This is a genomic window from Campylobacter sp. IFREMER_LSEM_CL1097 (assembly GCF_025772225.1).
Lineage (GTDB): Bacteria > Campylobacterota > Campylobacteria > Campylobacterales > Campylobacteraceae > Campylobacter_D > Campylobacter_D lari_D.
In genome coordinates this window covers 1-57671 of sequence record NZ_JAKMRT010000010.1, presented here as the reverse complement: position 1 = coordinate 57671, position 57671 = coordinate 1, and the positions used below count along the sequence as shown (strand labels likewise).

Annotated in this window: 55 protein-coding genes (1 of these 55 running past the window's edge); 32 read left to right on the top strand and 23 right to left on the bottom strand. The window is 29.6% G+C overall.

The window, feature by feature from the left end:
- Positions 1–152 carry the end of a hypothetical protein gene (locus L8W64_RS05695; protein ID WP_263666174.1) on the top strand. Its footprint begins 478 nt before the window's first position, so the window shows 152 of its 630 coding nt (coding positions 479–630); its start codon lies off the left edge, out of view; its stop codon occupies positions 150–152.
- Here the strand turns inward: L8W64_RS05695 and L8W64_RS05690 are convergent.
- Positions 141–272, bottom strand: a complete 132-nt coding sequence (locus tag L8W64_RS05690) for a hypothetical protein (RefSeq protein WP_256374638.1) — start codon at positions 270–272, stop codon at positions 141–143. The two genes, L8W64_RS05695 and L8W64_RS05690, sit on opposite strands and share 12 nt — an antisense overlap.
- Before the next feature lie 240 nt (positions 273–512).
- Here L8W64_RS05690 and L8W64_RS05685 point away from each other — a divergent pair, with 240 nt between their 5' ends.
- From L8W64_RS05685 to dnaK, 3 genes are read left to right on the top strand one after another with little or no spacing between them, the layout of a single operon-like run.
- Positions 513–1295, top strand: coding sequence for an HrcA family transcriptional regulator (locus L8W64_RS05685; protein WP_263673130.1), 783 nt, complete (start codon positions 513–515; stop codon positions 1293–1295).
- A complete protein-coding gene (grpE, locus tag L8W64_RS05680; protein ID WP_114640401.1) occupies positions 1292–1801 on the top strand; it encodes a nucleotide exchange factor GrpE in 510 nt (169 codons plus the stop codon). Before L8W64_RS05685 ends, grpE begins: the two co-directional genes overlap by 4 nt.
- A 22-nt stretch (positions 1802–1823) precedes the next feature.
- On the top strand, positions 1824–3686 hold the full coding sequence (dnaK, locus tag L8W64_RS05675; protein ID WP_263673128.1) for a molecular chaperone DnaK: 1863 nt from the start codon (positions 1824–1826) through the stop codon (positions 3684–3686).
- Between the two features lie 31 nt (positions 3687–3717).
- Here the strand turns inward: dnaK and L8W64_RS05670 are convergent, their stop codons facing one another.
- From L8W64_RS05670 to L8W64_RS05660, 3 genes are read right to left on the bottom strand one after another with little or no spacing between them, the layout of a single operon-like run.
- Entirely contained in the window at positions 3718–4371 is a 654-nt protein-coding gene (locus tag L8W64_RS05670) for a DNA/RNA non-specific endonuclease (protein WP_263673126.1), read from the bottom strand.
- The gene (locus tag L8W64_RS05665) at positions 4368–4811 is read right to left on the bottom strand and encodes a GatB/YqeY domain-containing protein (RefSeq protein WP_263673124.1); all 444 of its coding nucleotides are present in this window, start codon (positions 4809–4811) and stop codon (positions 4368–4370) included. Before L8W64_RS05665 ends, L8W64_RS05670 begins: the two co-directional genes overlap by 4 nt.
- 10 nt (positions 4812–4821) lie before the next feature.
- Positions 4822–5781: a Ppx/GppA family phosphatase gene (locus L8W64_RS05660; RefSeq protein ID WP_263673122.1), complete on the bottom strand. Its 960-nt coding sequence runs from the start codon at positions 5779–5781 to the stop codon at positions 4822–4824.
- A gap of 55 nt (positions 5782–5836) precedes the next feature.
- Between L8W64_RS05660 and L8W64_RS05655 the strand changes: the two genes are divergently transcribed.
- The 3 genes from L8W64_RS05655 to L8W64_RS05645 are packed head-to-tail and all read left to right on the top strand — an operon-like array spanning position 5837 to position 9265.
- Positions 5837–6604, top strand: a complete 768-nt coding sequence (locus L8W64_RS05655) for a pyridoxine 5'-phosphate synthase (protein ID WP_263673120.1) — start codon at positions 5837–5839, stop codon at positions 6602–6604.
- Positions 6601–7701, top strand: a complete 1101-nt coding sequence (gene pdxA / locus L8W64_RS05650; RefSeq protein ID WP_133318805.1) for a 4-hydroxythreonine-4-phosphate dehydrogenase — start codon at positions 6601–6603, stop codon at positions 7699–7701. The genes L8W64_RS05655 and pdxA overlap by 4 nt, the downstream gene beginning before the upstream one ends.
- Positions 7702–7744: 43 nt before the next feature.
- Positions 7745–9265, top strand: coding sequence for an inorganic phosphate transporter (locus tag L8W64_RS05645; protein ID WP_133318806.1), 1521 nt, complete (start codon positions 7745–7747; stop codon positions 9263–9265).
- Here L8W64_RS05645 and mnmH read toward each other — a convergent pair.
- The 7 genes from mnmH to L8W64_RS05610 are packed head-to-tail and all read right to left on the bottom strand — an operon-like array spanning position 9260 to position 14513.
- Entirely contained in the window at positions 9260–10243 is a 984-nt protein-coding gene (gene mnmH / locus L8W64_RS05640) for a tRNA 2-selenouridine(34) synthase MnmH (RefSeq protein WP_220567121.1), read from the bottom strand. The genes L8W64_RS05645 and mnmH overlap by 6 nt on opposite strands.
- Positions 10236–10724, bottom strand: coding sequence for an HIT family protein (locus L8W64_RS05635; RefSeq protein WP_263673115.1), 489 nt, complete (start codon positions 10722–10724; stop codon positions 10236–10238). The genes mnmH and L8W64_RS05635 overlap by 8 nt, the downstream gene beginning before the upstream one ends.
- Positions 10724–11326 carry an indole-3-glycerol-phosphate synthase TrpC gene (locus tag L8W64_RS05630; RefSeq protein WP_258107523.1) on the bottom strand — a complete coding sequence of 201 codons (603 nt, stop codon included), beginning with the start codon at positions 11324–11326 and terminating at the stop codon, positions 10724–10726. The genes L8W64_RS05635 and L8W64_RS05630 overlap by 1 nt, the downstream gene beginning before the upstream one ends.
- On the bottom strand, positions 11311–12546 hold the full coding sequence (locus tag L8W64_RS05625) for a tetratricopeptide repeat protein (protein ID WP_220567118.1): 1236 nt from the start codon (positions 12544–12546) through the stop codon (positions 11311–11313). The genes L8W64_RS05630 and L8W64_RS05625 overlap by 16 nt, the downstream gene beginning before the upstream one ends.
- On the bottom strand, positions 12522–12893 hold the full coding sequence (locus L8W64_RS05620) for a YkgJ family cysteine cluster protein (RefSeq protein WP_263665189.1): 372 nt from the start codon (positions 12891–12893) through the stop codon (positions 12522–12524). The genes L8W64_RS05625 and L8W64_RS05620 overlap by 25 nt, the downstream gene beginning before the upstream one ends.
- Positions 12883–13575, bottom strand: a complete 693-nt coding sequence (locus L8W64_RS05615; RefSeq protein WP_263660941.1) for a tRNA1(Val) (adenine(37)-N6)-methyltransferase — start codon at positions 13573–13575, stop codon at positions 12883–12885. The genes L8W64_RS05620 and L8W64_RS05615 overlap by 11 nt, the downstream gene beginning before the upstream one ends.
- The gene (locus L8W64_RS05610) at positions 13569–14513 is read right to left on the bottom strand and encodes an NAD(P)-binding domain-containing protein (RefSeq protein WP_263673113.1); all 945 of its coding nucleotides are present in this window, start codon (positions 14511–14513) and stop codon (positions 13569–13571) included. The genes L8W64_RS05615 and L8W64_RS05610 overlap by 7 nt, the downstream gene beginning before the upstream one ends.
- A gap of 251 nt (positions 14514–14764) precedes the next feature.
- Between L8W64_RS05610 and L8W64_RS05605 the strand changes: the two genes are divergently transcribed.
- Together L8W64_RS05605 and L8W64_RS05600 are read left to right on the top strand one after the other, a co-directional pair.
- Entirely contained in the window at positions 14765–16015 is a 1251-nt protein-coding gene (locus L8W64_RS05605; protein WP_220567114.1) for an MFS transporter, read from the top strand.
- Positions 16012–18021, top strand: a complete 2010-nt coding sequence (locus L8W64_RS05600; protein ID WP_263673111.1) for a CocE/NonD family hydrolase — start codon at positions 16012–16014, stop codon at positions 18019–18021. Before L8W64_RS05605 ends, L8W64_RS05600 begins: the two co-directional genes overlap by 4 nt.
- A gap of 30 nt (positions 18022–18051) precedes the next feature.
- Here L8W64_RS05600 and L8W64_RS05595 read toward each other — a convergent pair whose 3' ends face one another.
- Both L8W64_RS05595 and L8W64_RS05590 read right to left on the bottom strand, forming a co-directional pair.
- Entirely contained in the window at positions 18052–21564 is a 3513-nt protein-coding gene (locus L8W64_RS05595) for an acyl-[ACP]--phospholipid O-acyltransferase (protein WP_263673109.1), read from the bottom strand.
- A 69-nt stretch (positions 21565–21633) separates the two neighbouring features.
- Positions 21634–22242 carry an NAD(P)H-dependent oxidoreductase gene (locus L8W64_RS05590; protein ID WP_263659110.1) on the bottom strand — a complete coding sequence of 203 codons (609 nt, stop codon included), beginning with the start codon at positions 22240–22242 and terminating at the stop codon, positions 21634–21636.
- Positions 22243–22375: 133 nt separating this feature from the next.
- Between L8W64_RS05590 and L8W64_RS05585 the strand changes: the two genes are divergently transcribed.
- From L8W64_RS05585 to gltS, 4 genes are all read left to right on the top strand, one after another.
- The gene (locus tag L8W64_RS05585) at positions 22376–23509 is read left to right on the top strand and encodes an efflux RND transporter periplasmic adaptor subunit (RefSeq protein ID WP_263673107.1); all 1134 of its coding nucleotides are present in this window, start codon (positions 22376–22378) and stop codon (positions 23507–23509) included.
- Positions 23506–25437 (top strand): ABC transporter permease, encoded by a 1932-nt coding sequence (locus L8W64_RS05580; RefSeq protein WP_263673105.1) that lies wholly within the window; start codon positions 23506–23508, stop codon positions 25435–25437. The genes L8W64_RS05585 and L8W64_RS05580 overlap by 4 nt, the downstream gene beginning before the upstream one ends.
- Before the next feature lies 1 nt (position 25438).
- A complete protein-coding gene (locus tag L8W64_RS05575) occupies positions 25439–26779 on the top strand; it encodes a TolC family protein (protein WP_263673103.1) in 1341 nt (446 codons plus the stop codon).
- 114 nt (positions 26780–26893) lie between these two features.
- The gene (gene gltS / locus L8W64_RS05570) at positions 26894–28102 is read left to right on the top strand and encodes a sodium/glutamate symporter (RefSeq protein ID WP_133318821.1); all 1209 of its coding nucleotides are present in this window, start codon (positions 26894–26896) and stop codon (positions 28100–28102) included.
- A 28-nt stretch (positions 28103–28130) separates the two neighbouring features.
- Here gltS and nth read toward each other — a convergent pair whose 3' ends face one another.
- Positions 28131–28754: an endonuclease III gene (gene nth, locus L8W64_RS05565; protein WP_133318822.1), complete on the bottom strand. Its 624-nt coding sequence runs from the start codon at positions 28752–28754 to the stop codon at positions 28131–28133.
- A 78-nt stretch (positions 28755–28832) separates the two neighbouring features.
- Between nth and L8W64_RS05560 the strand changes: the two genes are divergently transcribed.
- The 5 genes from L8W64_RS05560 to L8W64_RS05540 all read left to right on the top strand — a co-directional run bounded on the left by L8W64_RS05560 (position 28833) and on the right by L8W64_RS05540 (position 33927).
- Complete coding sequence (locus L8W64_RS05560; protein ID WP_133318823.1) at positions 28833–29648, top strand: peptidylprolyl isomerase; 816 nt, start codon at positions 28833–28835, stop codon at positions 29646–29648.
- Positions 29648–30712: a class II fructose-bisphosphate aldolase gene (fbaA, locus tag L8W64_RS05555; RefSeq protein WP_220567107.1), complete on the top strand. Its 1065-nt coding sequence runs from the start codon at positions 29648–29650 to the stop codon at positions 30710–30712. The genes L8W64_RS05560 and fbaA overlap by 1 nt, the downstream gene beginning before the upstream one ends.
- Before the next feature lie 75 nt (positions 30713–30787).
- Positions 30788–32119, top strand: coding sequence for a MotA/TolQ/ExbB proton channel family protein (locus L8W64_RS05550; protein WP_039626332.1), 1332 nt, complete (start codon positions 30788–30790; stop codon positions 32117–32119).
- Entirely contained in the window at positions 32106–33056 is a 951-nt protein-coding gene (locus L8W64_RS05545; protein WP_133318825.1) for an OmpA family protein, read from the top strand. The genes L8W64_RS05550 and L8W64_RS05545 overlap by 14 nt, the downstream gene beginning before the upstream one ends.
- A complete protein-coding gene (locus L8W64_RS05540; protein WP_263673101.1) occupies positions 33043–33927 on the top strand; it encodes a 1-aminocyclopropane-1-carboxylate deaminase/D-cysteine desulfhydrase in 885 nt (294 codons plus the stop codon). Before L8W64_RS05545 ends, L8W64_RS05540 begins: the two co-directional genes overlap by 14 nt.
- Here L8W64_RS05540 and L8W64_RS05535 read toward each other — a convergent pair.
- Entirely contained in the window at positions 33898–35262 is a 1365-nt protein-coding gene (locus L8W64_RS05535) for a sodium-dependent transporter (RefSeq protein WP_214126899.1), read from the bottom strand. The two genes, L8W64_RS05540 and L8W64_RS05535, sit on opposite strands and share 30 nt — an antisense overlap.
- Before the next feature lie 102 nt (positions 35263–35364).
- Between L8W64_RS05535 and L8W64_RS05530 the strand changes: the two genes are divergently transcribed.
- A complete protein-coding gene (locus tag L8W64_RS05530; RefSeq protein ID WP_263673099.1) occupies positions 35365–36540 on the top strand; it encodes an NAD(P)/FAD-dependent oxidoreductase in 1176 nt (391 codons plus the stop codon).
- A gap of 22 nt (positions 36541–36562) precedes the next feature.
- Here L8W64_RS05530 and dsbD read toward each other — a convergent pair whose 3' ends face one another.
- On the bottom strand, positions 36563–38254 hold the full coding sequence (gene dsbD, locus L8W64_RS05525) for a protein-disulfide reductase DsbD (protein ID WP_263673097.1): 1692 nt from the start codon (positions 38252–38254) through the stop codon (positions 36563–36565).
- A 77-nt stretch (positions 38255–38331) separates the two neighbouring features.
- Between dsbD and ppk2 the strand changes: the two genes are divergently transcribed.
- Both ppk2 and L8W64_RS05515 read left to right on the top strand, forming a co-directional pair.
- Positions 38332–39174 carry a polyphosphate kinase 2 gene (gene ppk2, locus L8W64_RS05520; RefSeq protein ID WP_220567128.1) on the top strand — a complete coding sequence of 281 codons (843 nt, stop codon included), beginning with the start codon at positions 38332–38334 and terminating at the stop codon, positions 39172–39174.
- A gap of 9 nt (positions 39175–39183) precedes the next feature.
- A complete protein-coding gene (locus L8W64_RS05515) occupies positions 39184–39966 on the top strand; it encodes an amino acid ABC transporter permease (protein WP_263673095.1) in 783 nt (260 codons plus the stop codon).
- On the opposite strand, the gene L8W64_RS05510 is transcribed toward L8W64_RS05515, so the two are convergent.
- The 5 genes from L8W64_RS05510 to L8W64_RS05490 are packed head-to-tail and all read right to left on the bottom strand — an operon-like array spanning position 39963 to position 44495.
- Complete coding sequence (locus tag L8W64_RS05510) at positions 39963–40727, bottom strand: transporter substrate-binding domain-containing protein (protein WP_133318832.1); 765 nt, start codon at positions 40725–40727, stop codon at positions 39963–39965. The two genes, L8W64_RS05515 and L8W64_RS05510, sit on opposite strands and share 4 nt — an antisense overlap.
- A complete protein-coding gene (gene kdsB / locus L8W64_RS05505; RefSeq protein ID WP_133318833.1) occupies positions 40724–41449 on the bottom strand; it encodes a 3-deoxy-manno-octulosonate cytidylyltransferase in 726 nt (241 codons plus the stop codon). Before kdsB ends, L8W64_RS05510 begins: the two co-directional genes overlap by 4 nt.
- Positions 41446–42855 (bottom strand): threonine synthase, encoded by a 1410-nt coding sequence (thrC, locus tag L8W64_RS05500; protein ID WP_263673091.1) that lies wholly within the window; start codon positions 42853–42855, stop codon positions 41446–41448. Before thrC ends, kdsB begins: the two co-directional genes overlap by 4 nt.
- Positions 42830–43768, bottom strand: a complete 939-nt coding sequence (locus tag L8W64_RS05495; protein WP_263673089.1) for a tetraacyldisaccharide 4'-kinase — start codon at positions 43766–43768, stop codon at positions 42830–42832. The genes thrC and L8W64_RS05495 overlap by 26 nt, the downstream gene beginning before the upstream one ends.
- Positions 43755–44495, bottom strand: a complete 741-nt coding sequence (locus L8W64_RS05490; RefSeq protein ID WP_263673088.1) for an NAD+ synthase — start codon at positions 44493–44495, stop codon at positions 43755–43757. Before L8W64_RS05490 ends, L8W64_RS05495 begins: the two co-directional genes overlap by 14 nt.
- A 61-nt stretch (positions 44496–44556) precedes the next feature.
- On the opposite strand from L8W64_RS05490, the gene L8W64_RS05485 reads away from it, so the two are divergent.
- Together L8W64_RS05485 and L8W64_RS05480 are read left to right on the top strand one after the other, a co-directional pair.
- Entirely contained in the window at positions 44557–45156 is a 600-nt protein-coding gene (locus L8W64_RS05485; RefSeq protein WP_263673086.1) for an MBL fold metallo-hydrolase, read from the top strand.
- A complete protein-coding gene (locus L8W64_RS05480) occupies positions 45156–45437 on the top strand; it encodes a hypothetical protein (protein WP_263664443.1) in 282 nt (93 codons plus the stop codon). The genes L8W64_RS05485 and L8W64_RS05480 overlap by 1 nt, the downstream gene beginning before the upstream one ends.
- A gap of 23 nt (positions 45438–45460) precedes the next feature.
- Here the strand turns inward: L8W64_RS05480 and L8W64_RS05475 are convergent, their stop codons facing one another.
- Complete coding sequence (locus L8W64_RS05475) at positions 45461–46456, bottom strand: c-type cytochrome (RefSeq protein WP_263673084.1); 996 nt, start codon at positions 46454–46456, stop codon at positions 45461–45463.
- A 190-nt stretch (positions 46457–46646) separates the two neighbouring features.
- Between L8W64_RS05475 and L8W64_RS05470 the strand changes: the two genes are divergently transcribed.
- From L8W64_RS05470 to L8W64_RS05455, 4 genes are read left to right on the top strand one after another with little or no spacing between them, the layout of a single operon-like run.
- Positions 46647–47624 (top strand): agmatine deiminase family protein, encoded by a 978-nt coding sequence (locus L8W64_RS05470; RefSeq protein ID WP_263669776.1) that lies wholly within the window; start codon positions 46647–46649, stop codon positions 47622–47624.
- Positions 47621–48535 carry a cation diffusion facilitator family transporter gene (locus L8W64_RS05465; RefSeq protein WP_012661604.1) on the top strand — a complete coding sequence of 305 codons (915 nt, stop codon included), beginning with the start codon at positions 47621–47623 and terminating at the stop codon, positions 48533–48535. Before L8W64_RS05470 ends, L8W64_RS05465 begins: the two co-directional genes overlap by 4 nt.
- Positions 48504–49376, top strand: a complete 873-nt coding sequence (locus tag L8W64_RS05460) for an N-carbamoylputrescine amidohydrolase (protein WP_263673083.1) — start codon at positions 48504–48506, stop codon at positions 49374–49376. Before L8W64_RS05465 ends, L8W64_RS05460 begins: the two co-directional genes overlap by 32 nt.
- Positions 49377–49388: 12 nt before the next feature.
- Positions 49389–49955: a DJ-1 family glyoxalase III gene (locus L8W64_RS05455; RefSeq protein WP_263673081.1), complete on the top strand. Its 567-nt coding sequence runs from the start codon at positions 49389–49391 to the stop codon at positions 49953–49955.
- Positions 49956–49978: 23 nt separating this feature from the next.
- Here L8W64_RS05455 and L8W64_RS05450 read toward each other — a convergent pair whose 3' ends face one another.
- Positions 49979–50218, bottom strand: a complete 240-nt coding sequence (locus tag L8W64_RS05450) for a SelT/SelW/SelH family (seleno)protein (RefSeq protein ID WP_257396702.1) — start codon at positions 50216–50218, stop codon at positions 49979–49981.
- Positions 50219–50323: 105 nt separating this feature from the next.
- On the opposite strand from L8W64_RS05450, the gene dnaE reads away from it, so the two are divergent.
- From dnaE to L8W64_RS05425, 5 genes are all read left to right on the top strand, one after another.
- Positions 50324–53917 (top strand): DNA polymerase III subunit alpha, encoded by a 3594-nt coding sequence (gene dnaE, locus L8W64_RS05445; RefSeq protein ID WP_263673080.1) that lies wholly within the window; start codon positions 50324–50326, stop codon positions 53915–53917.
- A gap of 67 nt (positions 53918–53984) precedes the next feature.
- Positions 53985–54413 (top strand): hypothetical protein, encoded by a 429-nt coding sequence (locus L8W64_RS05440; RefSeq protein ID WP_263673078.1) that lies wholly within the window; start codon positions 53985–53987, stop codon positions 54411–54413.
- A 9-nt stretch (positions 54414–54422) separates the two neighbouring features.
- Positions 54423–55250: an SIR2 family NAD-dependent protein deacylase gene (locus L8W64_RS05435; RefSeq protein WP_263673076.1), complete on the top strand. Its 828-nt coding sequence runs from the start codon at positions 54423–54425 to the stop codon at positions 55248–55250.
- Between the two features lie 27 nt (positions 55251–55277).
- On the top strand, positions 55278–56636 hold the full coding sequence (locus L8W64_RS05430) for a DUF262 domain-containing protein (protein WP_263673074.1): 1359 nt from the start codon (positions 55278–55280) through the stop codon (positions 56634–56636).
- Positions 56637–56647: 11 nt separating this feature from the next.
- A partial coding sequence (locus L8W64_RS05425) for a DUF262 domain-containing protein (RefSeq protein ID WP_263673072.1) occupies positions 56648–57671 on the top strand: 1024 nt, incomplete at its 3' end.

Below are 57671 nucleotides of genomic sequence, written 5' to 3'. Positions count from 1 at the left end.
ATTTATATTTAGATGAAAATTTGCAAGCTAGTATGCAAGTAAGTGGAATGGAAAATTTGGATAAAACTTGTATGGAGTTAATCTCATCCCCTGATTTTAAAGACTTATCTTTTACAAAAGAGGGTATGAGAAAATATAAATTAAAAAACTAATCTAAAAAATCTTAAATAATATAACTTTAAAATTCTACTTAAAGCCATTTTTTTTCTTTCTATATTGGAAAACACATAAGCTTCAAGATCTTGCTTTTCTCTTAAAGTAAGATTTTTCATTATTATAAACCTTTTAAAAAATATTGCTAGACGCAATTATATTATCTTTTCTTTTAAAAAAACTGAAAAATAAGTTTTTATATATTATATATAAATGGCTAAATAAACTTTAGTTATATAGACTAAATAATTTTAAATATTTTTATTTAAAAATAACTTGACATTATTATACTAAAGTTGTATAATTATTTTGTCACTTAAAAACATTGAGTGCTAAAATAAAAAATTTAAGGTTTTATAGTGAAGTCTTATAGTAAAAAAGATTTAATTTTAAAAACTATCATTGAAACCTATCTAGAGGGTAATAACCCTGTGGGTTCTAACGAGTTAAATCATAAAGTTAGCATACCTGCTTCTACTATAAGAGTTTATTTTAAAAAATTAAGTGATGAAGGTGTATTAACGCAACTTCATATTAGCAGTGGTCGCATACCAACTTTTAGTGCTATGAAGGCTTATTGGTATGAGCAACTTTGCGAAGATGAGATTGTGATTAACGATCTTGCATTATTAGAGTTTTTGCTTGATAAGTTTGAAATTTATACCTTAGTTTATGGTGGCGATGAGCTTATTTTGCAAGATATTACCAAGATTAATGATAAATTTATCATACTTGATTTTGGACAAAATGAGTTGGTTTTAAGATTTAGTCAGGATAGTCTGGTTTTCTTACAAAGACTTATAGGACTTGATCTAAAAAGTATTGAAAATTTAGCTTTTAGAGTTGAGTTTAAAGAGTTATTGGAAAAAATAACTATGCTAAAAGAAGCTATGGTTTATTATAGATATAATGAGAGTAAAGCTTATCAAATTTATCAAAATGATGAATTTGCTAAGCTTTTATCTCCTCAAATTGGATTTTATTTTAACGATAAATTGCAATTTGATCCTTTATTTGAAGAGGGCTTTATGGGATTAAAGCTTAAGAGTACATTTTTAGGCAAAGAATCTAATGTGGTTTTTGCCGGTAGTGTGTATTCTGATTTTAAAACAATGTTAAATATTATAAAGGAGGCTGCGTGAGCGAAGAAAAGCAAAATGAGCAAATGCAAGAAGAAGCAGTGGAAAATTCAGAAAATCAAAACAATGAATTAGAAAAACTTCAAGCAGAGTATAATGAGTTAAAAGATACTTATTTAAGAGCAAATGCTGAATTTGAAAATATCAAAAAAAGAATGGAAAAAGAAAAAATTTCAGCAACAATTTATGCAAATGAAAGTTTTGCTAAAGATTTGCTTGATGTAGTTGATGCATTAGAGGCGGCTATTAATGTAGAAGCTAATGATGAATTAAGTTTGAAAATAAAAGAAGGGGTTCAAAACACTTTAGACTTGCTTTTGAAAAAACTTGAAAAACATATGGTTAAAGCAATAGAAGCAAATGGTGAGTTTGATCCAAATTTACATGAAGCGATGTTTCATGTTGAAAGCGCTGATCATGAAAGCAATCATATTGTCCAACTTTTACAAAAAGGTTATATGATGAATGATAGAGTAATTAGATCAGCAAAAGTTAGTGTTGCAAAATAAAATTTAATAAAAAGGATAAAAAATGGCAAAAGTTATAGGTATAGATTTAGGTACAACAAATTCTTGTGTGAGTGTATATGAAAGAGGCGAGAGTAAAGTTATCCCAAATAAAGAAGGTAAAAACACTACTCCTTCAGTAGTTGCTTTTACAGATAAGGGAGAAGTTTTAGTTGGAGATAGCGCTAAGCGTCAAGCTGTGACTAATCCTGAAAAAACTATTTATTCTATAAAAAGAATTATGGGTTTGATGATCAATGAAGAAGCAGCAAAAGAAGCTAAAAATCGCTTACCTTATCATATCACAGAGAGAAATGGGGCTTGTGCGATTGAAATAGCAGGTAAAATTTATACTCCACAAGAAATTTCAGCAAAAGTTTTAATGAAATTAAAAGAAGATGCAGAAGCTTTCTTGGGCGAGAAAGTAGAAGATGCGGTTATTACTGTTCCAGCGTATTTTAATGATGCACAAAGAAAAGCTACAAAAGAAGCAGGACAAATTGCAGGATTGAATGTATTAAGAATTATTAACGAACCAACTGCAGCAGCTTTGGCTTACGGACTTGATAAAAAAGAAAGTGAAAAAATTGTAGTTTATGATTTAGGCGGTGGTACATTTGATGTTACTGTGCTTGAAACAGGTGATAATGTTGTAGAAGTTTTAGCAACAGGTGGTAATGCATTTTTAGGCGGTGATGATTTTGATAATAAATTAATCGATTTTTTAGCAAATGAGTTTAAAGATGAAACAGGTATTGATCTTAAAAACGATGTAATGGCTTTGCAAAGATTAAAAGAAGCAGCTGAAAATGCTAAAAAAGAATTAAGTTCAGCTAATGAAACTAATATTAATTTACCATTTATCACAGCTGATGCAAGTGGCCCAAAACACTTAACTAAAACTCTAACAAGAGCTAAATTTGAAAGTATGATTGATGGTTTAGTTGCTGAAACTATTAGCAAAATTAATGAAGTAGTAAAAGATGCAGGGCTTGATAAAAGTGAAGTAAAAGAAATTGTTATGGTGGGTGGTTCTACTCGTGTTCCACTAGTACAAGAAGAAGTTAAAAAAGCCTTTGGAAAAGAGCTTAATAAATCAGTAAATCCTGATGAAGTTGTTGCAATAGGTGCGGCAATTCAAGGTGCGGTTATTAAAGGTGATGTTAAAGATGTATTATTGCTTGATGTTACTCCGCTTTCTTTAGGTATTGAAACTTTAGGTGGTGTGATGACTAAAATCATCGAAAAAGGTACAACTATACCAACTAAAAAAGAGCAAGTTTTCTCAACTGCTGAAGATAATCAAAGCGCAGTTACTATCAATGTTTTACAAGGTGAGAGAGAATTTAGCCGTGATAATAAATCTTTAGGAAATTTCAATCTTGAAGGAATTCCACCAGCACCTCGTGGTATGCCACAAATTGAAGTAACTTTTGATATTGATGCAAATGGTATTTTAACAGTTAGTGCAAAAGATAAAGCTACAGGTAAGGCTCAAGAGATTAAAATCACAGGTTCAAGTGGGTTAAGTGAAGAAGAAATCAATAATATGGTAAAAGATGCAGAGCTTCACAAAGAAGAAGATAGAAAACGCAAAGAAGCAGTAGAAGCTAGAAATGCTGCTGATAGTTTGGTACATCAAGTAGAAAAATCTTTAAGTGAGCTTGGAGATAAAGTAGGCGATGATGATAAAGCAAATATTCAAAAAGCTTTAGATGAGTTAAAAGAGACATTGAAAAATGCTAATGCTTCTAAAGAAGAAATCGAGGGCAAAATGAAAGCTTTAAGTGAAGTTTCTCATAAATTAGCAGAAAATATGTATAAAAAAGAAGAACCAAATACTCAAAAGAAAAAAGACGATGATGTAATCGATGCTGAAGTTGAATAAAAACTAAACTAGAAGCCTTGTTGCTTCTAGTTTAATCAATATATTTTTTACAATCTTCCTTAAAATAATTTCTATCAAATCTTGCAAAATTATCATTATTTGGCACTTTATAACATTCGCTGAAATTTTTAGCCTTAAGAATTTTGATATAAAAACTAGGAATGGCTATGTTGTTTTTAATGCGTTTTGGCTTATCATCATAAAGTACTAAATTTAAGACTTCCAATTCTTTATTTTTCTTTGCTAAATATCTTTCTCTTTGTTCGATTTCATTCCAAATTTCTGCATTAATATCTTTTTTTTGCGGAGTGATATTGCTCATTAAAAAAGTGCTAAGTTGGGCTTGTGGGGTTGCATTCATGGATTGATTTGGTACAACATGCCCTCTTGTATAACCACTTCTTATATAATCCTCCCAATAAGTTCTATACTTTTTAGGAATATTGGTATCATCTTTAAATTTTGGGCGTTTTTTGATGTGCCCTTGATTTAAAATTTTAGCCTCTAGTTTATAAGCAATTGCCTTAGTGCCTTTATAATTATAATCATAACAATTAATATAATAATATTTATCCATTAATAAAGAGCAGTCTTTAAAATAAGCTTTAAAGCTAGGATGTAATTCATATTGAGTATAAGCAAAAGAGCTTAAAGCTAAGGCGCAAAGTGTTAAAACTTTTTTCATGCTAAAAGCTTTCTTACCATTTTATTAAGTCTTTTACCATCAACGCTCGCGCCAAAAGCTGCTTTAGCTTCTTTCATCAAAATACCTTGTTCTTTTAAAGAGCTAATTTGTAGTTTTTCTATAAGTTTTTTTAGCTCACTTTCTAATTCCTTATCGCTAAGTTGTTTTGGTAAATAAGCACTTAAAATAGCTACTTCTTGGAGTTCCTTTTGTGCTAAATCTTCTCTAGAACCTTTGCTAAAAGCAAGTGCGGCTTCATTTCGTTTTTTAATCTCACTCGCAATGATTTTATATATTCTTTCATTATTAAGTGTGATTCTCTCATCAACTTCTATTTGTTTAAAGCTAGCATTAAGCGTTCTTAAAGTGTTTCTTTTAAAATCATCTTTATTACGCATAGCTTCTTTGATATCTTCTAAAATTTGATCTTTTAAACTCATTTTTTCTCCTTTAAAATTTGATATTTTTAAAATGTGCTATACACACACCTTCTCTAACACCATCATCAATCACAATAAGCTTTTGCTTATTAAATAAAGCAAAAAGTATCATTGAGCCTGCTATGAGGTATTTTTTTCTATTTTCTCCAAGATAAATTTTAGCTTTTTCTTGTTCTAAATTCCAAATTTTTAATGCAAAATCAAAAAAATCTTTGCGTTTGAGTATTTTGCCATTTACACTTTCTTCTAGATAATCTTTGTATTTTATGTTTTGTTTATAAGCACAAAGTGTGGTGGGTACTCCTGAATTTAGTATGAAAAAATTTCCTTTTAATTTTATATCTTTACTAAGATTAAAAGCTTTTAAGGCAAGTTGCTTTAAATGCGCAGGGTAGGGGCTTAGATGAATTTTTAATTTTTCATCTTTAATACGCACAAGATTTTGTGGATATTTTTTAAAAAATCTTACATAAGCACTTGGTTTTATGGCTTTAAAATGCATTCTTTCATAAAAACTAATGATTCCAAAATCATAACTTTTGCTAAACTTATCATTTGAAATTTCACAAGAAGCACCGCCCAAATCACAATAACTTAAGTCTTTTCTAAAAAGTTTAAGAGCTTTAAGACGCTCTTGTATACCTAAAACGCTTAGTTTTGCTTCGGTTTTTGCGTCGATTAATTTTATATCAAGTTTAAATTCTTTTTGAATTTTTTCAAAAATAAGCTTAGTATTTTTTGCTTTTCTAAAAGCAGCTGTGGCGACTGCTTTAGCTTGACTTAAGTTATAATTTTTTTCTTTTAAGATTTTCAAAGCGCTAAAAATTCTTTCTATAGCTTCATCACTAATGGTGTCATTTTGCATATTTTTAGCTGCTCCTATGATAAATTCTTCGCTTTTTAATTTATTAAAATTCTCATCCATCAAAACAGCTCTCAATGTATTTGAACCCATATCAATACCTAGCACTAGCTCTCCTTAAAAAATTTAAAGTATAATAGCAAAAAACTTATAAGGAAAACTTATGCTTTTAGGGGTTAATATCGATCATATAGCAGTTTTAAGAGAAGCTAGAAAAGTAAATGATCCTGATTTACTTGAAGCTGCTATTTTGAGTGCAAATTTAGCTGATCAAATCACTATCCATGTAAGAGAAGATCGTCGTCATGCTAATGAGTTTGATTTAGAAAATATCTTAAAATATTGCAAGTGTGTAGTGAATTTAGAATGCTCTATTGATATGATAGAATATGCTTTAAAATACAAACCCTCGCGCGTTACTTTAGTACCTGAAAAAAGACAAGAGCTTACAACAGAAGGTGGTTTAAATTTAGACAATGAAAAACTACAAGAAGCCATTAATGCTTTAAAACAAGAGCAAATTGAAGTTTCTTTATTTATTGATCCAAATTTAGAAGATATTAATAAATCATCTTCTTTAAATGCTGATTTTATAGAGCTTCATACAGGCTTGTATGCTAATATTTATAATGCACTATATACTAATATCAATCAAACTTCTTATGCATTGCCTGAATTAATTTTAAGTAAAAATGAACTCAAAAAGCTTTTAGAAAATGAACTCCAAAGATTAAGACAAAGTGCAAGTTTGGCTAAGAGTTTAAATTTAAGAGTAGCAGCTGGTCATGGGCTTAATTATAAAAATGTAAAAAATATTGTAGATATTTTAGAAATAGAAGAGTTAAATATAGGCCAAAGTATAGTAGCAAGATCGGTTTTTGTGGGCTTAGAAAAAGCTATATTGCAAATGAAAGCTTTGATTAAAAGATGAAAAAAATTGCTATTAGCATAGGGGATTTAAATGGCATAGGTATGCAAATTTTATTATCTTGTCATGATGAGCTAGTAAAAATTTGTGATCCTTATTATTTTGTGCATTATGAATTATTTCAAAAAGCAAATAAACTTTTGAAAATAAATCCTAAATCTAAAATCAATTTAGTTGAAATTTCTAATGCTTTAAAACCACAGTTTACCTTTAAAGAAGAAAAAGAAAATTTTTTAATTTATGAGTTTTCATATCAAGCTAATAAAATTATTGATTTTGATTTTGAGTTAAATCCTGCAAATTTAGACGCTAAAAGTGGAGTTTATTCTTTTTTAAGTTTTGAAGGAGCTAGTTATTGCACGCATTTATTTTTAGATGCTTTAGTAACTTTACCGATTAATAAAAAAACATGGCAAATGGGGGGAGTGAGCTATAAAGGTCATACTGAAGCACTAAGAGATTTTTTCAAACAAGATGCTATTATGATGTTAGGGTGTGATGAGCTTTTTGTGGCTTTATATACTGAACATATGCCTTTAAGAGATGTTTATAAAGAGATTAAGGCTTTTAAGCTTGCGAAATTTTTAATTAATTTTTATCAATGCACTTTATTTGAAAAAATTGGAGTTTTGGGTTTTAATCCTCATGCAAGCGATAATGGCGTAATAGGTGGAGAGGAAGAGCAAGAAATAAAAAAGGCCATAAGAATGGCAAATGTATTTTTAAAAGATCATGCATTAAATTTACAAAATTTAGAAAATGAATATTTTTTAAGTCAAAAAGAAAAAGAGTTTTCTTATAAGGAAAATATTTTTTTAAGTGAGCCTTTAGTGGCCGATAGTGCTTTTACTCCTTTTGCATTAAGTAAATGCAAGTATTTAGTCAGTATGTATCATGATTTAGCTTTAGCACCTTTAAAAGCTTTATATTTTGATAAAAGTATTAATGCGAGTTTAAATTTACCCATAATTCGAACTAGTGTTGATCATGGAACAGCTTATGATAGGGCTTATAAAAATGAAAAAATAAACTTACAAAGTTATATGCAAGCAGTAAAATCTGCTTTACAATTTTTACAAATCAAAGAAAAAAATAAGTAAAAGTTACTAAAATATTCTTAAAATAATTTCTTAAGGAGAATGCTTGAGTAAAGACAATACCATTGCATTTTTTATTTTTATTGTAAGCGTTTTGTGTTTTTTTGTTTGGGGTTATAATTATATTCCTAATAATTCCATGATATTATTTATTCTTGCTAGTGTATTTGGAATTTTTATGGCCTTTAATGTTGGCGGTAATGATGTTGCAAATTCATTTGGTACTAGCGTGGGAGCTAAGACAGTTACTATCAAGCAAGCTTTAATTATTGCAGCAGTATTTGAATTAAGTGGAGCTGTGTTTGCAGGTGGGGAAGTAACTAATACTATAAGAAGTGGTATAGTAGTTTTACCAGATAGTGTTGATCCTATGGTGTTTGTATGTGTTATGCTTTCTGCTTTGCTAAGTTCAGGTATTTGGTTATTTATAGCAACAAAAAAAGGACTTCCAGTTTCTACTACTCATAGCATTATAGGTGGTATTGTAGGTTCAAGTATAGCTATGGGGTTTGTATTTTTTGATCAAGACCAAGCTTTTTCTATGGTAAATTGGAATGGTATTTATAAAATAGCTATGAGTTGGGTTATTTCTCCTTTACTTGGTGGACTTGTGGCGTATTTAATTTATGCTTATATTTATAAAAAAATACTTCAACCTTCGGCTTTGATTAATATGCAAATAAAAGAAATTAAAAAAGAAAAAAAGGAGTTTAAAGAAAATTTTTTTATCAATTTAAAAAACAAAAGTCAAGAAGAGCAAATTAAAGAATTAAGTGCCATTGTTTTAGATGATGATGAAAAAAGAAGTGAATATAAGTTAAAAATTAAAGAATTAAAAGAAAAAGAAAAAAATATAGATGTTTTTTCTAAAATGAAATTTCATGTTCCTTTGGTTGCAGGGATAGCTGCTTTAATAATAGCGTCAATGTTTTTATTTAAAGGTTTAAATAAAGTTTCTACTTTAGATATGGTGCAGAATTTATGGATAGTTTCTATTATTTCTATTTTTGCTTATATAGTTACTTTGGCTGTTGTAAGATTGATGAAAAAAACTGAAGTAAATAAAACTATAGAAAAGATTTTTTCGTGGTTTCAAATTTTTACTGCTTCTAGTTTTGCTTTTTCGCATGGAGCTAATGATATAGCTAATGCTCTTGGACCATTTGCTGCGATTTTAGATGTGCTTAAAAATAATACCATTAATCCAAGTTCGCCAGTGCCATTTGCTGTAATGCTTATGTTTGGTATAGCTTTGGTTATTGGACTTTGGTTTTTAGGTAAAGAAGTTATTCAAACTGTTGGTTCAAAACTAGCAGAAATTAAGCCAACAACAGGCTTTAGTGCTGAACTTGGTGCAAGTATTGTTATACTTTTAGCAACTCAACTTGGAATTCCAGTTAGCTCAACCCATATTTTAATCGGCGCTATTTTGGGTATAGGGGTGTTTAATAAAGATGCTAAATGGGGTATGATGAAACCTATTGGTTTAGCTTGGGTTATTACTTTACCAGTTGCTGGAATTCTTTCAAGTATTATTTTTGTAATTTTTGTAAATATAATCTTATGAGTTTAAACTCATAAGATATTTTTTAGCTTCATTTAAATTAGAGCTATTTATAAAATAATCAATTTTTGCAGGTTTTTTATATACTTTATCATAATATTCAAAAAGCATTTTTACACAAAGTTCTAAATTATTTTCTTCATAATTTTTACAAAGTCTTAATTTAAAATCCTTGCTGATATAAGGTGATATTTTTTCAACGCATTGATAAAATACTTTTTTATCCATTGGAGTATAGTTTTTTAAAACTCTTTGAATGCGTAAATTTATATCACACTCGCACCAAATTTTCTTAGCTTTTTGCATACTATTATATAAATTTAGCGGGATAGTTAAATTTCCAATTTGTCTGCTTTCAGCTTCTATAAAACAAGTTTTGTGAGTATAATCTTTTAAAAAATAAAACAACTTATCTTCAAAGGCTTTTTGGCTTGGTTGTTCTCCATAAATTTTACCAAAACTTGATCCTTGGTGATTAGCTAGTTTTTCTAAATTTAAAGCATTATTTAAAGTTTGGATTAAATCACTTTTACCACTTGCTGTATTACCACAAAGACATAAAAACTCAATATTTAAATCTTTCCTAAAAAACTCGCTCACATAACTTCTATAGGCCTTGTATCCACCTTCTAATCTTACAACTCTATAACCAAGTTCAGCCAAGATTAAAGCAATAGCTTTTGATCTTTTACCGCCTCTTGCGCAATAAATTCCCACCAAAGAACCTATTTTATAATTTTGATAAAGTTTATTAATATGTTCACTCATATTTTTACAAATATAACTTGCGCCTTTTGCTTTAGCTAAGCCTTTATTTTTCTTATAAAGTGTGCCTATTTCTTCAAATTCATTATCATTTAGTGCGTAGTAATTTTGCGCAGATTTTATATGAGCAAGTTTGTATTCTTTGGGACTTCTTACATCAATTAAAAGATCAAAATTAAATTTTAAAAAATTTTCAAAATCAACTTCTTTATACATAATCTTTAAAAGCTTTGCATAAGGTGGTATAAACTTTTCCCAAATCACTCCCACAAACTCTAGTTTGTCCTATGGTAGTGATAAAATTTGTATCCCCTTGCCATCTTGGGATTAAATGATAATGACAATGCGGCGCTATGCCAGCTCCTGCTGCACTGCCTAAATTCATACCTATATTAACACCCTTAGCATGAAAGTTTTCTTTTAAAATTTTAACTCCAATACGCACAAAATGGCTAATTTCTAGCCATGTATCATTATTTAAATCTTCTATATTTTCTAAATGATCATAAGGGATAATCATGAAATGACCCGGACTATAAGGGTATTTATTTATAATGCCAAAACATTCTTTAGCTCTAAAAATTACCCTAAGTTTTTCATCTTCATTGAGTTCATACTTACAATGACAGAAAGGGCAAAAATTTTTATCTTTATTATTAAAATAAACATCCCTCCAAGGTGCGTATAAATACTCCATCAACTCTCCTTTATGCAAGCATGCAGATTTTTGATATTTTTACTTATAAGAGCTTTATTTTTTGGTATCAAAGGTAATAGCTTTTCATCTTCTAATAAAAAAATTCTAGCTCCTGCTAAAATAGCATTATTAAGATCGCTTTTGCTTTCAATATAAAAAATGGCCTCTAAGCCAAGATGTATTGCAAAATTATAAAGTTTTTTTAGTTGCATAGTTTTTAGCATTTTAGGAAATACAATAAACGCATCAGCTCCATATACCAAGCTTTCTAAAATTTGATATTCATCAAAAATAAAGTCAAATTGCACAATGGGTTTTTCATGATAGCGTCTAAAAAGACTTAAATTTTGTATGTCTTGATTAAGCAAAGGACTTGTTGGTAAAACGATAGCATCAAAATTTTCATGATTAAAATTTAAATCTTTGGAGTATAAAAAATGCGAAAGTTTTCTTTCAAGCAAAAGTGTGTAAATATCTTTAGGATAAAAAGCATTAGAAGCTAGGCTTCTGCCTAGCATATCATAAGGAAAAATTTCTTTTTTATTTTCTAGAATTTTTTGTGTTTTTGAAAAATGATTTTTTAAATCTATTGTTTTAAACATTTTTCAATGGCCTTTAAGTGATCTTTGCTTTCTTGGGAATTTGCAAATTCTTTATCGTGGAATGTTTTTTGTAAAATTTCATAAGCTTTTTTGCAATTTTTAAGTTTATAATAGCCCCAAGCTAAAGAGTCTAGGTAGTAAAGATTTTGTGGTTCTTGTTCAAGTGCCCAGCCTACTAATTCTATGCCTTTTGCAATATCAATATCATATTCGATTAAGGCATAGCCATAGTAGTTTTGATATAAAGCATCGCTACGCACATCTACACTTTGTTCAAATTTTTTCATAATAGAAGCTAGAATTTTTGGATCCGTGATTTTTTTACTTTTAGAATCCATATAAATTTCAAATTCTAAAACCCCTGCCATAGAAAGGTATTTTTTATCTTTGCTAAGTTCATAATGTTTTAAAGCTATTTCGTAAGCTTTTTTATAATTTTTTGTTTGTGTATATAAGAAAATTTTAGTATCAGGATCTATGTTGTATTGTTGGACTAAATTTAGAGCTTGTTTATAATTTTTTTCTTGCACTAGTAATTCTATCATAGCATATATATATTTAATATCATTGTTGAGTTTATATAGTTTTTCAAGGGTTTGAATGCTTGCCTTATTGTTTTTTTGCTCTTGATAAATTTTTAAAAGTAGGGTGCATGTTTTAAGAGTGCATTGTGAATTTTTTACAAATTCTTCTAAAGCTTTTTTAGCTTGATCGATATTTTTATTTTTAATATTAATTTCAACTATTTTAAGTAATAAATTTTCATGTTCAAAAAGCTTATAAGCAAGATTGTATTGCTCTAAAGCTTTGGTGTATAAAGCTTTTTTAGCAAAAATATCACCTAGTATTTCATAGTTTCTATAATCTTGCTCTTCTTTAATGAGTTTATAAAGTATAGTTTCAGCTTGTTTATAATCTCCTATTTCAAAAAAATGCAAAGCATTTAATCTTGCAATAGCTGTATGATTTAAAAATTCTTTAGAGGCTTTTAAAAGTTCATCTTTTTGTTTTAAGTTAGCACCCAAAGCTAAAAGCAATGCTTTTTGCAAATAGATACTTTCATTATTTTCATGAAATAAATTTGTATAAATATCACATGCTTTTTGAAACTGTCCATGTTCTTCATAAATGAGTGCTTGTAAGATTTTATCTTCGCTTTTAGCCAAAGCAAGGTTTGTTAGGATAAAAACGATAATTAGTGAAAGCAAACCCCTATACATTCTTCTTTCAACTCCTCTTTGTGTGTTTTAAAATACTCCCAAAATGGAAAAGTTTTGCATTGTTTTGGTCTATGCTTGTAAATTAAACATTTTTTATACATTGTATCAAAAAAAATACAACGATAGCCATTTTCATGCTTTACTTCTTTAAAACTATATTTAAATCCAACTTTGATAAGGTATTGTTCTTTAAAGGCTTCAAAGCTTAAATTTAAAAAAGCAGCAATAGCTTCTAGCTCTTCTTTGCTAGCATAGATATATCCACTTTCTCCAGTGCAGCATTTTCCACCGCATATTTTACAAGCATTTTCATCAAAAGAATAATCAAAGTCTTTTTCACATATCATAGCTTATAGTTCCTGTATTTTCATAAATTTCACTAATTTTTGGATTTAAAACATTATTTTCATACATAAAAAGCGTAGGCATTATCACACAAGGGCTTTTACTATTTTTTTTAATATGCATTAAAACAAGCCTTGCATTAGTTTGTGTATTGGTGTGAATGCATTGAAGAGAAACTAGCTTTAATTTAAATTGCTTTAAAGAAGCACAAATTTCATCTAAAAAACTTGCCTCATAGCACATAAAAAAACTACCATTTGGCTTGATTAAAGTATTTATTTTGGCAAACATCTTCTCAAGCGGCATAAATTCTTGATATCTTGATATACATAAATGCAAATCTTGGCTTTTTTGTGTATTTTTTTTATAAAATGGAGGATTAGAGATTAAAAAATCAAATTTTATATCACTTTTATAGTTTAAAAAGTCTTCGCAAATGCTTTGAATTTCAAGTTTATTTTCTTTGGCATTTTTATAACTTAGTTTGATATTTTGCTCTTGAATATCTAGTAGATAAACTTTTGAATTTGGAAATTTTTGCTTTACTAAAAGTCCTAAAATTCCACATCCACATCCTATATCAAGGATATTTCCTTTTAAGTTATTTTTAGATAAAAAGTCAAAAAGTAAAAGGCTATCATTATTATAACGATAGCCTTTTGAATATTGAAAGAGTTTTAGCATTTATAAAGATGATCGCAGATTTTAAATGAATCATTTAAACCCACTACAATAGAAGCTCCGTTTTTACTCGCTATATCGCCTGCTACAAATAATCCTTTTACATTACTTTCTTTGTTTTCATCAAAGCTTGGCACACCTTTTTCATCAACTTCTATAGAGCATTTTTGTAAGAAATCAAGTGGAGTTGAACCACCAATAGCATAAATAATGCGATCATAAATTTCACTTGTATTGTTAGTGAAATTTACTTTAGCTTTGCCATTTTCATCTTCAATACCAGTTATATCTATGCCGAGTTTTGCTTTTACACTGCCTTGCTCAAAAGCTTTTTGAATATCTTCAAGATTAATATCGTTTAATCTTGAGAAAGTTTCTCTTCTATAGCAAAGTGTAACATCGTTATTTTTAGCTAAATCTATAGCGTATTCTGCTGCTGAATTTCCACCGCCTACAACTAAGATTTTTTCACCTTGGCTTGCTGAATTTGCATTAAAATTGATGATTTTTGTTAAAGTTATAGGTAAAGTATAGCTTGGTTTATTTGGCTTACCCATTCTACCTATAGCAATAACTGCATTTTTACAAATATAATTTTCATTTGCAGTGCTAACTATGAAATTTTCTCCATCTTTTTTAACACTTTCAACTTCACTAGAAAGCTTTACTTCAAGATTATGCTCTTTAATGGCATTTTGGAAAGTTTCTATTGTGCTTTCTCTGGTTCCATCTTCAAAATTTATATGCCCGTGATTTGTGCTATCACAACCTTTATAAGCTTTGTCTACTCTTTTACCTTCTTTGTAAAATTTTACTAAGGTTTGACAAATCGCATCAGCTTTTTCTAAAACAATAACTTCTTTATTTTTTATTTTAGCTTCTACTCCCGCTGCAATACCTGCAGGGCCAGCACCAATAACTACCATATCAAAAATTTTCATTATTTCCCTTTTTTAATTTTTAGTTTATGTAAATGTATCAAAAAAACAATAATAAAAAATAAAAAACAGAAATTATTTTTATTTTGTAAATAAATTTTTTATGCTTATAAATTATTAAATTAATAAAATTTTATAATAAAGTAGATTAAAATGTGTAAAAAATATATTATTATAATATTTTTTGCATAAAATCACTTATATAAAAGCAAAAAAACATAAAAATTATATATAGTATGCAAAAGGAGTTTTTGATGGGACAAAATACAGGACAAAGTTTAAAAAATAATTTTTTAACATTATTGTTATTATCCTTTTGCGGATCTATTATTTATGGTTTGCCTTATTTTAGAAAGTATTATTATGATGATTATATGAGTCTTTATCATTTAAATAATTTTGAAATGGGGCTTTTAGGTAGTGCTTATGGATTGCTTGGTTTGTTTTCTTATGCTTTAGGAGGTTATTTAGCAGATCGTTTTGCACCAAAAAAGTTATTGATTTTTTCTTTAATTGCTACAGGACTTGGTGGTTTATTGCATTTATATTTTACTTCTTTAAATGCACTTTTGATTATTTATGGAATTTGGGGGATTACCTCATTATTAACTTTTTGGCCTTCTTTGATGAAAATAGTAAGGAGCTTAGCAAATTCTAAAGAACAAGCAAGGGCTTATGGAATTTTTGAAGGCGGTAGAGGAGTTGTTGGTGCTGCACATTTGGCTATAGCTACGAGTATTTTTGGATATTTTCAAACAAAAGCCTTAGCCGCACAAGGTATAGAAATGGTTATTGTGTTTTATTCTATAGCTCCTATTGCAAGTGCTATTTTATTGTTTTTTCTTTTAAAAGATGATATTAATGAGCAAAGTGAGAAGATTAAAATCAAAGACTTGGTTTTTCTTTTGAAAAATTCTGCTCTTTGGCTTGTGGTTGCTATTACTTTTTGTACATATTTTTTTAACATGAGTTTTTATTATTTTACTCCTTATGCAAGCAATGTTATAGGAACTTCTGCTGTTTTTGCAGCTATTTTAACGGTATTGGCTCAATATATTCGTCCGGTTTCTTCTGTAGTGGGTGGATTTATAGCAGATGGATATGGAAAAGCTAAAATAATGATGATAGGCTTTATTTTAATGGGAATTGGTGTTATTTTTTTAATGCTTAGTTCAAAATTAAATGGATTTTTACAAATGAGTGTTTTAACTTCTGCTTGTGTCATAATTTATATAGCTATGTATTCTAATTTTGGAATTTATTATTCTTTACTTAGTGAGGGAAAAATTCCTATACATTTAGCGGGTATGGCTATAGGTATTGTATCTACTTTTGGGTATTTGCCTGAAGTTTTTGCACCATTACTTGCTGGAGATTTATTAGATAGATACCCAGGTGTAAAAGGTTTTCATATATATTTTACCATCATGATAGTTATGGCTATTTTGGGCGTGATGTTTTGTTTGATTTGGATTAAAAAATACAATAAAAAGGAGATGAAATGAAGGAAATTGTTTTTAACTTTAAAAACAAGGTTAGAGTAATAGAAAATGAATGGATAGTTTTAAAAGATGGCAGTAAGCTTTCATCACGAATTTGGCTTCCTCAAGTAAAAGAAAAAGTTCCTGCTATATTAGAATACATTCCTTATAGAAAAAATGATGGAACAAGGGGCAGAGATGAGCCTATGCACGGATATTTTAGTGGTAATGGCTATGCGGTTGTTAGGGTTGATATTAGAGGAAGTGGGGAATCTGATGGTTTATTAGAAGATGAATATTTAAAACAAGAACAAGATGATGCCTTAGAAGTCATTGAGTGGATTGCAAAGCAAGAATGGTGTGATGGGAATATTGGTATGATGGGTAAATCTTGGGGTGGCTTTAATTCTTTACAAGTTGCAGCAAGAAGACCTAAAAATTTAAAAGCAATTATAGTAGTAGGTTTTACTGATGATAGGTTTAATGAGGATATTCATTATAAAGGCGGATGTTTGCTTAATGATAATTTTTGGTGGGGTAATATCATGCTTGCATATCAATCACGCTTTGTTGATCCAAAAATTGATCCAAATGGTAGAAAAAAATGGCTCAATAGGCTTGAGAATATGCCTTTATGGCCCACATTATGGCTTGAGCATACTTTAAAAGATGATTATTGGAAGCATGGATCTGTTGGGGAAAATTATGATGATATACAAGTCCCTGTTTTTGCATTAGATGGATGGGCTGATTCTTATACTAATCCTGTTTTTACTCTAATGAATGGTTTGAAAGTTCCAAAAAAAGCTATCGTTGGTCCTTGGGCTCATGTTTATCCTCATGATGGCTTACCTTTGCCTGCAATGGGTTTTTTACAAGAAGCACTTAAATGGTGGGATAAATGGCTTAAAAATGAAGAAAACGATGTGCTTGAAGCTCCTATGATACAAGCATATATTGAAAATAGCTCTAAGCCAAATTCAAAAACAGAGAAAGTAGAAGGTCGTTTTGTTGCTTTAAATGATTTTGAAAATGATATTAGCTATAAAAAATACTATTTAAATCCGTATAAATTAACATGTAAAAAATCAAGTGAATTTATAAAAATTAACACTCCATTAAATCATGGGCTTTTATCAGGAGAGTGGATGGGAGCTGGTGTTTTAGGAGAAAGTCCTAGCGATCAAAGGTTGGATGATGGGATGGCAGTTGTTTTTGAAAGTGATTTTTTAGAACAAGATTTAGATGTCTTAGGCTTTCCTATGTTAAATGTAAAAATTGCAAGCGATCAAGAAAAAGCTATGCTTTTTGCTCAACTTAGTGAAGTTAGAGCTGATGGTTTTGTAAAAAGAGTAAGCTATGGAGTGATCAATCTTGCATTAAGTGATAATAAAGAACAATTTATACCTTTAAAAAAAGATGAATTTATCCAAAAACAAATCAAACTTGATGCTTGTGGATATAGATTTGCCAAGGGTTCTAAGATAAGATTATCATTAGCAAATTCTTTTTGGCCTATGTTTTGGCCTATGCCAAAAATTTCAACATTGACTTTAGATTTAAATGAGTGTGAATTTAATTTACCATGTTTTAATGGACAAAATAGCAATAAAATCAATATGCAAGCACAAAGTGCCCCTTTGACCCCAATAACACTTTTAGAAGAAGGTAGGGTAGATAGAAGCATTTCTTATGATATTTTAAACGATACTTGGACTTGTATTACAGATGGTGTTGGCGGGGTTTTTGGAGAAGGTGTTTATAGATTTGATGAGGTTGATGTTTTAGTAAAGCATAATTTAAAAAGAGAATTAAAACTTCAAAATGAAAACCCATTAAGCGCGCAATATACCATTACCCAAACAATGCAAATAGGACGCGAGGGTTGTATGATGGAGGCGGATATAATTTTAACACAAACTAGTGATTTGGAGTATTTTTATATTAAGGGAAAAATAGCAGTCAAAGAAAACGATAAGCTTGTTTTTGATAAAAAATATGATTATAAAACTAAAAGAAGTAGTTTATAAAATTTCCCAAAGTAAAATTTACTTTGGGAATTAATTTTCTTGCAAGATTTTAGCTAAATCTTTAGCGCCTTTTAAATCCACTTTGCCAGAACCTAAAAGCGGAATTTGTTCTACTTTAAAATATTTACTTGGTTTAAAAATAGCAGGCATAGTAGAGTTTTTAATCGCTTCGCAAATTCCTTCAAAATCTTGCTCTTGGCATTCTACTAATAAGCATACCATTTCACCTTTTTTATCATCATCTAGTGCAACTGCGCAAAATTTTACTATATCTGTATTGATAAATTTAGCAATTTCTTCTTCTAAAGCTCCTAAAGATATCATCTCGCCACCAATTTTTGCAAAACGAGAATAACGATCTACTATATATAAAAAGCCATCCTCATCTACATGGCCTTTATCGCCGGTATTATACCAGCGTATGCCATCGATTTCTTTGATAACTTCATCGGTTTTTTCTTTATTGTTTAAATAACCCACCATAACCTGATGGCCACCAATGAGTATTAATCCATCTTCTCCATGATTTAAACTTTCATAAGTAGATGGATCTACTATGCGTATAGCGCTTCCTGGTAAAGGCATACCTACACTACCTTCTTTATTTGCACGGTGTAAAATCCAATAGTCAGGATCAAATTTATTCGGTAAATTCACACTTGCAACCGGAGTGGTTTCAGTGGCTCCATAGCCTTCAAAAATAGGTTTTTTAAATTTCATTTCAAAGGCAGTTCTTACTTCGCTTTTGAGTTTTTCAGCACCTGATACGATAATCCTTAAGCTTTCAAACATAATCGCATCAAGTTTTTTATTTCTTGCATAAATACCCAAAAAAGTTGAAGTAGCACACATAATGCTAACATTATTTTTTACTATAGCTTTTGCTACACCTAGCGCATCTGTTGGATCAGCATGTGTTATGCTTTTAATCCCTTCTAATAAAGGCATAAAAGTAGTTACAGTTAATCCAAAAGCATGAAAAGGTGGCAAAGAAGATAAGACAACATCTTCATTTTTTGCACATAATACATCTGAAATTTGAGCTATATTGCTTAAAATATTGCGATTATTTAACATTACTCCTTTAGGTGTTCCCTCGCTACCACTACTAAATAATATAGCAGCTATGGCAAGGTTTTGTTTATTAGATGCAAATAATGCTTTTATTAAACAAGTAGGTAAGATACTTACTAAAGCAAGCATAGAAAAGATTTTGAGTTTTTGTCTTTTAAAGTTTGCGATAATATCTTCCATAAAAATAATTCTAACATGCTCTTCAAATTCTAGTTTTATGCCTTTATTTTCTAATTTTTCCATAAATTTTCTAGAAGTATAAATTTGTTGAATTTGAGAGCTTTGAATGGCTTGATTTATTGCTTTTACACCTGCTGTGAAATTTAAATTTACCACGATTTTATTTGCAAGTAATACAGCTAGATTACAAAGAGAACTAGCCATGGAAGCAGGGAGCAAAATTCCTATACATTCTTCTTTTGGAGCATAGCTTCCTTGGGTAGGTTGTATATTTAACTCATGTGATCTATTTTTTATAAAAGAGCTAAAAACTAGACTTAAAGCAAGCATTTTTCTATAAGTAATACCACCTATTAAAGGATCAACAATAGCTATTTGACTTAAATTTCTTTTAGCGCTATCTATCCAAGCTCTAGCTATAGTATGCATACTTTCACATTGAGATTTCCAAGCAATAAATGAAAGTTCAAAAACCTTTGCTTTAACCACTTCTTTTTTAGTGTGTATTGGCAAGCTTTTTCCAAAAGCAATAGCGATTTTTCTTTTGCTTATTTTGCGGTTTCTTGCTGAAAATTCTTCATCACTTCTTGAAAAAGCACTTCCCCAAAGTCCTCTAATATAAAAAGGTAAAATCACTCCATCTTGTTCTTCTAATTTTGAGCAAACTAACTCAAACCCACCTTTAAATTCATTAAGCTGTCCATGGCGTGAAAGCACTCCTTCTGGGAAAAGGCAAACTAAATTTCCATTTTTAATATGCATAGCAATAAGCTCTAAGCTTGATTTGCTAGAAGCACTTGAAACAGGAATAACTCCAAATTTATCAAGAAAAATTCTAATATACCACTTAGAATAAATGCTTTTTTCCATAACAAAATAAATTTTTCTTGGTATAGCCATTTGCACAATAGCCCAATCTATAAAAGATATATGATTGCCAAGTAATAACGCTCCACCTTTTTCAGGAATATTCTCAAAACCTTCTACCAATAAACGGTAGCGTTGAAAAAACGCTATACTCATTAATAAACGCACTAAAGAAAAAGGCAATTTACTTAGCACATAAATGCTTCCAAAAAATGCCACAGCGATGATAAAATAAAACAAATTTATCACTTCAATTTTAGCATAAGCAGCAAAAGTAGCTAGTGCTAAAAAGCCTAACATAAAAATATTTTGTATGAAATTATTTCCTGCTAAGACTTTTCCTAGTTCATTTTCTTTTGCATGAAATTGTATTAGAGAGTTTAAAGGTATGATAAAAAATGCTCCGCTTAAACCAAAAATAAAAAATACTACACTATAACTTAGTAAGTTTTCTAAAAATGGCATTAAAATGCTCATTAGAAAAATCCCTAAAGCACCTAGTGGTATAAGACCTAATTCGATGTAATTTTTAGAAAACTTACCACTAATAAGCGATCCTATAATCACTCCTATACCAGAAAAAGCTAAAGAGCATTGTACATAAAAGGTATTTTCTATGAAAAGATCATTTTTTGCATATACAGGAAAACTCACTAAATAAAGTTGTGATATGGCCCAAAAAAGTGAAATTCCTATAATGCAAAGCCAAATAATTTTATGAGAAAATATTGTTTTTAAATTAGAGGTTAAAAGCTTTCCTTGTAAATATTGTTTTTTATCAAAACTTAAATTTTTATCTTCTTCTTTTAAGCTAGGAAGTTTATAAGCTAAAAAAAGTTCTAATAAAGCAAAAGCTATTAATACAAAACCCAAAGGTGCAATTTGTGTTAAAATATCCGAAGGAGTGTTAAAATTTGACTCAAAAAGCATTTCAAAGCTTAGAGAAAATACTGCCATACCGGCTAAAATAGCCACAATACTTACTGCATTGACAGCTCCATTTCCCATAGCTAAAAGCTCTTTTCCTACTAATTCTTTTATAAAGCCATATTTTGCAGGAGAGTATAAGGCAGATTGCACTCCCATGATAAAAGTCATTGTAAATGCAAGCCAAAATGCTCCAAGATAATAACACAAACAAATAATACAAGTTAATATTACTGAAAATAATGCAGATATTTTCATGATTTTATTTTTAGGAAATTTATCCGCTAAAAATCCAGATGGTGAAAGCATAAGAATAAAAGGCAAAAGCATTAAAGCATTGACAATAGCAGTTAGAAAAAGTTGGGTGCTATCTTCATAAAATTTATAAATGGTATTTTGTATGATGATTTTGTGTCCTAAATCCACAAAAGCATTAATAAAAGCTACTGCTAAAAATGGCAATACGCCAAAAATCTTTAAAAAATTTCCTTGCATTTAAAACTCCATTTTATTTTAAAAATATTATTTTATTATATAAAATTTAAATGGAGTTTTGATATTTGATTAATCTTTAAATTCTACCACTTCATTAAATGCAAAACGAGCTTTTTCTGTACCAGAATTTTTTTGGGCATGTCCTAGAGCAATGAGCATAGATACTCTTTGTTTAGCGGTGTCTAAATTTAAATATTGATTGATTTTATCTTTATCAAAACCACCGATAATACACGAACCCAAATTTAAACTATAAGCAGCATTGATAATATTTGCAATAGCAAGATGATTTTGCTCTTTTGCATAAATAAAACTTTGTTCTAAATCCATTGCGTCTAAAAATGGCTTATAGGTTTGCAAGCGTTTATTTAACTCTTCTTGGCTTAAACCACGCTTTTTTAGTTTTTCTTCAAAATAATCTTTAAAATCAGCTCTTGAGATCACAACAATAATAGCAGCACAATTTGCTACATGATTTTGATTGTTAGCTATTTTGGCAATTTCTTTTTTATGTTCATCTTTTTGAAAAACTAAGAATTTCCAAGGTTCAAGTCCTAAAGAACTAGGAGATAATCTAGCACATTCTAAGATATATTCTAAGTTCTCTCTAGAAATTTTTTCTTGAGTATATGCTCTAATAGAAGAGCGATTTTGCATTAAATTTAAATAATCTTGCATATAATTTCCTTATTTTTAGTTTAATTTATCTTATATCTTATAAGCTTTAAAATTGTTAAAATTATATTTTATTGCTACAATTTTATTTTTACTTCACACAAATGTTTTATTATGCGGTTTTTAAAGGATTAAAATGAAAAAAATAATTTATTTAAGCATATTTTTGATTATACTTATTATAGGGGTGTATTTTTACTTTTTTGTAAATAAGGAAGAATATAATTATCTAACTTATGAGGTTAAAAAACAAGACATTACTCAAAGCATAGAAGCAATAGGTGAAGTTTATGCAAAAACCCAAGTTGATGTTGGTGCACAAGTTAGTGGGCAAATTACTAAACTATATGTAAAATTGGGCGATCGTGTTAATGAGGGTGATTTAATCGCGCAAATTGATAAAGATAAACAACAAAATGATTTAGATATTACCAAAGCTAGACTTGAAAGTGCAAAGGCAAATTTAGAAAGTAAAAAAATTGCTCTTGATATAGCTACTAAACAATACCAAAGAGAGCAAAAGCTTTATGCTAAAAAGGCTACCTCTTTAGAAAATCTTGAAAATCTTAAAAATACTTTTTATGCCTTAAGAGCAAATGTGGCTGATTTAAAAGCTCAAACTACTCAACTTGAAATTTCTTTAAAAAATGCTCAAAAAGATTTAGCTTATACTACTATAACTGCACCTAGTAAGGGTGAGATTATCAATGTAGCAGTTGAAGAGGGGCAAACTGTAAATGCAAACCAAAATACACCAAGTATAGTGCGTTTGGCTGATTTAAGTGAAATGGAAATTCGTATGCAAATAGCTGAAGCTGATATTAATAAAATTAGTGTTGGAAAAAAGGTTAAATTTAGTATTTTAAATGAGCCTGATAAAAAATATGAAGCAACTATTTCAAGCATAGATCCAGCAAATACTACCATAAGCGATGCAACAAGCAATACAAATTTAAACTCAAACTCAAGTACTAGCACTAGCGCTGTGTATTATTATGCAAGGGTTTTTGTAAAAAATGATAATAATTTTTTACGCATAGGTATGAGTACAGAAAATGAAATTGCTATTAAAACAGAAAATAATACTTTAGTTATACCAACTTTAGCTATAAAAAGCGATACAAGTGGTTATTATGTAGAAATTTTAAAAGCCAATAATATAAGTGTAAAAACACCTGTTAAATTAGGCATCAAAGATAGTTTAAATACTCAAATTTTAGATGGTATTAATGAGGGCGATTTAGTTATCATAGGTAAAAATAAAAAATGATACGCTTAGAAAATATACAAAAAAAGATTAATAATACAACTATTTTAGAAAATATTAATCTTTATATTCAAAAGGGAGAATTTGTAGCCATTATAGGACAATCAGGAAGTGGTAAAACCTCTCTTTTAAATATTATAGGCACACTTGATGAGCCAAGTAGTGGAAAATACTTTTTAGATCAATATGAAGTTACAAATTTAAGCAAAGATGAAAAAGCAAGAATTAGACGCGAAAAAATTGGTTTTATTTTCCAAAGATATAATTTGCTTAGTCTTTTAAATGCTAAAGATAATGTAGCCTTACCTGCTGTTTATGCAGGAAAAAACAAACAAGAAAGATCGCAAAAGGCTAAAGAATTACTTTCTTTTTTAGAGCTTGATCATAAAGAATTATCAAAGCCAAATGAGCTAAGTGGTGGGCAACAGCAAAGAGTTTCTATAGCAAGAGCTTTGATGAATGGTGGTGAGCTTATTTTAGCAGATGAGCCAACGGGTGCGCTTGATTCTAAAAGCGGTAAGATAGTTTTAGAAATTTTAAATAAACTAAATGAGCAAGGACACACCGTAGTTTTAGTCACTCATGATAGGGAAATAGCTGCTAGAGCAAAAAGAGTTATAGAAATTAAAGATGGTAAGATTATAAGTGATAATGGTGCAAAAAAAACAGATGAAATAAAAACTAAGTTAATGCCAAAAGAGAAAAAAAGCTTTAATTTGCTTAAAAATCAGCTTTTTGAAAGTTTAAAAATGTCCATAGCTTCCATTGTAGCACACAAACTACGCTCTTTGCTTACTATGCTTGGTATTATCATAGGCATAGCTTCAGTAGTTTGCGTGGTTGCTTTAGGGCTTGGAGCCCAACAAAACATACTTGCTTCTATTAGCTCTATTGGGACTAATACCATAGAAGTTGTTTCAGGGCGTGGCTTGGGAGATATTCGATCAGGTAGAACAAGGCTTAATTTAAGCGATTTAAAAACCTTAAGTTCTTTGCCTTATTTAGAAGCAGTAGAAGCAGATGTGGGTAAAATAGGGGTGGTAACTTATAAGAATAATTCTTTACAAGCTAGAATTTATGGAGTAGGACCAAATCATCTAAGACTTAGGGGTTTTGTGATGGTAGATGGTAGGTTTATTAATAATGAAGATATAAAAGATAATACTAATATTTGCATTATAGATGAAAATGCTTTGAGAATTTTATTTGATAATATCAGCGTTAAAGATGTTTTAGGTAAAAGCGTGATTTTTAACAAGCAACCTTTAACCATAGTTGGTGTTTTAAAAAAAGAAAGAGATAATAAAGGCTTTAGAGCTGATGAAAATACCATTAAAATTTACACTCCTTATTCTACTTTGATGAATAAAATCACAGGAGATAAACAAATAAGAGCCATAGTAACTAAGGTAAAAGATGAGGTAAATCCTGCTTTGGCTGAAGAAGCTATGGTAAAAATTTTAGAGATTAAACGCGGAAAAAAAGATTTTTTTACTATAAATTCTGACGCGATTAAAAATGCCATTGAGGAAAATACTGCTACTTTGACTTTACTTATTTCTTCTATTGCAGTGGTATCTTTGATAGTAGGTGGTATTGGTGTGATGAATATCATGCTTGTTTCAGTAAGTGAGCGCACAAGAGAAATTGGAGTTAGAATGGCTATTGGAGCTAGAAAAGAAGATATTTTAATGCAGTTTTTAATCGAAGCTGTGTTGATTTGTTCTTTAGGGGCTATTTTTGGAGTAATGCTTTCTTTTATCATCATTGAAGTATTTAATTCTTTAAATTTTGGTTTTACGATGATACTTTCATTAAATTCGGTATTTTTAGGGCTTTTAAGTTCGGTTTTAATCGGAGTGGTTTTTGGATTTTTCCCAGCAAAAAATGCAGCAAATTTAAATCCTATTAGTGCTTTATCAAAGGAATGAGATGAGAATATTTTTATTATTTTTTATAGCCTTTTTTTTAAATGCCTGCATAGGTGTAAAATTAGAGCAAGTATCTCAAGAGCAAATAAAAAAAGAATATTTTGAAGATTTTAACGCAAGCAAGGCTTGGTGGGAAAAATATAACAATCAAGACTTAAATAATATCTTAAAAGCTATTATTGATAATAATAAAGACTTAAATATAGCAAGGATTAATTTTTTAAGTACCTTAGCTAGATATAAGCTTTTAAATTTAGATCTTTATCCTACTTTGAGTGGAAATTTTGGTGCAAATATAAGAAAAAATTTAAACAATGGCACAAAAACGCATAGTTTTTCAAATGGCATTATGTTAAATTATGAGCTTGATATATATGGCAAAATTTCAGATCAAGTTGCTAATTCTGAATTTTTAGTAAAAGCAAGTGAGTATGAGTTACGCTCTTTAGAGCTTGATACGATTAATTTAGCGATAAATAGTATTTTTGAATTTATTTATTTCAATGATGTAGATCATTTATTAAACAAACATTTAAAAAATCTAGAGCAAATGCTAGAAATTTATACTACTAAACTTAATTATGGAAAAGTTGAATATATAGATCTTTTAAATATTAAAAAATCTTTATTAAACACTAAACAAAATATCATTACAAATTTGCAAAATAAAGACTTAACTCTTAAAAATATAAAAGACTTACTGGGTAAAGATGATGAGTATTTGATTAATAAAATGCTAAATTATACTCTTGAAGATTTTTCTTTGCAAAAAATTAATTTTGATATAGAATTAAAAATGCTTGCTTATAGACCACAAGTTCAAGCAAAACTAAATCAACTTATGGCTTCTTACAAGGATTATACAAGTGTGCAAAAAAGTATTTTACCTAGCATAAAAATATTGGGAAATTTAGATGGGAATGATAAGAATATTGATGAGAGTTTTAAATTTTTAATTTTAGGAGGCAATGTCGCCATTGACTTACCATTTTTGGACTTTTATAGAGTAAAACAAAATGTAAAAATTTCTGAATTAGCATATCAAGCTCGTTTGGTTGAATATAAAGATGTATTACAAAGAACTATCCATGAATTTAATTTTTGTTATGAAAATGACAAGTATTATAATGATTTGTTAAAATTAGTAAAAAATATCAATATTAATCAAGAAAAAATTACACAGCTATATTTAGAAAAATATGAATTAGGTCGCAGTGAACTAAAAGATTATCTTGATGCGGATGCTTTGCTTATAAATTCACTCCAAGAGCTTAGCAGAGCAAAGCTATCTTTGCTTAAAAATATTAATTTATATCATAATATTGTTTTAATTTCAGAGTAAAAAAGACTAAAAGTGTTTCATTTTGTAATATTATAAGAAAAGAGTGTTGTTTATTTGCGTTGTTTTAAAGTCATTTAGAATACAATTGATAAATAAATCAAACAAAGGAGAATTATGAAATTTGATTTTTATGCAACGCTAGTTACTATGGTTATAGTATTGCTTTTAGGCGTATTTGTCATTAAAAGGGTAAAATTTCTTCGTGATTATAATATCCCTGAGCCAGTTGTTGGTGGTGGGATTGCTGCGATTATTCTTTTGATCTTACATAGTTTCTTCTCATTGGATATTAAATTTGATGAATCTATGAAAGATCCTTTAATGCTTGCATTTTTTTCAAGTATTGGTTTGTTAGCTGATTTTGCTTCTTTAAAAAAGGGTGGAAGAAAATTAGCAATTTTTTTAGTTGTTGTTGTTGGCTTGCTTTTTGCGCAAAATATAGTTGGCATAGGTGTGGCAAGTGCTATGGGGCAAAATCCACTAATGGGACTTATAGCAGGTTCTGTTACAATGAGTGGTGGTCATGGAACAGGTGCAGCATGGGCAGCTGAATTTATTAAAGAACCTTATTTTTACTCTAGTGCAACTACTGTTGCTATTGCTTGTGCTACTTTTGGGCTTATTTCAGGTGGTATCATAGGTGGGCCTGTTGCAAGATATTTAGTCAATAAATATAAGTTAGTAGTTCCAAAGCAAAATGATGATAAAGATGCGATTTTAAATTTCCAGTCTCCAGAAAAAGAAAGACTAATCACACCTTCTTCTTTTATAGAATCTTTGGCATTAATTGCTTTATGTTTATTAATAGGCAGTGCTTTGTCTACTTATATTAAAACAAATACAGGTTTTACTTTACCAACTTTTGTGTATTGTCTTTTTGTAGGTGTGGTTTTAAGAAATGTTTTATCAGCTACAAAAATTCATCATGTATTTGATAGAGAAGTATCAGTTTTAGGTAATGTAAGCTTGTCTTTATTTTTAGCTTTAGCTCTAATGACTATTAATCTTTGGGATTTAGTAACTCTTGCACTACCGATGTTGGTAATTTTAGCTGTTCAGGTTGCTATGATGGCTGCTTATGCTATATTTATCACTTTTAGGGTATGTGGAAAAGATTATGATGCAGCAGTTTTAGCAGCAGGACATTGTGGTTTTGGTTTGGGCGCTACTCCAACAGCTATGGTAAATATGCAAACTGTAACAAATCACTATGGTATGAGCCATATGGCATTTATTATTGTACCTTTAGTGGGTGCGTTTTTCATAGATATAGTAAATGCTTTAGTGATCAATGCTTTTTTGTATCTACCATTCTTTCATTAAAATCATCTAGCACTAAATTGGTGCTAGATTAAATTTTCTTATCTTTACTTTTGCATAAATGATTTAAAAAGCACTCTTTGCATAAAGGATTTTTAGCTTTACATGTATAACGCCCAAAAAGCACCATAGCTTGATGAAGATAGTTTAGATTATCTTTAAAAATTTTAGTTAAGTCTTTTTCGGTTTCTTCAGGAGTTTTGGCTTTGCTAAGATTAAGTCTATGCGAAACTCTAAATACATGGGTATCTACAGCCATGCAATTAGCCCCGCACCATTCTATCATCACTACATGTGCAGTTTTTTGTCCTACACCTGCTAGAGTTTTCAAATCTTGCTCGTCCATTGGAATTTCACCATTAAATTGCTCGCAAACTGCTTGAGCCATTTTGATTAAATTTTGTGCTTTATTATTATAAAATGAGCAAGAATTAATCAAAAGTTTTAAAGAAGATAAATTTGCCTTAGCTAAATCTTGCACGCTAGGGTAAGCTTTAAATAAAGCAGGTGTGATGAGATTAACCCTTTTATCAGTACATTGAGCTGAAAGCATAACACAAACTATAAGTTCATAAGCATTACTAAAAACTAATTCTGTTTTTGCTTGTCCAAAATGTTTTAAAAATAATTCTTTAATTTCTAAATTTCTTTTCATAAACTTATTGTATGTTAATCGGCTTTAAATAAAGTTTAGATATAATAAAATCAACAAAACTATTTCAAAGGAAAAACAATGAAAAAAATTTCTTTAGTTGCTGCGGCTTTATTAACAGGTTTGAGTTTAAATGCTGCGGTGGTTGCAACCCTTGATGGAAACAATATTAGCGATACAGAAGTAAATGAGTTTTTTGCTCCTATGTTAAGAGGTGCTAAAATCACTGACTTACCAGCTGAACAAAAAAAAGCAATCATTGATCAATATATCATCCAACAACTTGTATTAAAAGACGCTAAAGCTCAAAAAATAGAAAATGATCCTTCATATAAAGAAGAATTAGAGCGTGCTAAAGAAGCTATCATGGTAAATATCTATCAAAAGAAAATTTTTGATTCTATCAAAAATGATGATGCTAAGGCTAAAAAATACTATGAAGCAAATAAAGATAAATTTACTAAACCAGCTCAAGTAAAAGCTAAGCATATTTTGGTAACTAGTGAAAAAGAAGCTAAAGATATTATTGCCGAGCTTAGTAAGTTAAGTGGAAAGGCTTTAAATGATAAATTTGCTCAACTTGCAAAAGAAAAATCAATCGACAAAGGTTCTTCGGCTCAAGGTGGTGATCTTGGATGGTTTGCTGAATCAACTATGGTAAAACCATTTGCTGATGCAGCTTTTTCTATGAAAAAAGGTACTATTTCTAAAACACCAGTAAAAAGTGATTTTGGATATCATATTATTTTAAAAGAAGATGCTAGAGCGAAAAGTACTATGAGTTATAATGAAGTAAAAGCAGGTATTGAAAGCAATATCAAAATGGAAGAATTTAAAGAACTTATGAATAAAAAAGCTCAAGAGCTTCGTCAAAAAGCAAAAGTGGAATATAAATAATGGGTGTATTAGATCTTGTCAAACCAGGTGTTTTAAGTGGCGATGATCTAAATACCGTATATAATTATGCAAAAAAAGAAGGATTTGCTATCCCTGCGGTAAATGTCGTGGGGACAAATTCTATTAATGCGGTTTTAGAAAGTGCTAAAAAAGTTAATTCACCTGTGATTATTCAATTTTCAAATGGTGGAGCTAAATTTGTAGCAGGAAAAGCTTGTCCAAAAGCTGATGTGCTTGGTGCTATAAGTGGTGCAAGACATGTACATTTAATGGCAAAAGCTTATGGAGTTCCAGTAATTTTACACACAGATCATGCTGCTAGAAAATTACTTCCTTGGATTGATGCTTTGATTGAAGCAAATATTGAGTTTAAAAAAGAAGCAGGTAAGCCTTTGTTTAGCTCTCATATGATTGATTTAAGTGAAGAGGATTTAGAAAGTAATCTAGGCACTTGTGAGAATTATTTAAAACAAATGTCTGAGCTTGGAATTTCTTTAGAGCTTGAGCTAGGATGTACGGGTGGTGAAGAAGATGGAGTGGATAATACTAATATTGATAATGCAAAATTATACACTCAGCCTGAAGATGTAGCATTAGCTTATGAGAGACTTTCTAAAATTAGTGATAGATTTTCAATTGCAGCTAGTTTTGGTAATGTACATGGAGTATATAAACCAGGAAATGTGATTTTAAGACCTGAAATTCTTAAAAACTCTCAAAATTATGTAAAAGAAAAATTCAATCTTGGTGAAGATAAACCAATCAATTTTGTTTTCCATGGTGGCAGTGGTAGCGATATAGAGGATATCAAAGCAGCACTTAGCTATGGTGTAATTAAGATGAATATTGATACAGATACACAATGGGCTTTTTGGGATGGTGTTAGAGAGTATGAGCTTAAAAATAAAGCTTATTTGCAAGGCCAAATTGGTAATCCAGATGGAGAAGATAAGCCAAATAAAAAATATTATGATCCAAGAGTATGGCTTAGAGCGGGCGAAGAGAGTATGATCAAACGCTTAGAGTGCGCTTTTAGCGATTTAAATTGTATCGATAGAAACTAAGAGTTTTATAACTCTTAGTTAATTTTCCTGTGAAGATTTTAAATTTTTAGAGTAAAATTAACAAAGGTTTATAAAATGGAAGTTAAAACAACTGATGATTTTTCTGATCTTGTATTACCTGAAGGAAAAGGTAGCACAGGAATTGTTGCTTATTTAAAGATTATTTTTATCCCTGCTATATTGTATATTTTAGTGCTTTTAGGGTATTTTGGAAAGATTGATTTTAAAGTAGAATTACATAGTGTTGTAATGATAGGGATTATCTTTTTAGTGGCTTTGATCTTTGCTAGACATAGTGCTGATTATGCTTCAAGTATTTTTGAGCAACAAAAAGATGAGTTTAAGCTGATATTAAAACGCTATATTATGAAGCATTTTTTAGTTATAGGTAAAGAAACAAAGTCAAATGCTAGCTTTGATGATTTTGCATATGCTTATGTGAAAGATTTGAGAAATGAAAATTTTGCTTCTGTGGGTGCAGCTATTTTTCCTATGCTTGGTATTTTAGGAACTTTTATAAGTATAGCCATGTCTATGCCAAATTTTAATTCAAGCGACACAGCAGGCTTAGAACAAGAGATTTCAGTTTTATTAAATGGAGTAGGAACAGCCTTTTATGTATCAATTTATGGAATTTTCTTAGCACTTTGGTGGATATTTTTTGAAAAATACGGTAGTAGTAAATTCCAAAAACTTCTAAATCGTCAAAAAAACGCAACAAGCGATTTTTTTTGGTCTAAAGAAGAAATTGATAGAAAATATCTCCAAGAAAGTTTGCAACATTTTGAAAAAATAGGCACGATTTTTGAACATGTAAGCAATGAGGAATTTTTTAAAGAACTAGATAATACAATAGATAGAAAATTCAAAGTTTTTCAAGAACTTGTAAATGCTGAAGAAAAAGCTGTAAGATTAAGCAGTGAGCATGTAAAACAAACTATGAGTGATTTATCTAAAACCCAAAGAGAGCAAAAAGATATTGTTAAAACTTATAGCGAGATTGCAAATGCGGTAAATATGTTAAATTCAAACATAAAAGATTTAACCTTAAGAATTTCAGAGCAATATAATAGACTCTTAGATGTGAGTTCAGATAAGATTGTGCATTTAGATAAAAGTGTGAGTGCTTTAGATGAAAAGGTAAATAATTTTTCAAATAATATTGAAAAATATCAAAATCTTATGCTTGATAATCAAACTAAACTTTTTGAAGGCTTTAGGGCAAGTATTATAGAGGGCATGCATACTTTTAAAGAAGCTTATGAAGATGAAAAAAATATTGACGAAAAAATTTCACTAATGCAAGAATTTAAAGAAGAAAGCAAAGAATTAGATGAGCAAACCACACAAGTTATTGCAAAGCTTGAAAATCAAAAAGAAGATGAAAAAATAGATGATAAAAAATAATTCTAGCAATGAAGAAAATAATTTTTGGATAGCTTATGCAGATTTAATGGCAGGCTTGCTTTTTATATTTATTTTGCTTATTGGAGCTATAGTTGTTAAGTATGTTTTAACTCAAAGTGATTTACAAATCATAAAAGAAAATTTGCAAAAACAAGAAGAACGCTTAAGAGAGAATAAAGAAGAATTAAACCAAAAAGAAGATATTTTAAAAAGTCTTAGCCAAAAATTAAGTAATACCTCAAGTACGCTTGATAATATCAGCAAACAAAAACAAGCTTTAGAAGCTAATATTACTAAACTTAATCAAGATTTAAATTCAAGTTTAGATGAAAAAGATCAGCAAATTTTTGCTTTACTTGAAAGATTAAATAAAAAAGATGAGGAAATCAAAGAATTAGAGCGTAATTTTGATGAGGCGAAAAGCAAAATCAAAGAACTAGGATTAATCAAAGAAAATACTATCAAAAATCTTCAAGCAAAATTTGATACTAATATTACCTTAGATTCTAATACAGGCGCGATAGTTTTACCTTCTGAAGTGCTTTTTGATACAAATTCTTTTACTCTAAAAGCTCAAGCAAAAGAGAATTTAAAGGCAATTTTAACACAGTATTTTGACAATATCTTAAAAGATGAAAATATCTTAAATAGTATAGAAAATATAGTCATAGAAGGTCACACAGATAGTGCAGGCTCTTATATATATAATCTTGATTTATCACAAAAAAGAGCTTATGCTGTGATGAGTTTTATACACTCATTTTACAAAGATCCAAGATTGCAAAAACTTTTAATGGCAAGTGGTAGATCTTATTCTGATGTGATTATGAAAGATGGTAAAGAAGACAAAGAGGCAAGTCGTAGAATAGAGATTAAGTTTAATATCAATACAAATAATGCTTTAGAAAAGGTTGAAAAATACCTTGATAGCAAGTAGAATTGATGTTTTAAAATACAAAGATTTTGAATTTTTACTTAAAAGAGATGATTTACTAGGTTATATTAATGGAAATAAGGCTAGAAAACTAGCCTTTTTTGAAAAAAATAAACATTTATTTAAAAAAGGACAAAGATTTATTTCTTTTGGCTCCTCTCAAAGTAATGCTTTAGTTGCTTTAGCTAAGTTTTGTTACGAAAATGATTTTTTGCTTATTTTTGTTTGTGAAAAAATGAGTTCTTTTTTAAAAGAAAATCCCCATGGAAATTTAGAATTTGCATTAAAACACAATGTGGAGTTGATAGAAAATATAAATTATCCCACAAGAAGACTGCAAGCTTTAGCCTTGAAAAAAGATGATGATATTTTTATAGAAGAGGGTGTGGCTATAAAAGAAGCTGAATTTGGATACCAGCAACTAGCCTTAGAGCTTAGTGAGCAGTTAAGTGAAAAAGTAAGTATTTTTTTACCTTCAGGTACAGGAACTTCTGCGGCTTTTTTGGCTAAACATAGTAAATTTAAAGTTTTTACATGTGCTTGTGTGGGCGATAGTGCATATTTAAAAGAGCAAATTTTAAGCTTAGAGCCAAATTATGATTTTAATAATTTAACCATACTAAATCCACCTAAAAAATATCATTTTGCTAAGTCTTATTTGGAATTTTATGATCTTTATAAGGATTTAAAAAAAGAATGTGGAGTGGAGTTTGATTTGCTTTATGATATGGTGGGTTTTAAAACTTTATTAGCTCATAAAGAGCAATTTGGTGGAAAAATCTTATATATCCATCAAGGAGGCCTTGAAGGAAATATAAGCATGTTAAAGCGTTATGAGTATAAATTAAAAAATTCCAAAATAAAAAATCACTAAGATAATCAAAGGTATAATAAATTTAACATAATAATACCATAGTTTAAAAATACTTCCTTTTAGGGTATTTTGATTGGAAAGTTCATAAATAGCATCTTTTTTAAGCACCCAACCTACATAAATACAACAAAAAAATGCGGTTAAAACAAAGAATATATTTCCACTAATAAAATCAAAGCTATCAAAAATATTTTTTCCTTTGATGATAGTAATATCTCTTAAAGGACCATAGGTAAGTATACATGGTAAATTTCCTAAAACAAAAATACTTCCAAGTGTTAGATTAATAGCGGTATTTTTAGCTAGTTTAAATTTTTCCTCTAAAACACTAATGATTACTTGATAAATTGGTAAGCTTGTAGTAAGTGCAGCGATGATTAAAAGCAAAAAGAAAAACACACAAATTATACTTCCAAAAGGTATATGTGAAAATGCAACAGGTAAAGTTTTAAAAACCAAAGATGGTCCACTATCAGGGGTTAAACCTACGCTAAATAAAGCAGGGAAAATCATAAATCCAGCAAGCACTGCTATGAGGGTGTTTAAAATTCCTGTATAAACAGAAGTTTTGATTAAATTCTCATTTTTCTTAAGGTGAGATGATAAGGTTATCATTACACCAAAGCCTAAAGATAGGGCAAAAAATACTTGCCCTAAAACATCTATAAATAATTTGGGAGTGATTTTGGAAAGATCAGGAGTAAGGTAAAATTTCACACCCTCGCTTGCTCCTTCGAGAGTTAAATTGCGCGCAACAACAACCAAAAGACAGATAAATAAAAATGGCATAAGGTATTTTACTGACTTTTCTATGCCATCAATCACACCTTTTTTTAAGATAATCCAGTTAATTATCACAAATATAGTAGTAAAAATTCCTATTAATAAAGGATTATTTTCTATAGTAGAGCTATAAAATTCGCTTGTATATTGAGCGTTAATGGGACTTGAAAGATTAAAATCACCTATGATGATTTTAAAAATATAAGCTAAAACCCATCCACCTATTACCATATAATAAGCCATGATTCCAAAACTTCCCAAAAGTCCCATATAGCCAACACCTTGCCAAGAATTAGATATTTTAACTCCATCGCTTGTTTTTCCGCCAAAAGCATCGACTGAATTTAGCATTCTGCGTCTTCCTATGACATTTTCGACCAAAATCACAGGAATTCCTATAAAAATCATAGCTATACAAAAGGCCAAAACATAAGCACCGCCTCCATTTTCACCCACTAAATATGGAAAACGCCAAGTGGCTCCAAAACCAATAGTCGCTCCTGCTACTGTAAGGATATAAGTTAGCGTATTGCTCCAAGTTTGTCTTTGCATGCTTTTTCCTTGCTAAATTTAAATAAAAAATATTTTAAGATAAAAAATAATACCATTATGCCAAATTTTTATTTATTTTTTTATCAAATTAAAGGAAAATCCATGCAAAAAAAGAAAATTTTGTTTTTAGGTGCAGGATATGCTACTTTATCGGCTATAAAAGCCTTACCTGATGAGTTTTTTGAAAAAGCACAAGTGAGTTTGATTAATAACAATTCTTATCATTATCATACTATTTTACTACACAAAGTAGCTTCAAATGAAAATATTTATAGTTCAAAATATGATCTTTTACCTTTATTAAATCCAAAAATCAACTTTATCCAAGATGAAGTTTTAAAAATTTCTAAAGACAAAGTTTTTACTAAAAATAATGAATTTGACTTTGATATTTTAGTATGTGGGCTTGGTTTTGCCAAAGAAACTTTTGGTATTAAAGGTATGCAAGAATATGCTTTGAGTATAGATAATTATGAAAATGCTTTAAAAATTAATGAAATAATATATGAGAAAATAAAAAATTACAAAACCACCCAAAATGAAGATGATTTAAAAATCGCAGTTTGTGGTGGGGGTTTAAGTGGGGTTGAATTTGTAGCTTCTTTAGCTAAAGAGCTTAAAATATTTTGTCAAAAAGAGCAAATTTCTTATGAGAAATTAGAACTCTCTATTATTGAAGCTATGGATCAAATTTTACCTATGTTTGATAAAAGTTTGGCTCTAAAAACAAAGCAAAGACTAGAAGCACTTGGTGTGAAAGTATATGAAAAATCTAAAATTATAGAATGTGAAAAAAATGGTATAAGGCTTGATGGGGGAGAATTTATTAAAGCTAATACTATTATTTGGACTGCAGGAGTTAGAGGTAATAGTGTTATAGAAAATAGCTCAGATTTTCCAAGCACAAGATCGCGTATAGAAGTAGATGCTTTCATGCATCCATTAAATGTTGAAAATGCGTCAAGATACTTTTTTATAGGCGATAATAGTTTATTTAAAAACCCTAAAACTAACACTCCATATCCTCCAACAGCCCAGCTTGCATTAAGAGAAGGAGCTTATGTGGCTAAAGCTTTAATGGCTATGATTGATGAGAAAGAATTTAAACAAGAATTTTCTTTTGTGAGTGGAAATACCGTTTGTTCAATCGGAAAAGATTATGCAGTTGGCACGGTTTTACATAAACCAATTAGCGGTCTTTTGGCAATAAAACTTAAAATTTTTATAGAAAAACTATGGCAATATCAGCTTGAAGGATTGAAAGGTTTTTTGAAATAAAATTAATTTTAAATAGAGTCCTTTAAGGAACTCTATTTAAAAATTCATTTGCATCTACATAGCCTATAATGCGTCCTTTTTCTTCACTTTTGTTAAAAAATATCATCACAGGAGGCCCAAAAACTCCAAATTCTTTCATAAGAGCTAAATCTTCTTGGCTATTGTGTGTTACATCTGCTTTTAAAAGTGTGTAATTAGCAAGTAAATTTTGTACTTTAGCATCTGTAAAAGTATATTCTTCTAAGAGCTTGCAGTTTTCACACCAAGCGGCTGTAAATTCAAGCATAACAGGTTTGGTAGAATTTTGTAATTCTTGCTTAAGTTCTTTTAAATTTTTAATGGTTTTAAAACTTAAACTAGGGCTATTTTCTTTTGAAGTAAGGTTAAACTCAAGAGGTTTTAGTAAGCTTTTTGAACCCATTGAGCCGCCTAAAATTAGGCTTAAACTATAAGCTAAAATTAAAATCATACTTGCTTTTTTAAATTTATCAAAATTAGTTTTAGCTTCATCAAATAAACCCATAAAACTAACAAAAAATACCCCTATAATTCCATAAAGTATCAAAATGATATTTACACTAAGTATTCTTTCTAGCATCCAAACTGCCATAATGAGCATGATAAAACCAAAGAAAATCTTTATCTTAAGCATCCAAGCCCCACTTTTTAAAAGATTTCCTCCAAGACCTATTAAAAGTAAAGGCATGCCCATACCAAAACTCATCACAAATAAAGAAAGTCCTCCTAAAAATACATCGCCACTATTAGTAATATAAAGCAAAGCCCCTGCTAAAGGTGCAGCCACGCAAGGTCCTACAATAAGAGCTGATAAAAAGCCCATGATAGCTATACCAAAAACCCCGTTTTTGCCTTCTATTTTTTTATTGATAAAATTTTGAAATTTAAGTGGCAGTTGTAATTCATAAAAGCCAAACATAGAAAGTGAGAGCAATACAAAAATACCTGCAAAAGTAATGATAATCCAAGGTTGTTGTAATAAACCTTGCACATTAGCTCCTGCAAGGCCCACTAAAGCACCTGCTATAGCATAAGCTAAAGACATAAAAAAGACATAGATAAAAGATAAATAAAAGCTATGTTTTTTAGATGGTTTGTCTTTGAGCTTCATTGCAATTAATGAAGAAAGAATAGGTATCATTGGTAAAATGCAAGGAGTAAATGCTAGTAATAAGCCATAACCAAAGAAAGTCAAAAGTGTGATAAATATATTTTGCGTACTTAAATCATTAGCAATTTGTTCATCTTCATTTTGCTTTTTAAATTGATCTTTAGTGGATTTTATAGCATAAATTCCATTTTGTTTATTAAGCTCATAATTTACATATACAGGACGATAGCATAAACCTTCTTCTGAACAACCTTGATAAGCTAGGGAAAGTTTTGCTTTGTTGTTTTTAATAAAATCATCTAATAATAATTGAGGTATGAAAAGTTCAAGTTGGCTAAAAATTACTTCTTTGTTTTCTCTAGTTTGAGTTTGTGGGAAATTTAATAAAGAAGTAATATCATTAGAGTTTAATTCTACTTTGATTTGATCTTTATAAAGATAAATTCTATCTGCAAGATTGATTTTTAAAAAAATTCCTTGATTATTGCTGTGAGTATTGAGTTTAAAGGCTTCATTAAGTGATAATACTCCATTGTTAGCAAAAGCTAAATTTAAAAAAATAAAAAATACCGCTAAAAAACGCATTTTTCTCCTTGAAATTGAAAATTAAATTTGTTTTATTTTACTTATTTGTGGTAAATTTAAGTTAATAATTATCCTAAATTAAGGAGTTTGTTGTGGATAAGGATAAATTTACTCTTATTAAAGTGAAAAAATCAACACTTGAGTATGAAAGCGAGCTTAGAAGATTACAAATCGAGCTTTTAAAATTTCAAAATCATGTCAAAGATAAAGGATTAAAAGTTTTGATTTTAATTGAAGGGCGTGATGCAGCAGGAAAAGGTGGTGCTATTAAAAGATTAATTGAACATTTAAATCCTAGAGGTTGTCGTGTGGTAGCACTTGAAAAACCAAGTGATGTGGAAAGAACTCAGTGGTATTTTCAGCGTTATGTGACACATTTGCCTGCAGCAGGAGAGATAGTGATTTTTGATAGATCTTGGTATAATAGAGCAGGGGTGGAACCTGTGATGGGCTTTTGTACTCCAAATGAGCATAAAAAATTCTTGCGTGAGGTGTCTTCTTTTGAAGAAATGCTACTTGATAGTGGAATTTTATTTTTTAAATTTTATTTTTCAGTTTCCAAACAAGAGCAAAAAAGGCGTTTTGAGCAAAGGAGAACAGATCCGCTAAAACAATACAAACTTTCTGTTGTTGATGAAAAATCACAAGAATTATGGGATAAATACACTCTAGCCAAATATTCTATGCTTTTAGCTTCTAATACACCAAAATGTCCTTGGGTGATCATTAATTCAGATAGTAAAAAGAAAGCAAGGATAAATTTATTTAAATATCTACTTAATTCTTTAGAGTATCCAAATAAAATTAAAAATAAGTATTTTAAATATGATAAAAAATTAGTCCGTAGCGGTGAGGAAGAAATTCGTAAGATGGAACTTAGTTTAAATGATGAAAAACTTAAAAAATTTGATAAAAAATAAAGGCTAGAATTGAATCATCTTTTTATAGTGCGTAATAAATTTAATGAGCATAAAAAAATCAGTCCAAAGGTGTTTGCAGTTAATGCCTTTTTGCTAGCATTTTTATTGTTTTTATTTTTTTATTTATCTTTTTTAAGCGCTAGTTATAATTTTGATTTTATGGCAATTTATGAGTATAAAGACAAAATGATACAAGGTTTTTTTACGAGTTTTTTTATTAGTGTTTTGTCTTTGATTATAGGTGTGATTTTTGCTTTGATTTTGTGTTATATGAGTCTTTGTAAAATCGTACTTTTTAATATGTTTGCAAGAGTTTTTATAGAGCTTATTAGAGGCACACCTTTGCTAGTGCAAATTTTATTGATTTATTATATTTTTGCAGATAATTTGGGGCTTGATAATCGCTATGTTTGTGGAGTTTTGATTTTAGCTTTATTTGCTAGTGCTTATATTTGTGAAATATTTAGAGCAGGGATTTTAAGTGTTGATAAAATGCAATATGAAAGTGCTAAGGCTTTGGGTTTGAGTGAGTTTGAAATTTATAAAAGTGTGATTTTTCCTCAAGCTTTAAAAAATATCTTAGCACCACTAAGTGGACAACTTAGTAATTTGATCAAAGATAGCTCTCTTTTAAGCGTTATAGCTATTTCAGAATTAACTCAAAATGCTCAAGAAATTAATGCTTTTACCTTTTCTACTTTAGAAATTTATATTCCCTTAGCGCTTTGTTATTTGGTTTTAACTTTACCTATTTCTATGTTTTCAAGAAAGCTTGAAAAGAGTTTTTCTTAAAAGAAAAACTCAAGCTTTTGTTCTTTGAAAACTTCTTGCATATCTTTGAGATATTTTTGACTTAGTTTATCAAAAAGACCATTTTTTTTAGATTTTAAAATAAACTCATTGAGCTCTTCTTTTAATTTGGTATTGTTTTTATTTAAAGCTATGGCCCATTGCTCAGGTGTTTTTTCAAAAGGGGTAAAAATAGCTTTTGTTTGCTCAGGATGTTTTTTCCATGCTTTATAAATACTCATTTGATCATAAATAAAAGCATCAGCTTTTGCTTGAATGACTTCTAAAATAGCTGCATTTTCTTTATCAAATACTAGGATTTTTGCATTTTTAAGATTTTTTTGAGCATATAAATGCGCACTTGAACCTCTTTTTAAAGCAAGGATTTTTCCTTTTTGATTTAAATCTTCTATGGAATTAATATTTGATTTTTTAGCGCTTAATATCGCTAAATTTGCCTTAGCATAAGGCAAGGTAAAATCTATTACTTTTTTTCTTTGCTCGCTTATACTCATAGAAGACATGATTAGATCTATTTTTTGAGTTCTTAAAGCAGGTATAAGTCCATCCCAAGCTATGTTTTGAATTTTTAAATCATAGTTTTTTTCTTTGGCAAAGGCTTGTAAAAACTCTACACTAATACCACTTGGATTGCCTTTAGTATCACTCATTTCAAAAGGAGGGTAGGCCAGTTCCATACCTACGATTAATTCTTTTGCATGAAGTGTAAAAAATAAGCTTAGTAAAAAAAGTATTTTTTTCATTTTTTAACTCCAAATTTAGCCAAAGCTTTCTCATAATCTTCTTTTGTATCTATACCTATGCTTTGACTTTGTATTTTTAACATTTTGATTTTTTTGCCATTTTCTAAGGCTCTTAATTGTTCTAATTTTTCACATTCTTCCAAAGCTGAGTTTTTCAAAGTACAAAATTCTTGTAAATTTTTAACCCTATATGCATAAATTCCAAGGTGGGCTTTAAAATTTTGTTTATAATTTGCCCTTTCATAAGGAATTTTAGATCTTGAAAAATATAAAGCATAATCATTACTATCAGTAACTACTTTAACCAAATTTGGATCATCACAAGCTTTCGCATCTACTTCTTTGTAGCAACTACTCATAAAACAAAGCTCATCTTCAAAAGCTTTTTGGCTAAATTCTTTAAAATCTTTAATATTTTGTGTTTCTATAAAAGGCTCATCAGCTTGGACATTAATAATTAGCTCATTTTCATTTAGTTTTAAAATTTGACAAGCTTCGTTGATCCTATCAGTGCCACTTTCATGATTTTTGCTTGTTAAAACTGCTTTTATATTGTGTTTTTGTGCTATTTTTAAAACCTCTTCATCATCAAGTGCCACATACACTTCATCAACTTCTTGCATTTTTTTAGCTGTATAAATAAACATAGGTAAATTATCAATCTCACATAAAATTTTATTTTTAAAACGACTTGATTTTAATCTTGCTGGTATGATTATCATTGTTTTATCCATTCTATAATAGTTTGTTTTAGATTTTTGAGTTTGTAAACTTGATTTTGTTTTTGAGTGCTTGTAAATAAGCTTGCAATATTTGGATGAATTTCTTGCTTAAATTCTTTTGCAAGTTCTTGCATACAAGCTTGTTCATCTTGACATTCTTTGTTATAAATTGCTTGATACATACTTGGGGTAAATTTACTCCATTGTGCTGTGGAAGTGATGAGTGTCGTGGTGTTAGAATCAAGCATTTTAAAGCAAGTGCAAGTGTGAGGATCTAAAAGTCCTAAGTGGCTGTATTGTTTGATATATTGCATACACTCATCATCATTGCAAAAATCAGCTTCAAAGTCTTCTTGTAAAAGCTCTAGTTCTTTTTGGCTAAGCTCATAATATTTTTCATTCTTTAAAGCTTGCATTAACTCTTTGGTGCGTTCATCTTTGAATTTATCAAAAAGTAATCTTTCTATATTTGATGATATGAGTATATCCATAGCAGGGGAAATAGTCTTTTGCAAGCTTTTATTTCTTAAATCATATTTGCCTGTATTAAAAAACTCACTTAAGATATTATTTGAATTGGAAGCAATTTTAATTTTACCTATATTTGCTCCCATTTTTTTAGCATAATAAGCTCCCAAAGCATCGCCAAAATTTCCACTCGGCACAATAATGTCTATTGTTTTATCAATTTTTAAGCTAGCATAGTAATGATAGATGATTTGAAAAAGTATTCTTCCAAAATTAACCGAATTTGCAGCACTTAGACTTAACTTTTCTTCTTTTAAAATATTTTTAAAATCCTCATCATTCAAAAGTGTTTTTAGAGCATTTTGTGCATCATCAAAATTACCTTCAATGGCTATGGATTTTAAATTGCTTGCATTTGAATGTGTCATTTGTAAAGCTTGAGTTTTACTTGTACCTTCATTTGGGTAAATACAAACTACTTTTATGCCTTTTTTATTTTCAAAGCTTTTTAGTGTAGCAGGTCCTGTATCACCACTTGTAGCGCACATGATTAAAAAATCATCATCTTTTTTTAAGTATTCTAAAAGCACGCCAAAAGGTTGCAAAGCCATATCTTTAAAAGCTCTTGTTGGCCCATGGAATAATTCATTAATATAAAGCTTATCATTGATTTTTTTCAAATTAATAGGGCAGGTTTTATCATCAAAACTCTCATAAGTTTTCAAAGCTTTTTCAAAAACTTCAAGCTCTAAATCAAAATCAAAAGCTGCGATAATTTTTAAAGCTAATTCTTTGTAATTTAAATTTTTTAAAGCTTCATTATCAAGCTTTGGCAGATTAAGTGGTGCATATAAAGCATTATTAGATGCACTAGGGCTAAGTAAGGCCTTTGAAAAGCTTACTTGGTGATTTTTATCTTGGGTTGAGTGTAGTAACATTTTTTTCCTTATTGTTAAATTTATCAATATAATCTTGCAAAATTTGCTTAAAGCCGTCTTTTAAAATAATATCAAGATGAATTAATTCTGTTTTAAAGCCAAAATCTTTTACCTTGACATAGTCTTTAAAGGTTAGCATTAAGGTGTCACAATTGTGTTTTTTTAAAAGTTTTTCTAATTCTTCTTTTTTGAAAGTATAATGATCAGCAAAAAAATAACAAGCCCTAGCTTTAATAAAATGCTCATATAATCTAAAAGGCTTTGCAATAGAGCTTATTAAAATAGCTTTTTGATTTTCTTTTACATGAGAATAACGCACAAAATCTTCATTTTCTTTAGCTATAAAATCAGCCCTTTTAGCAAAAGATTTTGGCAAACGATAAGCCCCGCTAGGTAGGGTAAAATCAAAAAAAGGCTCATCTTTGCTTTGTAATAAAATACTAAGTTTTTTAATATGAAATTTAGAAAAAGCATCGTCTAAAAGTATGATCTTTGCTCCAAGTTCGATAGCTTTTTGTATGCCTTTAACTCTATCTTCACTTACTATCACTCCACTAATGTGCTTTGTAAGTGCATACTCCATAGCTTCATCGCCACTTTCTTTAATGCTGCATAAAATTTTATCTTTGTGTTTAACGATGATTAAGCCTTCACTTTGTCTTTTATAGCCTCTTAAGATGATAAAACAATTTTCAAACTCAGCAGCTATGGCTTTACAAATGGGAGTTTTTCCATTGCCTCCTAGGGTTAGATTACCTATGCTTATAATGGGTAAATTAAAATCAAGTTCTTTTTTAAATTTAGTATTTAAAATAGCTATAATCATATATAAAAAGCTAAAAGGTAAAAGCAAAAAGGCTAGAATTTTTTGCAAAAAATTAGGTTTAAAAAAATACCGATCAAGCCAAGTCATATGTATTCTTTAATGTTGTTGGAAGTTTTCTTTTAAAGGCATTATTTTGCACACGCTCTAAGACTAAATTTTTTAAATTCTCATCAAAATTTTCTAAGCTTTGATTATTTTCTAAAGCTTTTAAAACTTCATCTAAAACTTCATATTTATAGCCAAGATCTTTTTCATCGCTTTGATTTGGCCAAAGATCAGCACTAGGGGCTTTTTGTATGAAATTTTCATGTACACCTATAAATTTAGCAAGCTCGAAAACTTCACTTTTATAAAGTGTAGCTAAAGGATTAAAAGCGCAAGCTAAATCTCCATAAATAGTTCCATAACCAAGCATAAGTTCGCTTTTATTAGAAGTGCCTACCACTAAAGCATTATGCAAGGCTGAATAATCATAAAGCAAGCTCATACGCACTCTTGCAGCTAAATTCCCAAAGCGTAAATGGCTTAAATCTTGACAAATTTTTTCATAAGCACAAAGTACTTCATCAATATAAATGATCTTATGATGAATTTGCAAATCTTTACAAAGCATTAATGCATCATCTAAATTTTCTTTTTTAGAATATTTTGTAGGCATTAAAAGCACAAAAAGTTTTTCACCTACTGCTTTTTTGCAAAGATGAGCTACTAAAGCTGAATCTATCCCACCGCTTAAACCTAAGATGAGATTTTTATCTCTTGCTTGTTCTTTTATAAAATTGATCAATAATTCTTGTAATTTTGTATAATTCATAAAAAATCTTTAAATATTAATTTTTTAAAATTATATTTGATTTAGTTAAAAGGAAGTTTATATGCGTATTTTAAAACAACCATGTGGAATGTATGAAACAAATTGTTATATTATAGATCATAATAACAAGCAAATTATCATCGATCCAGGAGAAAATGCTTATAAGTTTATCAAAGAAAATACAAGCAAACCTTTAGCTATTTTAAATACCCATGGTCATTATGATCATGTTTATGATAATGCTAAAGTTAAAATGGCTTATGAAATTCCAATTTTTATCCATAAAGATGATGCTTTTATGCTAAAAGATCCTTTTAATTATGGTTTTGAGCATTCAAGTGCTGATGTATTGATAGAAAATGAAAATGAATTTAGTATAGATGAGTTTAAGTTTAAATTTCATCATTTCCCAGGGCATACTCCAGGGTGTTGTATGATAGAACTTGTGGGCAAAGATGTGCTTTTTAGTGGGGATTTTTTATTTTATCGTAGTATTGGTAGGTGGGATTTTCCTTACTCAGATGCAACTAAGATGAAAGAGAGTTTGCTTAAAGTTTTAGCTTATGAAAAAAATTTTAAGCTTTTTCCAGGGCATGGAGAAGAAAGTTCTTTAAGAGAAGAGCAAAGTGCAATTTCTGCTTGGTTAAGGTATTTTCATTAATGGATAAGGTTTTATATTTTTTAAGTTTTTTACTGATTTTAAGTGCGATTTTGAGTTTTTTTAAACCCAAAGAAACAAAAAAGAAATTTTTTCACAAATGTCCATGTTTTAGAGCAGTAGAAAATGGTTTAATGAGTAGAATTTGCATTTATGTAGGAAGTTTTGGTTTTATGTATTCTGTGCTTTATATTGGTTTTGGAGTGTATGATAAAAAGCTTTTTATGATTTTGCTTTTATCTTTTGCGATATGGTATTTTGCTTGGGTTTTAAAAAAAGAATAGCTAGAATTAGCTATTCTTAAAAATTATTTTGTATTAATATATAAAGGTTCAAAAGGACCATAACGATGTTGCTCTATACTAAATTTATCATGTTTAGCATAAGGTTTTACATCCATATCTGCAGGTTTTACATCACGATCTGGAAAGTCTTTATTTCTATTCTTTTTAATAGGTCTTGGTTGAGAATTAATATAAGCTGCCACATCATAAGCTTGTTCTAGAGTTAAGGTTGCATCATCTTTTGGCATATTTGCTTTGATATAACTTGCAGCTTTGATAAGTCTATACATGCCAGCACCTGTGTTGTAACTATCATTTCCCCATAAAGCAGGATATATGTAATAACTCATACTAGGATCATTACTTTTTATCCCCTCTCCATTTTCTCCATGGCAGGCTACGCACTTATTTTGATAAATTTCTTTACCTTTTTTAGGATCTGCTGCTCTTTTTAAAAAGGATATTTTAGGTAATCCTTGTCCTTGTGTTTTTGCTCCTACTTCTATACCTTGAGAAATATAATGCATATAAGCAAGTATGGCTTTCATTTGAGGAGAGTTGTTTGGAAGCCTTTTGCCATTCATGGATCTTTCCATACAGCCATTAATCCTATCTTCTAGAGTGATTATTTTATCCGCTCTTGCATTATATTGTGGAAAGCGTGCATAAATTCCTACAAAACCTGATTGATTTTTTATAGTTCCAGCATTAGCATGACAGCTTGAGCAAGAAAGATTATTACCTGTATAACGATTTTTAGGATTTTTTGCTTGAGGTCCTATATAGTTTGTGGTGTAATTTAAAATTTTATTACCCAAAATGACTGCTTGAGTATAAGGTGAATTTGGAAGCTTATCTTCAATGATAATACCATTTTCTATAGTATTTGGGACTTTCCATTGTGCACTTTGTAAATGGATACCTGTTTGCTTTTTTGCTTGAAGTTTTGCTTGATCAATGGCAAAAGCAGAACTCATTAAAAAAGATAAAGATAAGACAGAATATACAATTTTTTTCATTTTACCTCCTTAAACTTGTCTTATTTTCATCTTATAACTTGAAATTTAAAAAAATATTAAATGTTTTTAATGTAAAAGTATCTTTAAATACTACTATGCCGTTTTTAAAGATAAAAATGATATTATTAATATTTTTTAGAATATGTAATTAATGTTACCTTTTTATACATTTTATCAAAGGAAATTATCAATGAGAAAAAGCATAGCAGAATGGCAAAAACAAGAGCTACTTTTACTTTCATTACCCCATAAAAATAGCGATTGGAGTCCTTATTTAGAAGAAATTATGCAAAGCTATGAGGAATTTATTAAAGCTGTGGCAAATTTTCAAAAAGTTTTACTTATTGCTCCAAGTGAAAAAGATTTTCAAAGATTTAAACATATAAAAAATGTAGATTTTTTTAAGTGTGATACTAATGATACTTGGATTAGAGATTTTGGTGCAATTGATGTGCGTGAAGATGATAAAATTATAGGGCTTGATTTTACTTTTAATGCTTGGGGCGATAAATTTCAAAGTTCTTTAGATAATGCGGTAAATTCAAAACTTTTTGCACAAAAATTATCTGGAAAATTAGAAAAAATTGATCTTATTTTAGAAGGTGGGAGTATTGATTTTAACGGGCAAGGAGTAATGCTTACAACGAGTGCTTGTTTGTTAAATGAAAATAGAAATTCACATTTTAATAAAGAGCAAATTGAAGCTAAGTTAAAAGAAATTTTTGGCTTAAAACAAATTATATGGTTAAATCATGGTTATATAAAAGGCGATGATACTGATCATCATATAGATACTCTAGCAAGATTTATAAATGAAAAAACTATTGCTTATTGTGTGTGTAAAGATGAAAATGATGAGCATTATAAACCTTTAAAGGCTATGGAAGAGGAACTTAAAAAAACAGGATTTGATTTATTAGAGCTTCCTTTACCTAAGCCTTTGTATTTTGAAGGTAAAAGACTTGGTGCTACTTATGCAAATTTTGTTTTTGTTAATGGTGGTTTGATAGTGCCAACTTATAATGATGAAAATGATGCTTTGGTATTAGAAAATTTACAAAAAGCATGCAAAGATAGAAAAGTAGTAGGGGTTGATGCAAGGGTGTTTTTAAGACAAAATGGTTCTTTGCATTGCTCTTGTCAAAACCGCTATGAAGGTCAAAGATGAATTTACAAAAAAGCGCAACTATCATTGCAAGTGTATGTGCTATTTTTTTAGCTATTATAAAATTTGCAGTAGGATTAGCTTCAGGTTCTGTTGCAGTACTTTCTAGCGCGATTGATTCTTTGCTTGATTGTGTGATTTCGGGTTTAAATTTTTTAGCTTTGAAAAAAAGCTCTCAAGGCTCTAGCAAGGAATATAATTTTGGCCTTAGTAAAATTGAAGCTTTAATGGGGCTTTTTGAAGGTCTTGTTATTAGTGGGATTGGGGTTTATATTTTTTATGAGAGTGTTTTGAAAATTCACAATCAAGAAAGTGTAGAAAAACTTGATCTTGGAATTTTTGTCATGGCTTTTGCTATGGCTGTGACTTTGTGTTTGGTGGTTTTTTTAAATTATGTTGCTAAGAAAACAAAAAGCTTGATTATAAAAGCTGATAGCTTACACTATAAAATAGACTTTTTGACTAATGCTTTAACGCTTTTAGCACTTGTGATTATAGCTTTTACAAATTATCATTTTATTGATGGATTATTTGGCATAGCTATAAGTTTATATACGATTTTTTCAGCTTTTAAAATCATTAAGGAAAGTTCTAAAATTTTATTAGATGTAGCTATTGATAAAGAACAAGTTGAAGTGATTAAACAAATCATAAGTGCAAATAAAGAAGTCAAAAGTTTTCATCATTTAAAAACTAGAAAAAGTCCTGATATGCTTTATGTTAGTGTGCATTTAGTTTTTGAACCTACAATATCACTTTTAAAAGCTCATGAGATTGGTGATGAGATTGAAGATAGCATAAGAGAACATTTTAAAGATGATTTTTGGAATATCCATATACATTTAGATCCTTATGATGATTCAGAAGAAGAAAGGAGTAAAAATGAAATTAGCGCTCATTCAGCAAGAATTTAAACAAAATAAAGAAAAAACTATAGAAAAAACATGCGAACTTATTAAACAAGCAGCAAAAGAAAAGGCTGAGCTTGTGTGTTTGCAAGAGCTTCATCAAACGCAGTATTTTTGTCAAAGTGAAAATACAAACTTTTTTGATTTGGCAAATGACTATGAAGAGGATGTTAAATTTTGGTCTAATGTAGCTAGGGAAAATAAAGTTGTTTTGGTAACTTCTTTATTTGAAAAAAGAAGTGCAGGGCTTTATCATAATACTAGTGTGGTATTTGAAAAAGATGGCTCCATAGCAGGCAAATACCGCAAAATGCATATTCCTGATGATCCTTGTTTTTATGAAAAATTTTATTTTACTCCAGGTGATTTGGGTTTTGAGCCTATACAAACAAGTGTTGGAAAGCTTGGGATTTTAATATGCTGGGATCAATGGTATCCTGAAGCTGCTAGGTTAATGGCTTTAAAGGGAGCTCAAATTTTGATTTATCCTACTGCTATAGGTTGGTTTGATAAGGATGAAAAAGAAGAAAAACAAAGACAGCTTGAAGCTTGGATAGGCGTGCAAAGAGGTCATGCTATAGCTAATGGCTTACCTGTAGTAGCTATTAATAGAGTGGGTTTTGAAAAAGATGAAAGCGGTGTGGAAGAAGGTATAAGATTTTGGGGGAATTCTTTTGTTTTTGGGGCTCAAGGTGAAGAGCTTTTTAGGACTGATGATAAACAAGAGCTTTGTAAAATCGTTGAAATTGATATGCAAAGATGTGAAAATGTGCGTAGATGGTGGCCATTTTTACGCGATAGACGCATAGAATATTTTCATGAATTAAATAAAAGATTTATTGACTAAAAGGAGAAAAAAATGAAAAAAGTTTTAGTGCCTTTGGCAAAAGGTTTTGAAGAAGCTGAGTTTATAGGTATAGCTGATGTTTTAAAAAGAGCAGGGGAGGCTAGTGGGAATTTAGAAGTAATTATTGCTTCGCTAGATGATGAGCTTTTAGTGCAAGGAGCTAATGGAATTAGCATAAGGGCTGATGTGAGTTTGGCTAGTGTTGATCAAGAAAATTTAGATGCAATTGCTTTGGCGGGTGGATTTGAAGGTATGATGAATTTAAAAAACAATTCACTTATCATAAAAATCATACAAGATTTACATGCTAAGAAAAAAATCGTAGCTGCTATTTGTGCTTCACCTATGGTATTGGCAAAAGCAGGGGTGATTAACGGGGAGTTTTCTTGCTATCCTGGTTGTGAAGCGGGTATTGAAGGTATAAGAGTAAATAAAGCAGTTGTGGTAAATGAAAATGTCATCACAGCAGCTGGGCCTGCTACGGCTATTTTATTTGGTTTAGAGCTTGCTAAACATTTATGCTCAGAAGAAATTTATCAAAAACTTTATGAAGGTATGCTTGTTCCTTTAACAAAATAAACCCTCGCTAATGAGGGTTTAGCTTACATTTGTTTCATAAGCTTGGTAATTTCACCCTCATGAGGAAATCTATCTACTTCACAATTAAACAAGTCTTTTTTAGAGTAAATGATTTTACCATCTACTTCTACTATAAAATGACCACCACCTTTTTCTATGGTAGAAATTTGCGCATCTTTGAATTCATTTTGTATTTCTTCTGCAACCCTTGCAGCTTGTGGTTTGTAATTTCAAAGATTACAATAATAAATTTTTACTTCCATTTTTTTACTCCTTTTTTTGAAAGTAAGCTATTATACATTTTTTATGCTTGTAAGTTTTAAATTTAAGGTTTTTTTTTATAATAATAAAAAAATACAAGGAAAAATATGAGCCAATTTACACATTTACATTTACATACAGAATATTCTTTACTTGATGGAGCAAATAAACTCAAAGAGCTAGCTAAAACGCTAAAAGCACAAGGTGCAACAAGTGTTGCTATGACTGATCATGGAAATATGTTTGGTGCTATTGATTTTTATAAAACAATGAGAGCTGAAGGAATTAAGCCTATTATAGGGCTTGAAGCATATTTACATAATCACGATGATTTAAGTGATAAAAGCTCAAGACAGCGTTTTCATCTTTGTTTATTTGCTAAAAATGAAATTGGTTATAAAAATTTGATGTATTTGAGCTCGCAAAGTTATATACATGGCTTGTATTATTACCCAAGGATTAATAAAAAGCTTTTAGAGGCTCATAGTGAGGGTTTGATTTGCTCTTCTGCGTGTTTGCAAGGTGAGGTTAATTGGCATTTAAATACCAAGAATGAAAGAAATATAAAATTTGGCGCAAAGGGTTATGAGGGTGCAAAAGAAGCAGCTTTATGGTATAAAAAGGTTTTTGGAGATGATTTTTACCTTGAAATTATGCGTCATGGTATTGATGATCAAAAATTTATTGATGATTCTATCATCAAACTTGCTAAAGAGCTTGATATAAAAATTATTGCAACTAATGATACGCATTACACTTTTAAAGAAAGAGCGGCTGCTCATGAAGTATTTATGTGTATAGCTATGGGGGTTAAGCTTGATGATCCAGGGCGTTTAAGACATGAGGTGCATGAGTTTTATGTAAAAACGCCAGAGCAAATGAGCGAGCTTTTTGCTGATATTCCTGAAGCCATTGAAAATACTCAAGAAATAGCTAATAAATGCAATTTAGAATTAAAACTGGGCGATCCAACCCCACCAAATTTTAAATTTACCCGTGAATATGCAAAAAAATATAGTTTAAATCTAGCACAAGAAGATCAAGAATTTAGCTTTGATAATGATGATATAGTTTTTGAGTATCTTTGTAAAAAAGGCTTAGAAGAAAGACTTCAATTTATCGATGAGAGTAAGCACCAAGAGTATAAAGATAGGCTTGATTTAGAAATTAGTATTATTAAAAATATGAAATTTTCAGGTTATATGTTAATCGTTCATGATTTTATCGCCGCAGCTAAGGAAAAAGATATACCAGTTGGCCCAGGGCGTGGGAGTGCAGCGGGGAGTTTAGTTTCGTATTGTTTGAAAATTACAGATTTAGATCCTATACCTTATAATCTTCTTTTTGAGAGATTTTTAAATCCTGAGCGTGTATCAATGCCCGATATTGATGTGGATTTTTGTCAAGATAGAAGAGGGGAAGTGATTGATTATGTGATCGATAAATATGGAGCTGAAAAGGTTGCACAAGTCATTACCTTTGGTAAGCTTTTAGCAAAGGGGGTAATCCGTGATGTAGCTAGGGTTTGTGATATGAGCATACCTGATGCAGATGCTTTGGCAAAATTAGTTCCTGAAGAGCTAAAAATTACTTTAGAAAAAGCCTATGAGCAAGAACCAAAAATAGCTGAATTTGTAAATTCTCATCCAAAGGGGCGTCAAGTTTGGGATTTTGCTAAGGCACTAGAGGGTTTAAATAGAAATGCAGGTATGCACGCGGCCGGAGTTGTGATATCTAATGAAGCTTTGTGGAATAAAGCTCCGCTTTTTAGACAAAGCAAAAATGATGAGCGTCATTTGGTAACCCAGTATTCTAAAGAATATCTTGAAGATGTAGATTTAATCAAATTTGACTTTTTGGGTTTAAAAACTCTTACAGTAATTGATAATGCGATTAAGCTAGTAAAAAAGCGCTATGGTAAAGATGTAATTTGGGAAAAGATTGATATGAATGATCCTAAGGTTTATAAAACCATACAAAGTGGTAATACCTTGGGTATTTTTCAAATAGAATCAGGCGGTATGCAAAGTTTGAATGCTAGGTTAAAGCCTGAAAGATTTGAAGATTTAATCGCGGTTTTGGCTTTATATAGACCAGGACCACTTGATAGTGGGATGGTGGATGATTTTATCGATATTAAACATGGTAGAAAGGCTGCTACTTATGCATTTGAAGATTTAAAACCTATACTTGAAAACACTTATGGGGTTATAGTTTATCAAGAGCAGGTTATGCAAATAGTGCAAAAAATTGGTGGTTTTTCTTTGGGTGGAGCTGATAATGTGCGTCGTGCTATGGGTAAGAAAAAAAGAGAAATTTTGGACAATCTTAAAGCAGAGTATTTAGAAGGAGCTAAAAAACAAGGCTATGATGAGAAAAAGGCTGATGATTTGTTTGAGCTTATTTTGAAATTTGCTGAATATGGTTTTAATAAATCTCACTCGGCTGCCTATGCACTTATAACCTTTCAAACAGCGTATTTAAAAACTTATTATCCAAGTGAGTTTATGGCTGCGCTTTTAACAAGCGAAGAAAGCAATGTGGATAAGGTCGCAAAATACATTGAAGAGATGAAAAGAATGAATATCAAGCTTTTGCCACCAAATATCAATAAAGCTCAAAGAGAATTTAGTGCAACTAAGCTTGAAGATGGTTCTGAAGCTATTATTTATGGGCTTGGAGCGATTAAGAGTGTGGGAATTCCTGCGATAGAAAATATCATGACTATTCGCAAGGAAGAGGGCTTTAGTGATTTTGATGATTTTATAAGCTCTATTGATCCTACTAAGATTAATAAAAAAACTATAGAAAATTTAGCTAAATCAGGTGCTTTTGACGAGTTTGGTTATACTAGAAAATGTTTAGTAGATAATCTTGAGCTTATTTCAGAAACAAGTAGAAAAATAGCTGAAGTTAAAAGAAATTCTACTGCTTCTCTTTTTGGAGAAGAAGAAATAGCCGCAGATATCAAAGTAGGGCTTCATGATAGCAAAGTAGAATTTGAGTTAATGGAAAAACTAGGCTATGAAAAAGAAATCTTAGGAATTTATGTATCAGGCCATCCTTTGGATAAATTTGCAAGTCAAATAGAAGGTATAGAATATTTTAAAAGTATGGATTTTGAAACACTCAAAGGCGAGGGTGAGCTTTTGGTTGTAGGAAAGATTGAAGATTTTAAATCAATGATGAGTAAAAGTGGTAAAAGATATGCTAAGGCTGTGGTTTTAGACTTTTATTCTTCTTTTGATATGATTATTTTTGAAACTCAAGTAGAAAAAGTTGAAACACTTTTTAAAGAAAGCAAAGATGAAGCCTTTGCCTTTTTACTAAGATATAAAAACAATGACAATGACTTAAGCTTTAGTTTAAATGAAATTTATACACTAGAAGAAGCAAAGGAAAATGAGCTAAAATCTTTTAGTAAGAAAAAAAGCTTTGCAAAAAAAGAAAACAAAGAAGAATTTACACAAGATCCTATGAAATTTGAAGAAAATATCATAGAACTTGACATTAATAAGCTTAGTAAAGATATGGTGTATGAAATTTATGATCTAGCTAATACAAGACATAATCCAAAAGATGCTAATAACAAAAAGCTTGTGTTAAAAGTACTTGATATGGGTAGCTGCTTGCTTTATCATACAAATTTTGTTCTCTCGCAAGAAGCTATGGATGTGATAGCTCAAAAATGTAAAGGTTAAAATATAGACATTAAAAGTCCATTTTATATAGTATAATTATATCAATACAATATAAAAAGGATAAAAAATGGCTTTAGCACTTGAGACTATTCAAGATTATACCATCCAAAAAGGTAAAAAATCTTTTTGGATGTGTTTTAACACTCCAAATAATGATTTTCATGTCAATAAAACAAAATATAGCGATTTGTTTGATCAAGACAAGACAGATTATAAAGCTAGAGATGAATTTTTAGCTTTTATGAAAGAAAATTTTCCAAAAACAAAACTAACTATGGTATTTGATACGGCTCCGGTGGGGTATTTGTTGTATCCTTATTTAGGTAGTCTTGCTGTTGATTGTGAGGAAAATGATGAGGTTTATAAGGCTATAAACAAAAAATACGAAGATGAAAATTGCATGCCAAAATCTATGAATGCAGTTTTTTGGGAAATGAGCCTTGAAGTAGCCAAAGAGCTACATGAGGCTAGGAAATTTGATTATGAAAATTTTTAAAGGTAAAAAATGCAAATACAAACTTATATAAAAGAAGCTTTAGACAAAGCAGAGGTAATCATCATCACAGCTGGAGCTGGCATGGGAGTAGATAGTGGTTTGCCTGATTTTAGAGGAAAAGAAGGTTTTTGGAGAGCTTATCCGCATTTGCAAAAACTAGACATAGACTTTGAACGCATGGCTAATCCTACAAATTTTTATACAAATGCACAGCTTGCTTGGGCTTTTTATGGACATAGATTTAAATTATACAAAGATACTAAGCCACATAAAGGTTATGAAATACTTTTAAAACTTGCAAAAAGCAAACAAGATTATTATGTCGTTACGACTAATGTAGATGGACATTTTAAAAAGGCTGGTTTTGATGAGAATAAAATTTATGAATTTCATGGAAATATAAATTACTTGCAATGTTTTAATTATGCATGCGGTGATTTGATCTGGCAAATGCAAGAGGAATTAGATATAGATATGGAAAATTTCAAAGCCTTATCTTTGCCAAAATGTCCTAGATGTCAAGGTTTAGCAAGACCAAATATCTTGATGTTTAATGATGGTAGTTTTAATGATAGCCGTTATTTTTTACAAAAGCAAAGTTATAAAAACTGGCTTAAACCCTTAGAGGATAAAAACATCTTGCTTATAGAGCTTGGAGCTGGTAAGGCTGTACCTAGTATGCGTATATTTGGCGAGAATTTTTGTAAAAAAAGCAAAGCTAGAACACTTTTAAGGATCAATCCAAATGAGTGTGATTTTCCAAAGTTTTTTAGAAATGGCATAGGGCTTAAGATGAAAGCTTTGGAAGCTTTGGAAATGATAGATAGCTTGATATAATAAGCTTAAAATTTAGAAAGGTTGTAAATGAGTGGTGAAAATACAAAAGTAAAATCTTGCGTTGTAAGTTTGAAAGAGTTGGTGTGTGGTAAAGTAGATGGTAAAAATGATCAAAAATCAGATATATTTTCAAAAGATAAGTTTTTATTAAACATACCTGATTATCAACGCCCTTATGCTTGGGGTATAGAGCAAGTTAAAATTCTTTTAAAAGATATAAGCGAACAAATAGATAAAAACCAAAATAAACAAGATGTTGAAAAACAAAAATATCTTTTAGGAAGTTTGATATTACATACAGAAAATACAGAAAATACAGAAAAAAAGTTTAATATAGTAGATGGCCAACAACGCCTTACTACTTTGGCTTTGATTTTAAGAGTTTTATGTAAATGTAATTTTTTAAATAATGTTAAATACTCTCATAATGAGTCAAAATACCATATCAAAGAAAATTACGAGTATATAAAAGCTTATTTTGAAAGTTGTAGTGATAAAGAATGCGAGTTTTTAAATTTTCTTTTAAAAAATATAGAATTTATCTGCGTTTTAGCTCCAAGCGAAGATGATGCGTTTTTGTTTTTTGATAGTGCAAATTCAAAAGGTAAAGGTTTAAAATCATATGATCTTATAAAGGCTTTTCATTTGTATTCTTTAGAGAAAAAACAAGGTAGTATGCTAGGTTATTATGCAAGGAAATTTGAAAATCTTGCAAAAGATGAAAGGAAAATCACTATTTTATTTGATGAGCTTTTAGCACCTGCTAGAGCATGGTTAAAGCACAAAAGCATTAATGCTAATGATATTAAAGCATACGAAGAGTTTTGTAAAGAATTTTTTAGTGATAAATTCCTTTATAGCAAGGAAGATTTAGGGGTTTTAAGTAGTTTTGCTAATGGGGTGGATTTTTTTGAGTATTTGTTTAAATACAATGAGTTTTTTGATAAGTTATCAAATAATGCTTTATACCAAGAGCTAGATGAAATATATTACACAGGATTTATTTATAATAAATACATTTACGCCATTGCTATGATGATTTATTTTTCTAAATTTCCAAATGGTAATAGTGATTATTTCTTAGCCTTAATTGCAAGAGCTGCTTTTAGTTTGAGAGTTTATAGACCAAGTATTTATAGGGCTACTCAAAGAGATTATGCTTTGGAATTTTTAGAAAAAGTGTATTTTGTATCTTTTGAAGAGGAATTAGAGCAAAATTTACTTGATTTTATAGTTATAAAAAATGAAGAAGAAAGAAAAACAAAAAATTCAATTATTGATAATAAAAATCCAAATCAAAAGAAGCGTAATGGTGGGAAAGAATGGTATTTAGAAAAAACCAAAGAAATTTATGAAAAACAACACATACAAAAGCATATAGTTTAAGGAGAATACAAATGGAAAGTAATTTAGTAAATAATCAAAATCAAGCAAGTGTTATAAGTATTAAGAGTATAGTAAATATTGATAATAAAGAACAAAGTATTTTTTTTGAAATTCCACCTTATCAAAGACTATATGAGTGGGATAAAGAGCAAATACAAACTTTACTTAATGATATAAAAACTAATGAAAGTAAGAATAAATACTTTATCGGTAATGTAGTAGTAAGCCAAAAAGATGATAAATATCTACTCATAGATGGCCAACAACGCTTAACAACTTTGTTTTTGATAGGATTTTTTCTTTCTTATAAAAATCCAAGCGATCAACCAAAATGGAAAGATTTTATTATGCAAGGCGATAAACTTAGAATTTCTATGCCTATAAGAGAAAAAGAAGAAAAAGTTTTAAAGGAATTTGCTAAATTTTGTAGTGATAAAAAAGATGATAATAATTTATTCTTACAAGAAATTAAAAAATTTCCACAGGATATATGCCAAAACATACCACAAGCTTTAGAAATTATAGTAAATTGGTTTGAAGAGAATATCAAAAATGATGATATTGCAAAGTTTTCTAATTTTATTTATAGTAATGTAAATTTTGTTTTTGTAGAATTAGCCGAAAATACTGACTTAAATCGCTTTTTTATCCGTATGAATAACCGCGGCAAACAACTAGAAAAACATGAAATTTTAAAAGCAAGACTGCTTTCAAATATTAATGAAAAAGAAAGAGCTTTTTATGCTCATATATGGGATATTTGCTCACAAATGGATAATTATATCTTTCAAAAAGCTAGTGATAGAGTGATTTCTAAATCAAATGAAAGTAGTGGAGATAATTATATAAATAATATCATACAACCTGAAAAATCATTTGACAAACCAAATCAAGACAAGGCAAACCAAGGTAAATTTAAATCCATAGTAGATTTTCCTACTTTTTTATTGCATGTTTATAAAATTTGCAATAAACAAGATATTATCATAGACAAAAATAAGCTTTTAGAAATTATAAAAATAGAACAAAAAGAAA

Bases quoted from the DNA above. Each gene is read 5' to 3' on its own strand.
- L8W64_RS05460 (WP_263673083.1), top strand. From the start codon at position 48,504: ATGAAATTAGCGCTCATTCAGCAAGAATTTAAACAAAATAAAGAAAAA.
- L8W64_RS05485 (WP_263673086.1), top strand. From the start codon at position 44,557: ATGCGTATTTTAAAACAACCATGTGGAATGTATGAAACAAATTGTTAT.
- mnmH (WP_220567121.1), bottom strand. From the start codon at position 10,243: ATGTATAAAGAAGTTGATTTTGAAAATTTTTTAAAATTTAATTTTGAT.
- L8W64_RS05455 (WP_263673081.1), top strand. From the start codon at position 49,389: ATGAAAAAAGTTTTAGTGCCTTTGGCAAAAGGTTTTGAAGAAGCTGAG.
- fbaA (WP_220567107.1), top strand. From the start codon at position 29,648: ATGGGTGTATTAGATCTTGTCAAACCAGGTGTTTTAAGTGGCGATGAT.
- L8W64_RS05530 (WP_263673099.1), top strand. From the start codon at position 35,365: ATGCAAAAAAAGAAAATTTTGTTTTTAGGTGCAGGATATGCTACTTTA.
- L8W64_RS05575 (WP_263673103.1), top strand. From the start codon at position 25,439: ATGAGAATATTTTTATTATTTTTTATAGCCTTTTTTTTAAATGCCTGC.
- L8W64_RS05610 (WP_263673113.1), bottom strand. From the start codon at position 14,513: ATGAAAATTTTTGATATGGTAGTTATTGGTGCTGGCCCTGCAGGTATT.
- L8W64_RS05535 (WP_214126899.1), bottom strand. From the start codon at position 35,262: ATGCAAAGACAAACTTGGAGCAATACGCTAACTTATATCCTTACAGTA.
- L8W64_RS05670 (WP_263673126.1), bottom strand. From the start codon at position 4,371: ATGAAAAAAGTTTTAACACTTTGCGCCTTAGCTTTAAGCTCTTTTGCT.
- thrC (WP_263673091.1), bottom strand. From the start codon at position 42,855: ATGTTACTACACTCAACCCAAGATAAAAATCACCAAGTAAGCTTTTCA.
- pdxA (WP_133318805.1), top strand. From the start codon at position 6,601: ATGAAAAAAATTGCTATTAGCATAGGGGATTTAAATGGCATAGGTATG.
- L8W64_RS05690 (WP_256374638.1), bottom strand. From the start codon at position 272: ATGAAAAATCTTACTTTAAGAGAAAAGCAAGATCTTGAAGCTTATGTG.
- L8W64_RS05435 (WP_263673076.1), top strand. From the start codon at position 54,423: ATGCAAATACAAACTTATATAAAAGAAGCTTTAGACAAAGCAGAGGTA.
- dnaE (WP_263673080.1), top strand. From the start codon at position 50,324: ATGAGCCAATTTACACATTTACATTTACATACAGAATATTCTTTACTT.
- L8W64_RS05550 (WP_039626332.1), top strand. From the start codon at position 30,788: ATGGAAGTTAAAACAACTGATGATTTTTCTGATCTTGTATTACCTGAA.
- kdsB (WP_133318833.1), bottom strand. From the start codon at position 41,449: ATGATAATCATACCAGCAAGATTAAAATCAAGTCGTTTTAAAAATAAA.
- gltS (WP_133318821.1), top strand. From the start codon at position 26,894: ATGAAATTTGATTTTTATGCAACGCTAGTTACTATGGTTATAGTATTG.
- L8W64_RS05590 (WP_263659110.1), bottom strand. From the start codon at position 22,242: ATGCAAGATTATTTAAATTTAATGCAAAATCGCTCTTCTATTAGAGCA.
- L8W64_RS05470 (WP_263669776.1), top strand. From the start codon at position 46,647: ATGAGAAAAAGCATAGCAGAATGGCAAAAACAAGAGCTACTTTTACTT.
- L8W64_RS05495 (WP_263673089.1), bottom strand. From the start codon at position 43,768: ATGACTTGGCTTGATCGGTATTTTTTTAAACCTAATTTTTTGCAAAAA.
- L8W64_RS05475 (WP_263673084.1), bottom strand. From the start codon at position 46,456: ATGAAAAAAATTGTATATTCTGTCTTATCTTTATCTTTTTTAATGAGT.
- L8W64_RS05480 (WP_263664443.1), top strand. From the start codon at position 45,156: ATGGATAAGGTTTTATATTTTTTAAGTTTTTTACTGATTTTAAGTGCG.
- dsbD (WP_263673097.1), bottom strand. From the start codon at position 38,254: ATGCGTTTTTTAGCGGTATTTTTTATTTTTTTAAATTTAGCTTTTGCT.
- L8W64_RS05595 (WP_263673109.1), bottom strand. From the start codon at position 21,564: ATGCAAGGAAATTTTTTAAAGATTTTTGGCGTATTGCCATTTTTAGCA.
- L8W64_RS05510 (WP_133318832.1), bottom strand. From the start codon at position 40,727: ATGAAAAAAATACTTTTTTTACTAAGCTTATTTTTTACACTTCATGCA.
- L8W64_RS05600 (WP_263673111.1), top strand. From the start codon at position 16,012: ATGAAGGAAATTGTTTTTAACTTTAAAAACAAGGTTAGAGTAATAGAA.
- L8W64_RS05635 (WP_263673115.1), bottom strand. From the start codon at position 10,724: ATGGAGTATTTATACGCACCTTGGAGGGATGTTTATTTTAATAATAAA.
- dnaK (WP_263673128.1), top strand. From the start codon at position 1,824: ATGGCAAAAGTTATAGGTATAGATTTAGGTACAACAAATTCTTGTGTG.
- L8W64_RS05465 (WP_012661604.1), top strand. From the start codon at position 47,621: ATGAATTTACAAAAAAGCGCAACTATCATTGCAAGTGTATGTGCTATT.
- L8W64_RS05625 (WP_220567118.1), bottom strand. From the start codon at position 12,546: ATGTATAGGGGTTTGCTTTCACTAATTATCGTTTTTATCCTAACAAAC.
- L8W64_RS05630 (WP_258107523.1), bottom strand. From the start codon at position 11,326: ATGTTTAAAACAATAGATTTAAAAAATCATTTTTCAAAAACACAAAAA.
- nth (WP_133318822.1), bottom strand. From the start codon at position 28,754: ATGAAAAGAAATTTAGAAATTAAAGAATTATTTTTAAAACATTTTGGA.
- L8W64_RS05585 (WP_263673107.1), top strand. From the start codon at position 22,376: ATGAAAAAAATAATTTATTTAAGCATATTTTTGATTATACTTATTATA.
- L8W64_RS05430 (WP_263673074.1), top strand. From the start codon at position 55,278: ATGAGTGGTGAAAATACAAAAGTAAAATCTTGCGTTGTAAGTTTGAAA.
- L8W64_RS05655 (WP_263673120.1), top strand. From the start codon at position 5,837: ATGCTTTTAGGGGTTAATATCGATCATATAGCAGTTTTAAGAGAAGCT.
- L8W64_RS05605 (WP_220567114.1), top strand. From the start codon at position 14,765: ATGGGACAAAATACAGGACAAAGTTTAAAAAATAATTTTTTAACATTA.
- L8W64_RS05440 (WP_263673078.1), top strand. From the start codon at position 53,985: ATGGCTTTAGCACTTGAGACTATTCAAGATTATACCATCCAAAAAGGT.
- L8W64_RS05615 (WP_263660941.1), bottom strand. From the start codon at position 13,575: ATGCTAAAACTCTTTCAATATTCAAAAGGCTATCGTTATAATAATGAT.
- L8W64_RS05665 (WP_263673124.1), bottom strand. From the start codon at position 4,811: ATGAGTTTAAAAGATCAAATTTTAGAAGATATCAAAGAAGCTATGCGT.
- L8W64_RS05560 (WP_133318823.1), top strand. From the start codon at position 28,833: ATGAAAAAAATTTCTTTAGTTGCTGCGGCTTTATTAACAGGTTTGAGT.
- L8W64_RS05490 (WP_263673088.1), bottom strand. From the start codon at position 44,495: ATGAATTATACAAAATTACAAGAATTATTGATCAATTTTATAAAAGAA.
- L8W64_RS05545 (WP_133318825.1), top strand. From the start codon at position 32,106: ATGATAAAAAATAATTCTAGCAATGAAGAAAATAATTTTTGGATAGCT.
- L8W64_RS05620 (WP_263665189.1), bottom strand. From the start codon at position 12,893: ATGATATGTGAAAAAGACTTTGATTATTCTTTTGATGAAAATGCTTGT.
- L8W64_RS05580 (WP_263673105.1), top strand. From the start codon at position 23,506: ATGATACGCTTAGAAAATATACAAAAAAAGATTAATAATACAACTATT.